Source organism: Streptomyces sp. NPDC087844 (assembly GCF_044742785.1).
In the GTDB taxonomy this organism is placed as follows: domain Bacteria; phylum Actinomycetota; class Actinomycetes; order Streptomycetales; family Streptomycetaceae; genus Streptomyces.
The window spans coordinates 1-55,286 of sequence record NZ_JBIUVD010000011.1 but is presented as its reverse complement, the minus strand read 5'-3'; the positions used below and the strand labels follow the sequence as shown (position 1 = coordinate 55,286).

Annotated in this window: 55 protein-coding genes and 1 riboswitch (1 of these 56 running past the window's edge); of the genes, 22 read left to right on the top strand and 33 right to left on the bottom strand. The window is 70.0% G+C overall.

The annotated features are described in order from the left end of the window. Positions 1-593 carry the 3' portion of a TVP38/TMEM64 family protein gene (locus ACIOKD_RS22150; RefSeq protein ID WP_402086556.1) on the top strand. 181 nt of this gene lie to the left of the window's left edge, so the window shows 593 of its 774 coding nt (coding positions 182-774); the start codon falls outside the window, past its left edge; it ends in the stop codon at positions 591-593. Between the two features lie 113 nt (positions 594-706). Here the strand turns inward: ACIOKD_RS22150 and ACIOKD_RS22145 are convergent, their stop codons facing one another. After that, complete coding sequence (locus tag ACIOKD_RS22145; RefSeq protein WP_402086553.1) at positions 707-1,876, bottom strand: thiolase family protein; 1,170 nt, start codon at positions 1,874-1,876, stop codon at positions 707-709. 141 nt (positions 1,877-2,017) lie between these two features. Between ACIOKD_RS22145 and ACIOKD_RS22140 the strand changes: the two genes are divergently transcribed. Next, positions 2,018-2,506: a winged helix-turn-helix transcriptional regulator gene (locus ACIOKD_RS22140; RefSeq protein ID WP_402086550.1), complete on the top strand. Its 489-nt coding sequence runs from the start codon at positions 2,018-2,020 to the stop codon at positions 2,504-2,506. Between the two features lie 53 nt (positions 2,507-2,559). On the opposite strand, the gene ACIOKD_RS22135 is transcribed toward ACIOKD_RS22140, so the two are convergent. Genes ACIOKD_RS22135 through ACIOKD_RS22125 form a run of 3 tightly spaced genes read right to left on the bottom strand, consistent with a single transcriptional unit; the run spans position 2,560 to position 5,530 of the window. Continuing rightward, the gene (locus ACIOKD_RS22135; RefSeq protein ID WP_402086547.1) at positions 2,560-3,303 is read right to left on the bottom strand and encodes a cupin domain-containing protein; all 744 of its coding nucleotides are present in this window, start codon (positions 3,301-3,303) and stop codon (positions 2,560-2,562) included. Continuing rightward, a complete protein-coding gene (locus ACIOKD_RS22130) occupies positions 3,297-4,277 on the bottom strand; it encodes a PmoA family protein (protein WP_402086545.1) in 981 nt (326 codons plus the stop codon). Before ACIOKD_RS22130 ends, ACIOKD_RS22135 begins: the two co-directional genes overlap by 7 nt. After that, entirely contained in the window at positions 4,274-5,530 is a 1,257-nt protein-coding gene (locus ACIOKD_RS22125) for a Gfo/Idh/MocA family protein (RefSeq protein ID WP_402086542.1), read from the bottom strand. Before ACIOKD_RS22125 ends, ACIOKD_RS22130 begins: the two co-directional genes overlap by 4 nt. Before the next feature lie 306 nt (positions 5,531-5,836). Between ACIOKD_RS22125 and ACIOKD_RS22120 the strand changes: the two genes are divergently transcribed. Beyond that, a complete protein-coding gene (locus ACIOKD_RS22120; protein WP_402086538.1) occupies positions 5,837-6,712 on the top strand; it encodes an undecaprenyl-diphosphate phosphatase in 876 nt (291 codons plus the stop codon). A 275-nt stretch (positions 6,713-6,987) separates the two neighbouring features. Here the strand turns inward: ACIOKD_RS22120 and ACIOKD_RS22115 are convergent, their stop codons facing one another. Further along, entirely contained in the window at positions 6,988-7,548 is a 561-nt protein-coding gene (locus ACIOKD_RS22115; RefSeq protein WP_402086535.1) for a carboxymuconolactone decarboxylase family protein, read from the bottom strand. Positions 7,549-7,716: 168 nt separating this feature from the next. Here ACIOKD_RS22115 and ACIOKD_RS22110 point away from each other — a divergent pair, with 168 nt between their 5' ends. After that, a complete protein-coding gene (locus ACIOKD_RS22110) occupies positions 7,717-7,992 on the top strand; it encodes a winged helix-turn-helix transcriptional regulator (protein WP_402087015.1) in 276 nt (91 codons plus the stop codon). Between the two features lie 123 nt (positions 7,993-8,115). Beyond that, positions 8,116-8,295, top strand: a complete 180-nt coding sequence (locus ACIOKD_RS22105) for a hypothetical protein (RefSeq protein WP_402086532.1) — start codon at positions 8,116-8,118, stop codon at positions 8,293-8,295. Between the two features lie 267 nt (positions 8,296-8,562). Here ACIOKD_RS22105 and ACIOKD_RS22100 read toward each other — a convergent pair whose 3' ends face one another. Further along, on the bottom strand, positions 8,563-9,162 hold the full coding sequence (locus tag ACIOKD_RS22100; protein WP_402086530.1) for a hypothetical protein: 600 nt from the start codon (positions 9,160-9,162) through the stop codon (positions 8,563-8,565). Between the two features lie 61 nt (positions 9,163-9,223). Between ACIOKD_RS22100 and ACIOKD_RS22095 the strand changes: the two genes are divergently transcribed. Then, positions 9,224-9,709 carry a nuclear transport factor 2 family protein gene (locus tag ACIOKD_RS22095; protein WP_402086527.1) on the top strand — a complete coding sequence of 162 codons (486 nt, stop codon included), beginning with the start codon at positions 9,224-9,226 and terminating at the stop codon, positions 9,707-9,709. Positions 9,710-9,841: 132 nt separating this feature from the next. Further along, positions 9,842-11,503, top strand: coding sequence for an apolipoprotein N-acyltransferase (lnt, locus tag ACIOKD_RS22090; RefSeq protein ID WP_402086525.1), 1,662 nt, complete (start codon positions 9,842-9,844; stop codon positions 11,501-11,503). On the opposite strand, the gene ACIOKD_RS22085 is transcribed toward lnt, so the two are convergent. Beyond that, positions 11,418-12,332: a Gfo/Idh/MocA family protein gene (locus ACIOKD_RS22085; RefSeq protein WP_402087011.1), complete on the bottom strand. Its 915-nt coding sequence runs from the start codon at positions 12,330-12,332 to the stop codon at positions 11,418-11,420. The genes lnt and ACIOKD_RS22085 overlap by 86 nt on opposite strands. 290 nt (positions 12,333-12,622) lie before the next feature. On the opposite strand from ACIOKD_RS22085, the gene ACIOKD_RS22080 reads away from it, so the two are divergent. Beyond that, positions 12,623-13,135, top strand: coding sequence for a DinB family protein (locus ACIOKD_RS22080; RefSeq protein WP_402086522.1), 513 nt, complete (start codon positions 12,623-12,625; stop codon positions 13,133-13,135). Between the two features lie 101 nt (positions 13,136-13,236). Next, positions 13,237-13,722 carry a hypothetical protein gene (locus ACIOKD_RS22075; protein ID WP_402086520.1) on the top strand — a complete coding sequence of 162 codons (486 nt, stop codon included), beginning with the start codon at positions 13,237-13,239 and terminating at the stop codon, positions 13,720-13,722. 91 nt (positions 13,723-13,813) lie between these two features. Here ACIOKD_RS22075 and ACIOKD_RS22070 read toward each other — a convergent pair whose 3' ends face one another. The 7 genes from ACIOKD_RS22070 to ACIOKD_RS22040 form a co-directional block, all read right to left on the bottom strand. Then, positions 13,814-14,410: a hypothetical protein gene (locus tag ACIOKD_RS22070; protein WP_402087009.1), complete on the bottom strand. Its 597-nt coding sequence runs from the start codon at positions 14,408-14,410 to the stop codon at positions 13,814-13,816. Between the two features lie 279 nt (positions 14,411-14,689). After that, positions 14,690-15,373, bottom strand: a complete 684-nt coding sequence (gene ung, locus ACIOKD_RS22065) for a uracil-DNA glycosylase (protein ID WP_402086518.1) — start codon at positions 15,371-15,373, stop codon at positions 14,690-14,692. 112 nt (positions 15,374-15,485) lie between these two features. Continuing rightward, the gene (locus ACIOKD_RS22060; protein WP_402086515.1) at positions 15,486-17,075 is read right to left on the bottom strand and encodes an ABC transporter substrate-binding protein; all 1,590 of its coding nucleotides are present in this window, start codon (positions 17,073-17,075) and stop codon (positions 15,486-15,488) included. Between the two features lie 242 nt (positions 17,076-17,317). Beyond that, positions 17,318-18,076: an SDR family oxidoreductase gene (locus ACIOKD_RS22055; RefSeq protein ID WP_385837527.1), complete on the bottom strand. Its 759-nt coding sequence runs from the start codon at positions 18,074-18,076 to the stop codon at positions 17,318-17,320. Positions 18,077-18,092: 16 nt separating this feature from the next. Then, positions 18,093-18,854 (bottom strand): 3-oxoacyl-ACP reductase FabG, encoded by a 762-nt coding sequence (fabG, locus tag ACIOKD_RS22050; protein ID WP_189779686.1) that lies wholly within the window; start codon positions 18,852-18,854, stop codon positions 18,093-18,095. 182 nt (positions 18,855-19,036) lie between these two features. After that, on the bottom strand, positions 19,037-19,408 hold the full coding sequence (locus tag ACIOKD_RS22045; RefSeq protein ID WP_402087006.1) for a DUF3037 domain-containing protein: 372 nt from the start codon (positions 19,406-19,408) through the stop codon (positions 19,037-19,039). Between the two features lie 77 nt (positions 19,409-19,485). Further along, positions 19,486-20,277, bottom strand: coding sequence for a HipA family kinase (locus tag ACIOKD_RS22040; RefSeq protein ID WP_402086511.1), 792 nt, complete (start codon positions 20,275-20,277; stop codon positions 19,486-19,488). 501 nt (positions 20,278-20,778) lie between these two features. On the opposite strand from ACIOKD_RS22040, the gene ACIOKD_RS22035 reads away from it, so the two are divergent. Next, on the top strand, positions 20,779-22,947 hold the full coding sequence (locus ACIOKD_RS22035) for a prolyl oligopeptidase family serine peptidase (RefSeq protein ID WP_402086508.1): 2,169 nt from the start codon (positions 20,779-20,781) through the stop codon (positions 22,945-22,947). A gap of 108 nt (positions 22,948-23,055) precedes the next feature. Beyond that, positions 23,056-23,514, top strand: a complete 459-nt coding sequence (locus ACIOKD_RS22030; protein ID WP_402086506.1) for a Rieske (2Fe-2S) protein — start codon at positions 23,056-23,058, stop codon at positions 23,512-23,514. On the opposite strand, the gene ACIOKD_RS22025 is transcribed toward ACIOKD_RS22030, so the two are convergent. Further along, on the bottom strand, positions 23,501-24,151 hold the full coding sequence (locus ACIOKD_RS22025) for a cysteine hydrolase (protein ID WP_402086504.1): 651 nt from the start codon (positions 24,149-24,151) through the stop codon (positions 23,501-23,503). The two genes, ACIOKD_RS22030 and ACIOKD_RS22025, sit on opposite strands and share 14 nt — an antisense overlap. 209 nt (positions 24,152-24,360) lie before the next feature. On the opposite strand from ACIOKD_RS22025, the gene ACIOKD_RS22020 reads away from it, so the two are divergent. Further along, complete coding sequence (locus tag ACIOKD_RS22020; protein WP_402086502.1) at positions 24,361-24,828, top strand: pyridoxamine 5'-phosphate oxidase family protein; 468 nt, start codon at positions 24,361-24,363, stop codon at positions 24,826-24,828. A 111-nt stretch (positions 24,829-24,939) separates the two neighbouring features. Here the strand turns inward: ACIOKD_RS22020 and ACIOKD_RS22015 are convergent, their stop codons facing one another. Further along, positions 24,940-25,842 carry a LysR family transcriptional regulator gene (locus ACIOKD_RS22015; RefSeq protein WP_402086500.1) on the bottom strand — a complete coding sequence of 301 codons (903 nt, stop codon included), beginning with the start codon at positions 25,840-25,842 and terminating at the stop codon, positions 24,940-24,942. A 74-nt stretch (positions 25,843-25,916) separates the two neighbouring features. Here ACIOKD_RS22015 and ACIOKD_RS22010 point away from each other — a divergent pair, with 74 nt between their 5' ends. Beyond that, positions 25,917-26,909 carry a DMT family transporter gene (locus ACIOKD_RS22010; protein ID WP_402086497.1) on the top strand — a complete coding sequence of 331 codons (993 nt, stop codon included), beginning with the start codon at positions 25,917-25,919 and terminating at the stop codon, positions 26,907-26,909. Between the two features lie 343 nt (positions 26,910-27,252). Here ACIOKD_RS22010 and ACIOKD_RS22005 read toward each other — a convergent pair whose 3' ends face one another. Further along, entirely contained in the window at positions 27,253-28,584 is a 1,332-nt protein-coding gene (locus ACIOKD_RS22005) for an aminotransferase class I/II-fold pyridoxal phosphate-dependent enzyme (protein WP_402086495.1), read from the bottom strand. Positions 28,585-28,739: 155 nt separating this feature from the next. Between ACIOKD_RS22005 and ACIOKD_RS22000 the strand changes: the two genes are divergently transcribed. Together ACIOKD_RS22000 and ACIOKD_RS21995 are read left to right on the top strand one after the other, a co-directional pair. After that, positions 28,740-29,417 (top strand): pyridoxamine 5'-phosphate oxidase family protein, encoded by a 678-nt coding sequence (locus ACIOKD_RS22000; protein ID WP_402086492.1) that lies wholly within the window; start codon positions 28,740-28,742, stop codon positions 29,415-29,417. Continuing rightward, entirely contained in the window at positions 29,417-30,049 is a 633-nt protein-coding gene (locus ACIOKD_RS21995; protein WP_402086490.1) for an FMN-binding negative transcriptional regulator, read from the top strand. The genes ACIOKD_RS22000 and ACIOKD_RS21995 overlap by 1 nt, the downstream gene beginning before the upstream one ends. 123 nt (positions 30,050-30,172) lie before the next feature. Here ACIOKD_RS21995 and ACIOKD_RS21990 read toward each other — a convergent pair whose 3' ends face one another. Then, positions 30,173-31,225, bottom strand: coding sequence for an EamA family transporter (locus ACIOKD_RS21990; protein WP_402086488.1), 1,053 nt, complete (start codon positions 31,223-31,225; stop codon positions 30,173-30,175). A gap of 123 nt (positions 31,226-31,348) precedes the next feature. Continuing rightward, positions 31,349-31,897 carry a Clp protease N-terminal domain-containing protein gene (locus ACIOKD_RS21985; protein WP_402086485.1) on the bottom strand — a complete coding sequence of 183 codons (549 nt, stop codon included), beginning with the start codon at positions 31,895-31,897 and terminating at the stop codon, positions 31,349-31,351. Positions 31,898-32,094: 197 nt separating this feature from the next. Between ACIOKD_RS21985 and ACIOKD_RS21980 the strand changes: the two genes are divergently transcribed. After that, on the top strand, positions 32,095-32,325 hold the full coding sequence (locus ACIOKD_RS21980) for a hypothetical protein (RefSeq protein WP_402087005.1): 231 nt from the start codon (positions 32,095-32,097) through the stop codon (positions 32,323-32,325). A gap of 98 nt (positions 32,326-32,423) precedes the next feature. After that, a complete protein-coding gene (locus ACIOKD_RS21975; RefSeq protein WP_402086482.1) occupies positions 32,424-32,852 on the top strand; it encodes an SRPBCC family protein in 429 nt (142 codons plus the stop codon). Positions 32,853-32,979: 127 nt separating this feature from the next. Here ACIOKD_RS21975 and ACIOKD_RS21970 read toward each other — a convergent pair whose 3' ends face one another. Beyond that, complete coding sequence (locus ACIOKD_RS21970) at positions 32,980-33,639, bottom strand: PadR family transcriptional regulator (RefSeq protein WP_398295437.1); 660 nt, start codon at positions 33,637-33,639, stop codon at positions 32,980-32,982. A gap of 195 nt (positions 33,640-33,834) precedes the next feature. On the opposite strand from ACIOKD_RS21970, the gene ACIOKD_RS21965 reads away from it, so the two are divergent. Further along, positions 33,835-34,653, top strand: coding sequence for a PhzF family phenazine biosynthesis protein (locus ACIOKD_RS21965; protein ID WP_402086480.1), 819 nt, complete (start codon positions 33,835-33,837; stop codon positions 34,651-34,653). 106 nt (positions 34,654-34,759) lie between these two features. On the opposite strand, the gene ACIOKD_RS21960 is transcribed toward ACIOKD_RS21965, so the two are convergent. After that, positions 34,760-35,560, bottom strand: a complete 801-nt coding sequence (locus ACIOKD_RS21960) for a CPBP family intramembrane glutamic endopeptidase (RefSeq protein ID WP_402086477.1) — start codon at positions 35,558-35,560, stop codon at positions 34,760-34,762. Between the two features lie 196 nt (positions 35,561-35,756). Here ACIOKD_RS21960 and ACIOKD_RS21955 point away from each other — a divergent pair, with 196 nt between their 5' ends. Beyond that, positions 35,757-37,526 (top strand): substrate-binding domain-containing protein, encoded by a 1,770-nt coding sequence (locus tag ACIOKD_RS21955; RefSeq protein ID WP_402086474.1) that lies wholly within the window; start codon positions 35,757-35,759, stop codon positions 37,524-37,526. A gap of 37 nt (positions 37,527-37,563) precedes the next feature. Here the strand turns inward: ACIOKD_RS21955 and ACIOKD_RS21950 are convergent, their stop codons facing one another. Continuing rightward, positions 37,564-39,084, bottom strand: coding sequence for a glutamate--cysteine ligase (locus ACIOKD_RS21950; RefSeq protein ID WP_402086471.1), 1,521 nt, complete (start codon positions 39,082-39,084; stop codon positions 37,564-37,566). 668 nt (positions 39,085-39,752) lie between these two features. On the opposite strand from ACIOKD_RS21950, the gene ACIOKD_RS21945 reads away from it, so the two are divergent. Then, positions 39,753-40,343, top strand: a complete 591-nt coding sequence (locus ACIOKD_RS21945) for a hypothetical protein (protein ID WP_402086468.1) — start codon at positions 39,753-39,755, stop codon at positions 40,341-40,343. A 402-nt stretch (positions 40,344-40,745) separates the two neighbouring features. Beyond that, complete coding sequence (locus ACIOKD_RS21940; RefSeq protein ID WP_107018633.1) at positions 40,746-40,949, top strand: DUF5999 family protein; 204 nt, start codon at positions 40,746-40,748, stop codon at positions 40,947-40,949. Positions 40,950-41,080: 131 nt separating this feature from the next. On the opposite strand, the gene gcvP is transcribed toward ACIOKD_RS21940, so the two are convergent. Then, positions 41,081-43,966, bottom strand: coding sequence for an aminomethyl-transferring glycine dehydrogenase (gcvP, locus tag ACIOKD_RS21935; protein ID WP_402086465.1), 2,886 nt, complete (start codon positions 43,964-43,966; stop codon positions 41,081-41,083). A 184-nt stretch (positions 43,967-44,150) separates the two neighbouring features. Continuing rightward, a riboswitch (glycine riboswitch) is annotated at positions 44,151-44,246 on the bottom strand. Positions 44,247-44,350: 104 nt separating this feature from the next. On the opposite strand from gcvP, the gene ACIOKD_RS21930 reads away from it, so the two are divergent. After that, the gene (locus tag ACIOKD_RS21930) at positions 44,351-44,725 is read left to right on the top strand and encodes a PRC-barrel domain-containing protein (RefSeq protein ID WP_402086462.1); all 375 of its coding nucleotides are present in this window, start codon (positions 44,351-44,353) and stop codon (positions 44,723-44,725) included. 215 nt (positions 44,726-44,940) lie between these two features. On the opposite strand, the gene ACIOKD_RS21925 is transcribed toward ACIOKD_RS21930, so the two are convergent. The 10 genes from ACIOKD_RS21925 to ACIOKD_RS21880 form a co-directional block, all read right to left on the bottom strand. Then, positions 44,941-46,359: a DNA polymerase IV gene (locus ACIOKD_RS21925; RefSeq protein WP_402086461.1), complete on the bottom strand. Its 1,419-nt coding sequence runs from the start codon at positions 46,357-46,359 to the stop codon at positions 44,941-44,943. An 89-nt stretch (positions 46,360-46,448) separates the two neighbouring features. Next, positions 46,449-47,081, bottom strand: a complete 633-nt coding sequence (locus ACIOKD_RS21920; protein ID WP_402086458.1) for a MerR family transcriptional regulator — start codon at positions 47,079-47,081, stop codon at positions 46,449-46,451. A gap of 214 nt (positions 47,082-47,295) precedes the next feature. Continuing rightward, positions 47,296-47,769, bottom strand: coding sequence for a bifunctional nuclease family protein (locus ACIOKD_RS21915; RefSeq protein ID WP_006123076.1), 474 nt, complete (start codon positions 47,767-47,769; stop codon positions 47,296-47,298). A 99-nt stretch (positions 47,770-47,868) separates the two neighbouring features. After that, positions 47,869-48,603, bottom strand: a complete 735-nt coding sequence (locus tag ACIOKD_RS21910; protein WP_402086455.1) for a MerR family transcriptional regulator — start codon at positions 48,601-48,603, stop codon at positions 47,869-47,871. A gap of 43 nt (positions 48,604-48,646) precedes the next feature. Continuing rightward, a complete protein-coding gene (locus tag ACIOKD_RS21905) occupies positions 48,647-49,618 on the bottom strand; it encodes an FHA domain-containing protein (protein WP_402086452.1) in 972 nt (323 codons plus the stop codon). A gap of 61 nt (positions 49,619-49,679) precedes the next feature. Next, positions 49,680-50,546, bottom strand: coding sequence for a DUF881 domain-containing protein (locus ACIOKD_RS21900; protein ID WP_402086449.1), 867 nt, complete (start codon positions 50,544-50,546; stop codon positions 49,680-49,682). Positions 50,547-50,551: 5 nt separating this feature from the next. Then, the gene (locus tag ACIOKD_RS21895) at positions 50,552-50,884 is read right to left on the bottom strand and encodes a small basic family protein (protein ID WP_046587749.1); all 333 of its coding nucleotides are present in this window, start codon (positions 50,882-50,884) and stop codon (positions 50,552-50,554) included. Continuing rightward, positions 50,881-51,783, bottom strand: coding sequence for a DUF881 domain-containing protein (locus ACIOKD_RS21890; protein ID WP_402086445.1), 903 nt, complete (start codon positions 51,781-51,783; stop codon positions 50,881-50,883). The genes ACIOKD_RS21895 and ACIOKD_RS21890 overlap by 4 nt, the downstream gene beginning before the upstream one ends. A gap of 92 nt (positions 51,784-51,875) precedes the next feature. After that, complete coding sequence (locus ACIOKD_RS21885; RefSeq protein WP_402086444.1) at positions 51,876-54,371, bottom strand: sugar phosphate nucleotidyltransferase; 2,496 nt, start codon at positions 54,369-54,371, stop codon at positions 51,876-51,878. An 89-nt stretch (positions 54,372-54,460) separates the two neighbouring features. Further along, entirely contained in the window at positions 54,461-55,093 is a 633-nt protein-coding gene (locus tag ACIOKD_RS21880; RefSeq protein WP_402086441.1) for a CDP-alcohol phosphatidyltransferase family protein, read from the bottom strand. Positions 55,094-55,286: the final 193 nt, after the last annotated feature.

Genomic DNA, 55,286 nt, shown 5'->3' with positions numbered 1-55,286 from the left:
CCGGGGCGGTGCTGCTGTTCGAGCCACAGAGACTGCTCGCCGACGGCTGGCCGCCCCAGCTGACCGGTGCCGCGGCGGCCCTGGTCTTCGCGGCCGCGTACGGGCTGTGCACGGTGGCGTTCGTACCCCGGCCGATCCTCAACCTCGGAGCGGGTGCCCTCTTCGGCTCGCAGCTGGGGCTCGGGGCCGCGCTCGCGGGTACGGTCCTCGGGGCCGGGCTCGCCTTCGGACTCGGCCGGATGCTCGGGCAGGACGCGCTGCGGCCCCTGCTGCGCGGTCGCTGGCTGCAGGCCGCGGACGGGCAGCTCAGCCGGCACGGGTTCCGCTCGATGATGGCCGCGCGGCTGTTCCCCGGGGTGCCGTTCTGGGCCGCGAACTACTGCGCGTCCGTGTCGCGGATGGGGTGGTTCCCCTTCCTCCTCGCGACGGGCCTGGGATCGATTCCCAACACCGCCGCGTACGCCGTCGCGGGCGCCCGCGCCTCCGCGCCGACATCCCCGGCGTTCCTGATCGCGATGGCTTTCATCGCCCTCCCGGCGCTGGCCGGCGCGATAGTGGCCTGGCGCAAGCGCCACCACCTGCGGGCCCACTGAAACGTGCCCCTGAAAGATGAGAAGCAGGGGCGCAGCCCCGCTTCTCAGGGGCGCGGGGAACTGCGCGGCCGGCCACAGGCAACCCGCACCCGACACATCACCGAGGCCCGGGGCTACATCCCTTCCAGCACCATCGCGTTCGCGAGACCCCCCGCCTCGCACATCGTCTGCAGCGCATACCGGGCCCCGCGAACCCGCATCGCGTGGACGAGCGTGGTCGTCAACCGCGTACCGCTCGCGCCGAGCGGATGCCCGATCGCGATCGCACCGCCATGGACGTTGACCTTGGAGAGGTCGGCACCCGTCTCCTGCCGCCAGGCGAGGACAACGCTGGAGAAGGCCTCGTTGACCTCGAAGAGGTCGATGTCGTCGAGGGTCAGCGAGGCCTTGCGCAGCACCTTCTCGGTGGCGGGTACGACGCCCGTGAGCATCAGCAGCGGATCGGACCCGGTGACGGCGAAGCTGTGCAGCCGGGCCAGTGGCCGAAGGCCGAGACGGGCCGCTGTCTCGCTGGACGTGATGAGCACGGCCGAGGCACCGTCGTTGACCGGGCTGGCGTTGCCCGCGGTCACGTTCCAGTCGATCTGCGGGAAGCGCTCCCCGAAGTTCGGGTCGTAGTAGGCCGGCCTGAGCCCGGCCAGAACCTCCACGGAGCTACCGGGCCGCACGCACTCGTCGCGCGTCACCCCGTCCAGGGGCGCGACCTCGGCGTCGAACAGCCCGCCCTCCCACGCCGCCGCGGCCCTGCGGTGGGACTCCACCGCGAAGGCGTCCATCTGCTCGCGCGAGACCGACCACTTCGCCGCGATCAGCTCGGCGCTGATGCCCTGCGGGACGAGGCCCTCGGGATACCGCTGGGCGACGCCGGGCCCGAAGGGGTCCTTGCCCTCCGGCACGTTCGACCACATCGGCACCCGGCTCATCGACTCCACCCCGCAGGCCACGACCAGGTCGTACGCCCCCGAGATGACGCCCTGCGCCGCGAAGTGCACGGCCTGCTGGGAGGAACCGCACTGGCGGTCCACCGTGGTCGCGGGCACCGACTCGGGGAAGCCTGCGGACAGGACGGCGTACCGGGTGGTGTTCATGGCCTGTTCGCCGACCTGGTCGACGGTCCCGCCGATCACGTCGTCGATGAGCGCGGGGTCGACACCGGACCGTTCGACGAGCGTACGGAGGGTGTGGGCGAGGAGTTCCACGGGATGGACGTGGGCGAGCGAACCGTTCGGCCTGCCTTTGCCGATCGGGGTGCGTACGGCTTCGACGATGACTGCGTCACGCATGGTCTGGCTTCCTGGGAGACAGTTCCGGAGACAACTTCGGAACTGCTTCGAAGTCGGTGGGTTTGAATTCCGAACTCACTAGGTGACTCCACGGTAACCGAGTAAGTTGGAAGAACCAACCCACCCCGTAGACTGGATCGCATGAAGGACGCCCGCCCCTGTTCGATCGCCGGCACGCTCGCCCTCGTCGGCGAGAAGTACTCCCTGCTCGTGCTGCGCGAGGTGTCTCTGGGCGCCACCCGGTTCGACCAGCTGGTCCGCAACATCGGCGCGCCGCGCGACGTGCTGACGACCCGGCTGAAGCGGCTCGTCGACGCGGGACTGCTGGAGAAGATCGCCTACAGCGACAAGCCGCCGCGTTTCGAGTACCGGCCCACCCGGGCCGGCCTGGAACTGGAGCCGGTGCTGCTCACGCTCATGGCGTGGGGCGACCGCCATCTCAACGACGGCGATCGCCCCATGGTGCTGGAACACTTCGGCGGCAGTGGACACACCGGCGGACACGTCATCGGCCACGAACTGATCCCGGTCGTCACCTGCGCGGAGTGCGGCGAAAAGGTCCGCCACGACGACCTGATGGCCCACCCACAGTCCCCGGGGTGGACGGTGACGGGACCCGCGGCGGTCTGAGCCGAGGAGTGCGCACGGTGTGGCGTACCGGTGTGGCGTACCGGGGTGGCGGCCTAGACCCCCCGGTACACGTCCAGCCGCCCGCACATACCGAACTTCCCGTGCGCAGAAGGCTGTTCGGCCCGCACAGCCGCGTCCGCGAGGTGGGACAGGTCCCCCCGCCCCAGCCGTTCGAGCTGGTCGCCCGTCGCCGCTGCCGCCGCCTCGGCACCGCGCCGCCACCGTTCGCGCCACTCGGCGAGCCGGGGTCGTACGAGGGCCGCGGCGGCCCGGTGGAACGCGGCGAGGGGCTCGGGCCCGTCCGCCTCGCGCAGCGCACGGTAGCCCTCCAGGGCGAGGTCGCGCCGGGTCCGCGCCACCCGCTCCTTCTCCGCCTCGGACGCGTCCGCCGGGACGACGGTCGCGGCGGCGTAGGTCCGCGGGTCGGTCAGGTGCTCCGGCGGCAGCGTGAGCACCGCGTCGCCCGCCTCCGGGAGTCCGCTGTTCTGCATGAGGACGGTGATCCGCAGATCGTCCTCGTTGACGAGCCGGTGGATCGTGCCGGGCGTGAACCAGGCCACCGTGCCGGGCGCGAGCGGCGTGACCTCGTACCCGGAGGTCGTCAGGGTCTGCACCGCGCCCCGCCCGCCGGTGACGACGTACGCCTCCGAACACGTCAGATGCAGATGGGGCGTGCCGCCGCACACCCCGTCGTCGGCGGGCCAGTCGTAGACCGACAGATGCGACACGGCGACCCCGCCGGGCAGACCCGCGAAACCCTCCGACGGCTCCGCGGGGCCTTCCGCCCTCCTCACCACGGGTGCTCCGCCAGGTACTTGGCGATCTCCTCGCGCTCCCAGACACCGTCGGCGACGACGACGCGGTAGCGGCGGGTGAGCGTGTCGCCCGGCGCGAGTTCCAGCTCGTCGAAGAAGGCGAAGGAGGGCGCGACGGCCGCGAAGGGTTCGTTGCGGACGAACCAGTGGGCGGGGTGGGCGCCGCCTTCGCCCGCGTGGTCGTTCTCCGGGGCGTGCGCGAAGACGAGCGTGGCGTGCCCGTCGGCGACATCGTGCTCCGCCGAGTACGCGAGCCATGGCGCCTGTCGCCCCATCAGGCCAGGCCCCTCCCCCTCGGGGCCGATGATCCGCCCGTCCCGGAAGCCGCGGGGCCCGCGCCAGAACAAGCCGGTGTACCCGGCCATGTCGCGCCCGGCCGTCGTGGGACTGCCGAACCGCAGGGGCTCGTCCCGGCGGTTGGTGACGGAGGACGTCCAGGTCAGCGCCCACGAACCGGACGCCGGGTCCACGTCGTGCACCTCGACGCGGCGCTCCTCCTCCGCCCAGAGCGAGCCGTCGTACGGATGCCAGGTGAGCCGCTCGGCGATGACCGCGCCGCCCGCACCGGCACTGTCCGCCTCCACCTGGTCGAACGTGACGTGCGCCATCGACCCGACCCGCTCGGGGAGTTCGAGATACCCCTCCCCGTGCACGTATGTGTTGCCGCCCCACAGGTTGGCCCCCGACAGATGCGAGGCGGTCATCTGCAGGCCCTTGTGCCAGCGGTGGTCGTTGGGCCGGTAGTCCGTGACAACGTTGCCCGCGAGTGTCCTGAGCGGATGCAGATACGGCTTCGGGGCCTCCCAGGCCGCCTCCGGACCGTACACATAGCTGAACAACTCCACGCCGGAGGCGGGTTCGACGACCGTGATGCGGTCACCGTGGGTGTGGACGATGCGCAGACTGTCGGGCAGGTCGTCGCGCTTGCCGTCGCGCGGGCCGCCTTGTGCGGTCATGCCGATGCCTCCTCGGGCGTGGCGGGTGTCGCGGGTGCCCAGCCGGGAGCGCCCCCGTGCAGGGCCGTGTAGTAGGGGTCGCCGGGGCCGATCCCGCCGGCGCGGACGGTCGTGTCCGTGAACGCCGACTTGTAGAGGGCGGTGATCAGTTCGAGGCTGGTGCGCCCGTCGGCGCCGCTGCTGCGTGGCCGCTCCCCCGCGCGCATGCTCGCGACGAGCTCACGCAGCTGGGCCAGGTGTGAACTGGGCACGTCCGCGCCGAAGTCCTGCCACGCCGCCACGTCCTCGGGCCGCGCGTCAGGTGCCGGGGTGATCCGCCAGTTGTCGTTGCCGTGCCCGTAGAGATGGGTCAGCTCGACCGTCGCGCGCTCGCAGTCGATGCGTATACGGCTGACCTCGTCCGGGCTGAGGACGCTGTTCACCACGGTCGCGAGGGCGCCGCTCTCGAAGCGCACGAGGGCGGTGGAGACGTCCTCCGTCTGCACGTCGTGCACCAGGCGTCCGGCCATGGCCCGCACCTCGCTCCACGGTCCGAGCAGGTCGAGCAGGAGGTCCATCTGGTGGATGCCGTGGCCCATGGCGGGGCCGCCGCCCTCGGTCTCCCACTTTCCGCGCCAGGGCACGGCGTAGTAGGCGGCGTCGCGGTACCAGGTGGTCTGGCAGTGGGCCACGAGGGGACGCCCCATGGCCCGGTCGGCGATCAGGCGGCGTACGTGCCGCGCGCCGGAGCCGAAGCGGTGCTGGAAGACGATGGAGGCGTACGGGCCGCCGCCGGTGCCCTCCTGGGCCTCCACGGCGTCGAAGTCGGCGAGGCTCGGCACGGGCGGTTTCTCGCACCACACCCAGGCACCGGCGCGCAGCGCGGCGACGGTCTGCTCGCGGTGCAGGGTCGGCGGGGTGCAGATCGAGACGAGGTCCGGGCGCTGCTGCGCCAGCATCCGGTCGAGATCGGTGTAGCCGTTCGGGACACCACCGTCCGCGCAGAAGCGCTCGACCGCGTCGGCGTCGATGTCGACCGCGGCGACGATCTCCACCTCGCCCTCGGCGGCGAGGGCGGCGAGCGCGGGCAGATGGCTGCCGGAGGCGATGGCTCCGGTACCGATGACGGCGGCCTTGATGCGGCGGCCGTCGAGCGGGACCGCGGACCGCCTCTCGTTCGGGGCGGTCCGGTACTCCGTGCCCTCGTGTGCGGTGTCCTCGTGCTCGGTGTGCTCGGTCGTCTTGCTGGTGGGGGCGTCGCGGGCAGTACGCATGGACGGGATCAGCACTCCATCGGACGTGACAGCGGTTCTGGCGGACGCCTGCCCGTCACGGTGACCACTAGAGGGTCCCGCGACAGCAAGCGCTTTCACTTCTCGCGGAAACGTAAGCGGCGCATCGTCGCGGGTCAACACCCTCGCCACCTCGCACGACCTCCACTGGGGAGGCCCTGTCGTCGCGCTGTCACCCGGGGGCGCTACGCTGCCCCGGACGCGCCTGATCACCGCAGACCACAACAGGGCACGTCCGTCCGCCCATTCGCTGCGCTCCCGCCATCAGCACTTGGATCACGTAACTTCATGTCTTGGTTTGAATCCCTCATCCTCGGACTCGTCCAGGGGCTGACCGAGTTCCTGCCCGTCTCCTCCAGCGCGCACCTGCGGCTCACCGCGGCGTTCGCCGGCTGGGAGGACCCGGGAGCGGCCTTCACGGCGATCACGCAGATCGGCACGGAGATCGCGGTGCTGATCTACTTCCGCAAGGACATCGCCAGGATCATCTCGGCCTGGTCCCGCTCGCTCGTGAACAAGGCGATGCGAAGCGACCACGACGCCCAGATGGGCTGGCTCGTGATCGTCGGCTCGATCCCCATCGGCGTACTGGGCGTCACCCTCAAGGACCAGATCGAGGGGCCGTTCCGCGATCTGCGCATCACCGCGACCACGCTGATCGTGATGGGCATCATCCTGGGCGTGGCCGACCGGCTCGCGGCACGTGACGAGTCCGGCGGGAAGCACCGGGCCGCGGTCGAGCGCAAGACGCTCAAGGACCTGGGCGTGAAGGACGGCCTGATCTACGGCTTCTGCCAGGCCATGGCCCTCGTCCCCGGCGTGTCCCGCTCCGGCGCCACCATCAGCGGTGGCCTCCTCATGGGGTACACCCGCGAGGCCGCCGCCCGCTACTCGTTCCTGCTGGCCGTCCCGGCGGTGCTCGCCTCCGGCGCGTTCGAGCTGAAGGACGCCAGCGAGGGCGGCCATGTCTCGTGGGGCCCCACGATCTTCGCGACGGTCATCGCCTTCGTGGTCGGCTACGTGGTCATCGCGTGGTTCATGAAGTTCATCACGACCAAGAGCTTCATGCCGTTCGTCTACTACCGCATCCTGCTCGGCATCCTGATCATCGTGCTGGTCGCCACGGGTGCCCTGAGCCCGCACGCGGCGGAGTCGGCGGGCTGAGCCCCACCGCGTACAGAAGTACAGCGACACAGCGACACAGAGGCACAGAGGCACAGAGGCACAAAGGCACAAAGGTTTCGCACAGAACGAAGCCGCCCGCATGGTTCCCCCGTGGCGGGCGGCTTCGTGCTCGGTGTCCGGAGGTCCGACTCGGCGGCGGCGTTCTCTCTCGCGAGGAGAAGCAGCCGCTGCCTTCGTACCCGGACGTGCATGACGGTAGCGGGTACGGCTCCCAAGGGCATCCGAATAAATTCCGGACGGCCGGCACTGCCCGGTCACCCGGCGGGGAATGCCTCCGCCCAGGGTTCGCGTTCGATCTGCAGCCCGTTGAGCACGTACGCGATGGTTCGGTACCAGCCCGCCAGGACCAGGAACTCCAGGGCCTCCTGTTCGCCGAGGTGGTCGCGGAGCGCGGCCCAGGCCTCGTCGCCGAGGCGGGCCGTGTCGTGGAGCTGGTCGACGGCTTCCAGGAGCGCGCTCTGACGGGGCGTCCAGACCGCGTCGCCCGGGGTGCCGGTCACCGTCAGGGGAACCTGCTCCGGACTCAGGTCCGCGGCCTCGGCGTACGCCACCACGTGGGCGCCCCACTCGTAGGCGCAGTCGCAGCGGGCCGCCACCCGGAAGATCACCAGTTCGCGGTCCGCGTCGGGGAGCAGGCCGTGCACGAGCAGGCTCGCGCCGAGTTCCCGCATGCGGGAGGCGAGGTCGGGGTGGCGTTGCAGAACCTTGAAGAGCATCAGGGGTTCCTGGGTGACACCGGGTGGCATCCAGCGGCGTAAGGCGCGCTCGGACTCGGGATCGTAGGGCGGCGTGATGCCGTCGATGCGTTGCTTCATGCCTCCCGACTCTTGCGCTTCTGAATTAGAAGCGCAAGAGTCGGAACGCAAAGGACCGCCTGGCGAGTTGTCGGTTCGGTGAGTCAACCGGCCCGGGGAGGAGAGGGTTTGAGCACGACACCCCGTCCCGGGCGGCCGGTGCGCGGTTCGGACACCGGGCGCCCCGTGATGGCCGCGCTGGACCTCCTCGGCCGCCGCTGGACACTCCGGGTGATCTGGGAACTCCACCTGGGCGGCGCGCCGGTCGGTTTCCGCGATCTCCAGCGGCGCTGTGACGCCATGTCCTCCAGCGTGCTTTCCGCCCGGCTCACCGAACTCCGCGAGGCGGGGATCGCCGCCCCCACGGACGCGTCGACCTGGCACCTCACCCCGCTGGGCGACGACCTCGTGACGGCGATGGGCCCTCTGCTCGACTGGTCGCACACGTGGGCGGAGCGGCAGTGAGGCGCGCTCGCCGCCCCTTTTCCCAACTCGGTGGCCCTTAAACGTTTTGGCGTGACCAACCACATACGACATGGGTAGTCATCTGGTAGCGCACCGTCAGTCCTTGGCCTTACGCTGATGCGCATGTCCACCAATTCTCCGACCACTGGTTCCGTGCGGTCAGCGGCCGTACTGAATGAGCAGATCCGAGCGTTATGGATACGCTCGGGCGGTTACCTCTCGCCCCAGGAGCGCGTCGAGTACGAGCTGCTGGTCGTGCAGTGGGCCGCGGCGGTGCGCGAAGAGATCGTCGAGGCGGCGTGAACTCCAAGGCTCGCGGCCCCCGTTGAGCCGCCTTCGCCCCCACCCGGCGGGTGCTGCGGCCGGACTCCTTCCCCGTTGCCCGCGCAGTTCCCCGCGCTCCTGAAGGGCGAGCCCCTGTCGGGGCAGAAGCCGGGGCGCAGCCCCGCTTCTGAGGGGCGCGGGGAACTGCGCGACCGGCCCCCACCGGCCCGCACCCGAAATCGCGCCCCCCGGTGGAACGTCACGCTCCCCCGAGCACCCCGGCCGCCCGAGCATGACGGGCCACCGTCACGACACTCGCGCCGGCGGCACCCTCCCCGTACCGCCGGTCGCGGCGAGCACGTGATCGCGGAAGGTGCGTGGCCCGCGGTCGGTGAGCCGACGGACCGTGTCGGTGGTGCGGTCCTCGGCACCCCCCGCGTTCGAGCGGTCCATACCGGCCGGCATCGCGGCGTACTCCAGCGGCATCGAAGCCGCCAGATGATCCCTCATCTCCTCGTAGGCCGGCGACAGGTGAGCGACCGTACGCCCGGTCACCTCGGTGAGAACGGCCGCGACCTCGGCGTGGCTCAGCGCCTCCGGGCCGGTGATGACCAGGTCGGTGCCGGGGGCCTCTCCCTCGTCCTGGAGGAGGCGGGCAGCGGCAGCCCCTACGGCGCCGGGCACTACGACTGGTGGCACGACGTCCTCCGAGGTGTCCTGGAGGACCTTCCCGGGTTCGGCGACAGTGGCTTCGCCGCCCACGCACTGCTCGCGGCGGTCCGCGCCGACCTCGTCGATCATCTGGTCGACCGCCATGACGCCCTCCGTGAACAGCTCCGCGCCTAGCTGGCCGCCTTCACCGCGAAGCTCCTGAACGGCCCGTACCAGGACGTCCGTACAGCGCACGCCGGGTGAATATCACTGCACGCCCCTTGGCGCGCTCCTCCCCGTGGCCAACACTGAGCCGATGACGCAGCGCGTGGAACTGGCGACGGTGATGGACCGGCTCGCGGTCGACGAGGTGGTCACCGAGTACGCGGTGGCGGTCGACGACGGGGACTGGAAGGCGTACCGGCGGCTGTTCACGCCGGACGGACGGGCGGACTACCGTTCCGCCGGCGGTGTCGAGGGGGACGCCGGGGAGATCGCCGCATGGCTCTCGCGGACCATGGAACTGTTCCCCATGCGGCAGCATCTGATCGTCAACCGGCGGGTGCGCTTCGGCCTGCTGGAGCAGGACAGCGGTGACACCGCCCGGGTTCAGGCCGACTACGTCAACCCGATGCGCTTCGCGGGACAGGACGGCGGATCCACCGAGCCCGACTTCCTGTGCGGTGGCCGGTACGACTTCGGGCTGCTGCGGACGGCCGACGGCTGGCGGCTGTGTGAGGTTCTCGTGCACGAGAAGTGGCGTCGGGCCCCGCAGCGCCGCCAGGAGCCGGCCGCTCCTTGATTCCGGACGGCCGTCCGGGCATGGCCGGTATGTTGATCGTTTCGGTGCCCGCACACTGGACACACTGCAGTCACTGAACCAGTGACTCACTGAGTCACGCACCGTACGTCGAGGGGCCGCGGGAGGCGCTGGATGGACCTGTCCGCCACGGACTGGCACCGAGGTCTCGGCTCGCGCATCGGCTCGCGTCCGGGCTCGCGCCTCGGCTCTCCGTGGTGGCGCGGTGCGACGGCCGTGCTCGCCGGTGCGCTGCCGATGCTGAGCTTCCCCGCGCCGTCCCTGTGGTGGTTCGCGTACGTGGCGCTGGTGCCGTGGATCCTGCTGGTGCGCTCGGCTCCGACAGGGCGGCGCGCGGCGTACGACGGCTGGCTCGGCGGGCTGGGCTTCATGCTGGCCGTCCACCACTGGCTGCTGCCGAGCCTGCATGTCTTCACCCTCGTGATAGCGGCCCTGCTGGGGGCGCTGTGGGCCCCGTGGGGCTGGCTGGTGCACCGCTTCCTGGCCGGTACGCCCTCGCCCGGCCGCGTGCCGGCCGCGCTGTTCGTGCTGCCCTCCGGCTGGCTGATGGTCGAACTCGTACGCTCCTGGGAGGGGTTGGGCGGTCCCTGGGGGCTGCTCGGGTCGAGCCAGTGGGAGGTGGCCCCCGCGCTGCGGCTCGCCTCGGTCGGCGGGGTGTGGCTGCTGAGCTTCCTGCTCGTCGCCGTGAACGTGGCGGTCGCCGTCCTCGTCGCCGTGCGCTCCTCCCGTGTCCCGGCGGTCGCCGGGCTCGTCGCGACGGCCGCGGCCACCTCGGCGGTCTGGGTCTGGTCGCCCCGGCCGGAGGAGGACGGCGAGCGGGCCCGGATCGCCGTCGTGCAACCCGGCGTGATCGACGGCGCGAGCGCCCCCGAGAAGCGATTCGCGCGCGAGGAGGCGCTCACCCGGAAGCTGGCCGGGCAGGGCGTCGACCTGGTCGTGTGGGGCGAGAGCAGTGTCGGTTTCGACCTCGCCGACCGTCCCGACCTCGCGAACCGGCTCGCCGCGCTCTCCCGCGAGGTCGACGCCGACGTCATGGTCAACGTCGACGCGCACCGCTCGGACCGGCCGGGCATCTACAAGAGTTCCGTGCTCGTGGGTCCGCAGGGCCCGACCGGTGACCGCTACGACAAGATGCGGCTGGTGCCCTTCGGCGAGTACGTCCCGGCGCGCTCGCTCCTCGGCTGGGCCACTTCCGTGGGCAAGGCGGCGGGCGAGGACCGTATGCGCGGCACCGAGCAGGTCGTGATGAGCGTCGGCGACGGACTGAAGGTGGGTCCGATGGTCTGCTTCGAGTCGGCGTTCCCCGACATCAGCCGGCATCTCGCGCGCGATGGCGCCGACGTGCTGCTCGCACAGTCGTCGACCTCGTCGTTCCAGAGCAGCTGGGCCCCCGAGCAGCACGCCTCGCTCGCGGCGCTGCGGGCCGCCGAGACGGGCCGGCCGATGGTCCACGCGACGCTCACCGGCGTCTCGGCGGTCCACGGCCCGGGCGGCGAGCGCGTCGGTTCCTGGCTCGGCACCGACGCGAGTGGATCCGCCGTGTACGACGTACCGTTGGCGCACGGCGTCACCCCGTACGCGCGTTTCGGCGAGTGGCCGGTGTATCTGGCCCTGCTGGTACTGGCCGCGCTGGGCACCACCGAGGGCGTACGGGCGCTGCGGGTCAGGCGGTTCGAGCAGTTCAGGCGGTTCAGGCGCCTTGGGGCGAGTACTCCGTCACCGCACGCACCACACGCTCGCACAGTTCGTGAGTCTCCAGAGCGTCCCGGGCGCTGAGCACCTTGCCCGCGCGCACGGCGTCGAGGAAGGCGAGTACGGCCTGCTCGATGCCGCGCTGGCGGGCCACCGGCACCCAGTCGCCGCGCCGCCGGACCGTCGGCTGCCCCTTGTGGTCGACGATCTCGGAGAGGTTGACCACCTGACGCTTGGTGTCCTGCCCGGACACCTCCAGGATTTCCTCGGCGGAACCGCTCAGCCGGTTCATCACGCCGAGTGCCGTGAACCCGTCCCCGGCCAGCTGGAGTACGACGTGGTGCAGCAGCCCGTCCTCGACGCGGGCCCGCACGGTGACGTCGTCGACCGGTCCCGGCACCAGGAACCGCAGGGTGTCCACGACGTGGATGAAGTCGTCGAGGATCATCGTGCGGGGCTTTTCCGGCAGGCCGACGCGGTTCTTCTGCATGAGGATCAGCTCGCGGGGGTGCTCGACGCACTGCGCGTACGCGGGTGCGTGACGCCGATTGAAACCGACGGCCAGGCTGGTGTTCCGCTCCTCCGCGAGCCGTACCAGCCGCTCGGAGTCGGCGAGTTCGTACGCGATCGGCTTGTCGACGTACGTGGGGACGCCCGCTTCGAGCAACCGGTTCACGATCTCGGGGTGAGCGTGCGTGGGCGCGTGCACGAACGCCGCGTCGAGGCCCTGCGCGAGCAGTTCGGCGAGGTCCGTGTGCCGCCGCCCGGCCGGCACGTGCAGGCTGTCGGCGACCCTGGTGAGGGTCGCGGGCGTCCGCGTGTGCAGATGCAGTTCGAGTCCGGGGCGGGTGGCGAGCACCGGCAGATACGCTTTCAGCGCGATGTCGCCGAGTCCGATGCAGCCGACCTTCACAAGGATCTCCTCCGGGAAAACACGGGTCCGGGGCACGCTCACGCCCACGTCGTCGGAAGCATACGGCGACGGCGGCGGCCCCATGGTCAGGACGTTTGCACGAGGGGCAGCCCGGCGAGCATCACGGCGTACAGCGGGGAGTCCGGGGAGGGCCGGCGCTCCCCGACCCGTCGGCGACTCCGGTCCCCGTACAGGGCCTGTGCGCGCGGGTGCGGCCCCGTTGCGACGGGGCGGGGCGTGGGCGCGATAACGGGTGGGCCGCGGCATCGGTCTTCCGCGATGATGCGGTCATGACGATCGAACGCAGGGAACCCGCAACGGACGCCGACGAGCGAGCCATGCTGGAGGGCTGGCTGGACTACCACCGGCAGACCCTCGCCCTCAAGTGCGAGGGCCTGGACGACTCCCAGCTCAGGACGGCCGCGGTACCGCCCTCCGAGCTGTCCCTTCTCGGTCTCGTCCGGCACATGGCGGACGTGGAGCGCAACTGGTTCCGCAAGGTCCTCGTGGACGACGACCCCGGGCCCCTCTACTACAGCGACGAGGACCCGGACGGCGAGTTCCACCTCACCGAGGCGGACACCTGGAAGGAGGCGTACGCCACCTGGCAGGGCGAGATCGCGGTCGCCCGCCGCAACGCGGCGCGTCTCGGCCTGGACGACCTTGCCGAGGGCCGGAGCAGGTTCACCGACAAGCCCTTCAACCTGCGGTGGATCTACACCCACATGATCGAGGAGTACGCGCGCCACAACGGCCACGCCGACCTGATCCGCGAGCGCGTCGACGGAGCGACCGGCGACTGAGGAGCGACCGCGGCGGCATCGACCGCCGAGCCTTCACCCATGCGGGGCACGCTCCGCTTTTCGGCTCCCCACATCACGGCGGACCCAGCAGAGTTGCGCGAGTGCATCGAACCGCGACCACCGCAACGCTCCTGGTCACCATGGCCGTCTCGGCGGTCTCAGCCGTCTCGGGCTGTGTGACCGTCCAGCGAACGCCTACGCCCGCCCCGCCGTCCGCCCCACCCCCGGTGTCGGAGCCGCGCCCGGACGGCAGGGCCGAACAACGGGTCGTACAGGCCCCGGCCCGCGAGGCCCTGGAGCTCATCGGCCCGTCCCGACGCCCTTCGGCACCCGCGTCCACACCGGCCCGTACGCCCCCTGCGGGTCCCGCGGGCCCCGCCGCCGCCCCGGCGGACCGCCCTCGACACGCTCCCGCCGAACCACCCCGGCGCCCGGAGCCCCGGCGCCCCGAACACCGAGCCGTGCCGCGACCGCACACGTCCGTGCCCTCGACGGGCATGGACGTGTGCGCCCTGGGCCGGACGTACGGCGGCTGGCGGGCGGACAGCCCTCAGGCGGCCATCTGCCAGGACATGTACGGCCGTTGACGTCTCCGGAGGTGTCTGCGGGTGGCTGCGGGTGGCTGGAGGTCTCTGCAGGTCTCTGCAGGTCTCTGCAGGTCTCTGGATGTGTCGTGTCCTAGAGCTCTCGGCGCGGCGGCCCCAGAGTCTCGCCTCCCGAGCCTCCCGGGCCTCCCAGTCCTCCCGACCCTCTCCCCTGCCCCGGCCACCTCGGCGTGGGTTCGGGTGTGCCGTCCGGGCCCTCCCGGTCCAGCCTCGACTCCAGGCGGCCGATGCCGGCCCGGATCCCGTCTCCGTAGGCGTCGTCGCCGAGGACGCCCACGCCGGCCCGCGCCGCCCCCAGGTGGCCCCGGGCGGCCTCGGAGCGGCCGAGCTTCACATAGTCCGCGGCGAGGTTCAGATGCAGCGACGGGTAGAACGCCCGTACCGCGAGGGACCGGTGGTGCTCCGCGACCCGGTCGTCCGTGAGCTCGTCCGCCGCAGACAAGGCCCGTAGGTCCCAGGCGAGTTCGTCCGAGGGGTCGTCCTGCGTGTCGGCCATGTAGTGCGCGAGTGTGCAGCGGTGGAGCGCGTCGCCCTCCTCGCCGATCTCCGCCCACAACTCCAGGAAGCGGCTTTGGGCCTCCTCACGGTCGCCGCCGTGGAGAAGCATGATGACCTGCCCGATCCTGGTCATCATCGCGTCCGCCGCCGCCTGCTCGTGCTGCTCCGCCACCGCGTCGCCCTCCACCCGCTCGTCCGCCGGCAGGCGCGCCCGCACCTGCCGTTGCCACCTCTCCCCCGACGCTAACGGCAGGCGCTGACAATCGAGCTGAGGCGGCCCCGTACGCCGCTGGGCCAGCCCGGTGACGGGCGGACGGACCGGGCGGGACCGGATCGGACCGGTCCGGGCTTGACCGCGCCGGGCCGCGCCGGCGCGACTCGGCCCAACCCGACCCAAGCAGGACTGCCCTGCCCTGCCCTGCCCTGTCCCGTCCCGTCCCGTCCCGTCCCGTCAGCCGAGGTTCGGGATCCGCCAGTCGATCGGCTCGTGGCCCTGCTTGGCGACCGCCTCGTCGATCTGGGTGAAGGGGCGCGAGCCGAAGAACTTCTTCGCCGACAGCGGCGAGGGATGCGCGCCCTTGACGACGATGTGCCGCTCCTCGTCGATCAGCGGGAGCTTCTTCTGCGCGTAGTTGCCCCACAGGACGAACACCGCCGGGTCGGGACGGTCAGCCACGGCCCGGATCACCGCGTCCGTGAACTTCTCCCAGCCCTTGCCCTTGTGCGAGTTGGCCTCTCCGGAGCGGACCGTCAGCACCGCGTTGAGCAGCAGGACGCCCTGCTCGGCCCACGGCATCAGATAGCCGTTGTCCGGCACCGGGTGGCCGAGCTCCTCCTTCATCTCCTTGTAGATGTTGCGCAAGGAGGGCGGTGTCCTCACACCGGGCCGGACCGAGAAGCACAGGCCGTGGCCCTGGCCCTCGCCGTGGTACGGGTCCTGTCCGAGGACGAGCACCTTCACACGGTCGTAAGGAGTCGCGTCGAGTGCGGCGAAGACCTCGTCGCGCGGCGGGTGGACGGGGCCCTTCTCGCGCTCCTCCTCGACGAACTCGGTGAGCTCCTTGAAGTAGGGCTTCTGCAGCTCTTCGCCCAGGACGCCGCGCCAGGACTCGGGCAGCATGGCGGTGTCGGTCACGTGAACTTCCTTACGGGTGCGGTTGTTTCCGGTCCTCAGAACCTACCGCCGCCCACTGACAATCGGCCGGGCTCGCGGCCGACTCCGCCGCCACCCACCGGCTCTGCCCCCGCTACCAGCTGGTCTTGCGGTACAGCTCCCACACCATCATGATCGTCGACGGGTCGATGGAACGCTCGACGCCGGAGATCTCCTCACTGGCGGCGATGTACTGCTTGCCCTGCCACAGGGGCAGCAGCCGCGCGTCGTCCACGAGGATGTCCTGGGCCTTCTCGAACTGCTCGACGACGTCACCCCGGTCGCTCCGGCGGCGCGACTCCGGCAGCAGCACGTCCGTGATCTCGGGGGACTTGTAGGGCGTACCGAGCGCGTTCTGTTCGCCCACGAACGGGGCGATGAAGTTCTCGGCGTCGGGGAAGTCGGGGAACCAGCCACGGCCGAACACGGGGTACTCGCCCTTGCGGTAGCCGGCCTCGTAGGTCTTCCAGGGGCGGCCCTTGACGGTGACGCTGAACAGGCCGGTCTCGTTGAGCTGCCGCCTCAGCTCCTCGAACTCGGGCTTGGTCGTGGAGCCGTACCGGTCCGTCGTGTACCAGAGGGTGAGCGGTACGCGTTCGGAGATGCCCGCCTCCAGAAGGATCTGCCGGGCCTTGGAGGTGCTGGGGCCGCCGTAGTCGTCGAAGAAGCCGGTGGTGTGGCCGGCCAGTCCGCTCGGCACCATGGAGTACAGCGGCTCGACGGTGTCCTTGTAGATGCCGTGGGCGATGGCCGGCCGGTCGACGACCTGCGCGACGGCCTTGCGGACCGCCGCCTTCCTGGCCCACGGGTCCTTCGGGTTGAACACCAGGTAGCGGATCTCCGTGCCCGCGCCCTCCACCAGCTGGATCTCGTCCTTGCCGCGCCGGTCCTCAAGGGCGACGACGTCGTCGGCGGCGAGGCCGCGGAGGGTGACGTCGATCTTGCTGTCCTTCAGCGCGCCGACCATCTCGGCCGAGTCCTGGAAGTACCGGATGGTGACGGCGCCGTTCTTGCGGTCGGCGGAGCCCTGGTAGTTGTCGTTGCGGACGAGCCGGGCCTCCTGCCCCTCCTCGTACGACCTCAGGCCGTACGGTCCCGACCCGGTGACCTTGGTGTCCTCCCGGAGGGCGTCGGCCGGGTACTCCTCGGGGTCGACGATCGACATGGCCGGTGTGGCGAGCACGAAGGGGAAGGTGGCGTCCGGCTTGTTGAGGCGGAAGACGACCTCGCGGGCACCCTTCGTCTCGACCCGCGCCAGGCTGCCGAGCAGGCCCGCGGGGCCGCCGTCCACGGCGATCTTCCGGATGCGGTCGATGGAGTGCTTCACGGCCTCGGCGTCGAGATCGTGCCCGTCGGAGAAGGACATCCCCTCACGCAGTTTGCAGCTGTACGTGCGGTTCGTGTCATCGGTGAAGCGGCAGCTCTCGGCGGCGTCCGGCTCGGGCGCGGACGCTCCGGCCGGGTAGCTGAGGAGGGTCTGGTAGATGTTGCGGAACAGCTCCCACGACCCGTCCCAGGACGCGGCGGGGTCGAGGGTGCTGGGTGCGCTGGTCGTGCCCACGATGATCGGGCCCTCGCCCTCGGACGTGTCCGAGGAGAACACTCCGCACCCTGTGACCAGGGATATGGAAGTGATGGACGCGATCAGCGACAAGTGCCGCAGAGACCGGTTCCGCTTCAACACGCGCACGCTCCTCGATGAGCCCCGCCAAGGTGGGCAGGACCATATCGCAGTGCCCCGCCCGTCAAACGGCTCTGACGGCGGGGCACTTGACGTGCACGAACATCATTTGTTCGATTTTTTTCGGCTCTGCAGCTCTTGTTTGGAATCTGTGCGGAACAAATCCGCTTTCCGCACGAATTTTCCGTGTGGAGAACCCGTGTACGACGCAGGGTTTAAAACGCCGAGTTTATTGACGGCACCGGTCAGGACACGCCCGCGTTGAGGAAGATCCCGCCGTCGACCACGAGCGTCTGCCCGGTGATCCAGTCCGACTGCTCCGAGGTGAGGAAGGCCGCGGCGCCCCCGATGTCGGAGGGCACCCCGAGCCTGCCGAGCGGGTAGGCCGCGGCGGCCTCCTCCTCGCGACCCTCGTACAGGGCCTGCGCGAACTTGGTCTTGACCACGGCGGGCGCGATCGAGTTGACCCGCACCAGCGGGGCGAACTCGTGTGCCAGCTGGAGGGACAGGTTGATCATCGCGGCCTTGCTCATGCCGTACGCGCCGATGAACGGCGAGGCCGAGACGCCCGCGAGTGAGGCGATGTTGACGATCGCGCCGCCGTTCGCGCTCTGCCACGCCTTCCATGTCTGCTGGGCGAAGCCGAGCGCGGAGACGACGTTGGTCTCGAACACCTTTCGCGCCACGTTGAGGTCGAGGTCGGCGATCGGCCCGAAGACCGGGTTCGTACCGGCGTTGTTGACCAGGAAGTCGACCCGGCCGAACGCCTCCATGGTGCGCTCGACGGCCACGGCCTGGTGGGCCTCGTCGTGGGCCTTGCCCGCGACACCGATGACGCGGTCGGCGCCGAGCTGCTCGACGGCCTCCTTGAGCGCGTCCTCGTTGCGGCCGGTGATGCACACCCGGTCGCCACGGGCCAGCAGCGCCTGCGCGACGCCGTAGCCGATGCCGCGGCTGGCGCCGGTGACGAGGGCGACCTTGCCCGAGAGTTCCACAGTGGTCATGTCCCTGTCCCCAGTCCTAGTTGAGCGGTCCGCCGGCCACGTACAGCACCTGGCCGGAGACGAATCCGGCGTCGTCGCCCGTGAAGAAGGCGATCGCGTTGGCGATGTCGTCCGGGTTGCCCACGCGCTGGACCGGGATCTGGGTGGCGGCGGCGGCCTGGAACTCCTCGAAGCCCATCCCGACGCGCTCGGCGGTCGCGGCGGTCATGTCCGTGACGATGAAGCCGGGCGCCACGGCGTTCGCGGTGACACCGAACTTGCCGAGCTCGAACGCGAGGGTCTTGGTGAAGCCCTGCAGACCGGCCTTGGCGGCGGAGTAGTTGACCTGGCCGCGGTTGCCGAGCGCCGAGGACGAGGAGAGGTTGACGACCCGGCCGAACTTGGCCTCCACCATGTACTTCTGGACGGCCCGCGTCATCAGGAAGGAGCCGCGCAGGTGCACGTTCAGGACCGTGTCCCAGTCGGACACGCTCATCTTGAACAGCAGGTTGTCGCGGAGCACGCCCGCGTTGTTCACCAGGATCGTCGGCGCCCCGAGCTCCTGGGCGACCCGCGCCACGGCGGCTTCGACCTGCGCCTCGTCGGAGACGTCGGCGCCCACCGCGATCGCCTTGCCGCCGGCGGCGGTGATCTTCTCCACGGTGTCCTTGCACGCGGCCTCGTCGAGGTCGATCACCGCGACGGCACGACCCTCGGCGGCCAGTCGTACGGCGGTCGCGGCGCCGATGCCACGCGCGGCACCGGTGACTACGGCGACACGCTGCTCAGTGGTGGACATTTGCTGGTTCTCCTCGCCCTTGGGGAAGCCCTTGAAAGACCGGACCTGCGGCTCTCACGGTACGCCCCACTGGTGAGCGACCGCTTAGTACCTTCAGCAGACGAGACGCTAGAAGCCTTGGCACCCAGTGTCAACGGCAAGCCGCGCCCATGTGATCCATTACCTGACCGAAAGGTGATCCATTACTTGACCAGCAGGTCGAGCAGGCGTGCCGTCTCGGCCTCGGGATCGGCGGTGAGACCGGTGTGGACGGGCCCCGGCTGCACGACCGTGGAGCGGGGCGCGATCAGCCAGCGGAACCGCCGTCCGGCGTCGTCGCCGGCGGCCTGCCCGGCCGCCGCGCCCCCGGCGCAGACCCCCTCGACGGCCCGCAGCGCGGCCCGTACACCCGGCGCGTCCGCCGCCGGGTCGAGCGCGAGCAGCTTGGTCTCGTCGAGATGGATGCGGGCGGCCACGAAGGAGTGCGCGCGGCAGTACACGAGCACGCCCGCGTTGAAGTACTCCCCTCGCTCGACGCGCGGCACGACGCGCAGCACCGCATACTCGTAGACCACACGGTCGACGCCGGCGGTGGCGGCGGCGACATCGACATCAACATCAACAGAACGGCCGTCCCGGCCGTCGCGCTCGCTCACTTCGTGCCCTTCCGGATGCCGATGTCACTGGTGTCGCCCTGGAGGCGGACGCGCTCGTGGATCGTGGCGGCGCGGGCGAGGAGCGGCCGCGCGTACGCCTGCCGGAGCGCGTCGGCCGAGTCGAACCCCGGCTCGTCCTTCAGCCACTCCTCGGGGATCGCGGCTATCACGTCGGCGAGCAGTTCCTCCGTGACACGCGGCCCCAACTCCGCGGCGGCGGCGAGGACATCGGGACCGAAGGGGGCCAGCGCGTGGTCGGTCGCGTCGTACGGCTTGGCTGCCGAGGCCTGTGCGCCCGGCCAGTTGTGGTGCCAGATCATGGTGGCGCCGTGGTCGATGAGCCACAGGTCGCCGTCCCGGAACAGCATGTTGGGGTTGCGCCACGAGCGATCGACGTTGTTGACCAGTGCGTCGAACCAGACGACCTTCCCGGCTTCCTCCGGGCTCACCTCGTGCGCGAGGGAGTCGAATCCGATCGCCCGGGAGAGGAAATCCATCCCGAGGTTCAGCCCGCCGCTCGACTTGAGCAACTCCTGCACCTGCTGGTCGGGTTCACCTAGTCCAATGACCGGATCGAGCCCGATCGTGACCAGTCCAGGTACGCGCAGGCCCAGGCGCCGGGCGAGTTCGCCGCAGACGACCTCCGCGACGAGGGTCTTGCGTCCCTGTCCGGCGCCGGTGAACTTCATGACGTACGTACCGAGATCGTCCGCCTCGACGAGCCCCGGCAGCGAGCCACCCTCACGCAGGGGCGTGATGTAGCGGGTCGCTGTGACTTCTGTCAGCATTTTCCCAGGTTATAGGGGCTGCGGCGGACGTCCTCCGGAGGCTCCCCGATGGCTGTGGCCAGGGTGGACGGCAGGTCCGAAAAAGACGGGACGGTACAGGTCGACCGCACTAGCCTGCTTCCGGCGGGAACCCCGGTCAGACCTTCCTGGACCTCCAGTCCGGCTGCGTTCGCGAGTACGAGGACTTCGAGAGGACGCACGGCTGGAAGATCGTCGGCGTGAACGACGCCTCAAAGCGGCGGGTTCGGCTCCCGAGAAGGTGCCGCACACCGTCCTCGCCGCGGCGGCGCGATGACGCGGCCGTACCGGCCGTACGGACCTCACACGCAGGCGGCCGGGATCTCTCCCGGTGAGGCTGAGGGACGCAGCAGGCAGGCCGGGGCCGAGCCGGCGCCCAGCCGCATGCATCCATTCACCCATCAATCCACTCACCCTTCAATCCACTCATCCAGCCATTCAGCCATCCAGCCATTAATCCTGCTGAAGGGAACATCTGTGCCCGTGGCCACCGAAGACTTGCCCCTGCAGTTCGCCCGTACGAAGCGTTTCTCCCTAGGTGTGCCGCGCGGATTCACCGTCTCGCCCGACGGTGACCGCGTGCTCTTCCTGCGCACCGCGAACGGCCGCTCCACGACGAGCCTGCTCTGGCTGTACGAGAACGGCGAGGAACGGTTGCTCGCGGACCCGCTCGCCCTCGGCGACGGCGATGAGGTCCCTGAGGCCGAGCGGATCCGCCGCGAACGGGCCCGCGAGACCAGCGCGGGAATCGTCTCGTACGCCACCGACGCGGCCGTCCGCCTGATCGCGTTCGCCCTCTCGGGCGTCCTGTGGGCCGTACGCACCGACGAGGGCGTCACCCGCCGGATCCCCACGGCGGGCCCGGTCGTCACCCCGCTCCCCAGTCCCGACGGCACGCACATCGCGTACGTGAGCGGGGGCACCCTGCGTGTCGTACGCGCCGACGGCACCGGTGATCGCGCACTGGCCGAGCCGGACGGCCCCGAGGTCACCTACGGGCTCTCCGACCATGTGTCCGCCGAGTCGCTGGAGCGTGCGCGGTCCTTCTGGTGGTCGCCGGACGGGGACGCGCTGCTGGTGGTGCGGGTCGACAACTCGCCGGTCCAGCAGTGGTACATCGGCGATCCGGCGCACCCCGGGCGTCCCCCGCGCGCGATCCGGTACCCGGCTGCGGGCACCGCCAACGCGCGGCTGTCCCTGCACGTCGTGGACCTCGACGGCGGTCGCGTCGACGTCGACCTTCCCAAGGAGGCCGTGTCGCATCCGGGCGGTGAGTGGACCGACCCTGCCTTCGAGTACGTCGCGCAGGCGGACTGGAGCGAGGCCGGACCCCTCGCCGTCGTACAGACCCGGGACCAGCGTTCGGCGTACGTACTGCGCATCGCCCCGGCGACCGGCGCGACCACGGCCCTGCACCACCTGAGGGAGGCGCACTGGTTGGAGTTCGTACCCGGAACGCCTGCCTCCACCCCTGCCACCGGTCTCGTCCTCACCACTCAGGAGGGCATCCGCGGACTGCTGATGACCGGCACCGGGGTGCGCACACCGGAGGGCATGTACGTCCACGAACTGCTTGGCACGGCGGGCGACCGGCTGTACTTCATGGCCGCCGAGGAGCCGACCGAGGCGCACGTCTGGTCGTACGACCCGGAGAACGGTTTCGCCCGGCTGACCGAGGAGCCGGGCGTGCACCACGCCGCCGTCGGGGGCGGAACCGTCGTGCTGGACAGTTCGACACTCGACGGGCAGACGGTCACCGTGCTGCGGGACGGCGTCCCGGCCGGGCGGATCGAGGTGCTGGCCGAGCGGCCCGTGACCCGGCCGCGCCCCCGCTTCCTGACGCTCGGCGAACGCGAACTACGCGCGGCGCTGTACCTGCCGACGTCGTACGAGCCGGGTTCTTACGAGCCGGCGTCGTCCGAGCCGGCGTCGTCCGAGTCGGGCCCCGGACGTCTCCCGGTGATCGTGCACTCGTACTCCGGGCCGGGCTGGCAGACGGTCGTGAAGGCGACCAGCTGGCACCAAGCCGTCAACCAGTGGTTCGCCGATCAGGGTTTCGCGGTGCTGTCGGTCGACGGGCGCGGCACTCCGGGGCGCGACCGGGCCTGGGAGACGGCCATCCACGGCGACCAGCTGATGCCGGTCATCGACGACCAGGCCGACGCCGTCCGCGCGGCGGCGGAGCTCTTCCCGGAACTGGACACGGGCCGGGTCGCCATCCGCGGCTGGTCCTTCGGCGGATATCTCGCCGCGGGTGCCGTACTGCACCGGCCCGATGTGTTCCACGCGGCCGTCGCGGGCGCGGCGCCGACCGATCTGCGGCTGTACGACACGCACTGGAAGGAGCGGTACCTGGGGCATCCGGACGTACAGCCGGACCATTACGACCGGTGCTCACTGGTGGCGCACGCCCACAAACTCACACGCCCTCTGATGCTCGTCCATGGGATGGCCGACGACAATGTGGTCCCGGCACACATGTTGCGGTTCTCGGCGGCCCTGCTGGCGGCGGGCCGGCCGCACACCGTGCTCCCCTTGGCAGGCACGACTCATCTGGTGGCACAGGAAGGCGTGATAGACACCCTGCTCCGAATGGATCTCGATTTCATCAAGAAGTCGCTCGATCTCCGGACCGCTGAACCATGCGGGTGACGTGCCCGTACCCCTTGTCGGATCGACGCACATCCACGCAAACGCCAACTGCGCATGTGCACACTTGTACATCTGCACACCTGCACATCTGTGGAAGGGACCGCCACTATGTCCAGCGAATCACTTCAGCCTGCTCCGGCACTCTGTCGTCGCACCGTCCTGGCGGCGTTGGGCGGGGCCGGGCTGGCCGCCGCGCTGACCGCCTGCGGAGGCTCCGACGACAAGTCGTCCGACTCCTCCTCCAACTCCTCCTCCGGCGCGTCGACCGAATCCGCCGGCGGCGCGGCACTCGCCAAGACCACCGACATCCCGGAGGGCGGCGGAAAGGTCTTCGCCGACCAGTCCGTGGTCGTCACCCAGCCGACGGCCGGCGAGTTCAAGGCCTTCTCCACGGTGTGCCCGCACCAGCAGCAGCGCGTGAACAGCGTGGACAACGGCGTCATCACCTGCCCCGCCCACGGCAGCCAGTTCAGCGTCACGGACGGCGCCGTCAAGAAGGGTCCCGCGACCAGCGGACTGACCGCCGCCAACATCAAGGTGAGCGGGGACTCGATCACGCTCGCCTGACCGGGCGGGGCCGTTCGAAGCAGGTCAACACGTCGTCAGTGGTGGTGATGGTGGCCACCAGGGCGAGCGTGTGGCGGATCATCGCGGGGGTGTAGTCCGAGGGCACACCCGCGATGGCGTCCCCCGGGACCACGGCGGTGTAGCCGCGGTTCACGGCGTCGAACACCGTGTTGGGTACGGCGACATTGGCGGAGACGCCGGTCACGACGAGCGTGCGGCAGCCAAGGTTGCGCAGCAGCGCGTCGACGTCGGTGCCCGCGAGGGGCGACAGACCGTGCAGGCGGCGTACGACGAGGTCCTCCGCGGCGACCTCCACGGGCGGCGCGACCCGGACCGCCGTACTGCCGGCCAGTTGCTGCACCGGCAGACGTTCGGCCGCGCGGAACAGCCGGGCGTTGTGGTTCGCGCCGCGGCCGTCCGGGCGGCGCTCGGCGATCGCGTGCATCACCTGTACGCCGCTGCCGTGGGCCGCGGCCACCAGACGTGCGACCCGGTCCAGCACGCCCGACGCGCGGGCCTCACGTGCGAGCTCCGGCAGCGCGCTGTCCGGGCCGACGACACCCTGCTGGCACTCGACGGTCAGCAGCACCGTGGTCGCGGGATCGAGAAGTTCGCTGAGCGCTTCGTACGACGGCATGGCTTCCCCTGTCACGAACGGTCTTCACGGTCCGCCCGAACCGGGTCGGTTCGAGTCGGATCGACCGGCGGTGGCGGGCGAGCGTAGCCACCATTGCGTACGGACGGAAGACGACCCATGCTTTCCTGACGCAACATCAGATGCGGCATCAGATGCGGCATCAGACAAGCAACCGGCACAGTCATGGCAGTCGGAGAAGAGGGAGCTGTATGGCCGTCACTCAGCGTCGGGGACGAAGAATCATGATGACGCCCGAGGAGCTGGACGAGTTCCTGACCACCCAGCGCACATGCCGCGTCGCGACCGTCTCCGCTGACGGCGCCCCGCATGTCAGCACGCTCTGGTTCGCCTGGGACGGCAAGTCGCTCTGGCTGTACTCGATCACGCGCAGCAAGCGATGGGCCGACCTGCGCGGCGATCCGCGGGTGGCCGTGGTCGTCGACACCGGTGAGGAGTACGACCAGTTGCGGGGCGTCGAGGTGTCGGGCTCGGTCGAGTTCGTCGGCGAGGTGCCGCGCATGGGCGAGCCCTGCCCCGAACTCGACGCCGTGGAGCGGTTGTTCGCCCGCAAGAACTTCGGCCTGGACGAGTTGCCGCACGACGGCAGACACGCCTGGATGCGGCTGACGCCCGAGGCGACGGCCTCGTGGGACTTCCGCAAACTCGCCGCTTTGTGACGTCGCACTGTGACGCCGTGATGTGACGGAGAGGGTGGCATTCGGGCCGACGGGCAGTGCAGGACAGGACAGGACAGGACAGTGCAGTGCAGTGCAGGGTGACGGGCCGTGTCACCCGCGCGTCGATCCCGCCGTCCGCAGCGCGTCCGCCACCGCTCTGATCGACGGGCGGCGGTCGGCGTCCGCCCGCCACACGGCGTACACGTGCCTGGTGACCCGGTGCCGCACCGGGACCGTCCGCACACCCGCCGGCACCGGACCGCGCCCGAGTCTGGGCGCGACACACACACCGAGCCCCGCCGCGACCAGCGCGAGCTGGGTGTGGTGCTCCTCCGCGCGGTGGGCGATCACCGGCTCGATCCCCTTGCCCCGCAAGGTGAAGAGCAGCCACTCATGACAGAACTCGCCCTCCTCCCAGGCGATCCACTCGTCGTCGGCGAAGTCCTCCAGGTCCACCTCCGAGCGACCGGCGTGGCGGTGATCCGCGGGCAGCGCCACATCGGCGGGGTCGTCGAGGAGCGAGACCTTGACCAGCCCTTCGGGCATGGGCAACGGCTTGTTGTACCAGTCGAGGACGACCGCCAGATCGATGTCACCTCGCAGCACCCCCGCCACCCCGTCCTCCGGCTCCAGCTCGCGTGAGCGGACACGCAGTCCGGGATGCTCGGCCCGCAGCGCGGCCAGGGCCGCGGGGAACAGCCCGCGCGCCGCCGTGGGGAACGCGGACAGCCGCAACTCCCCCACCACCTGCCCGCGCTGTGCCTCCAGATCGGACTGGGCGAGCTCGACCTGGGACAGGATCCGGGCGGCATGGTCGGCGAGCAGCCGTCCGGCGTCGGTGAGGCGCACCCCTCGCCCGTTCTTGGCGAGCAGCTGCTGTCCCACCTCACGCTCCAGCTTGGACATCTGCTGGGAGACCGCCGAGGTCGTCACATGCAGCCCGTCGGCCGCACCGCCGACCGAGCCGTGGCGGGCAAGGGCGTCGAGAGTGCGCAGCCGCTCCAGGTTCAACATATAAGCGATGCTACGCGATACCGGAAGAAAAGTCTCGCTTGTTCTACGAGATCGTTTCCGTCATCGTGAGAGGCATGAGCGCCCCGACCGAGCCCCGCACACCTCTCCCCGCCGCACCCGACGCCCTTTCGACCCCGCCCGGCCCCGGTCGGGAGGCGGCCATGCCCCGAGGTGCCGCACCTCGGCCCCGCCCCGCTCTCGACTGGCGCCTGCGCTTCGGCGCCCTCTCTCTCGTCTGGGGTTTCAGCTTCCTTCTCATCAAGGTGGGCACGGACGGCTACGCCCCGTTCCAGGTGACGTTCGGCCGACTCCTGTTCGGCACGCTGGTGCTCGCCGCGGCGATGGCCTGGAAGCGCGAGCGCCTGCCGCGCTCCGCCCGCACCTGGGGACATCTGGCGGTAGCGGCCCTCCTCCTCAACGCCCTGCCGTTCTCACTGTTCGCGTACTCCGAGCTGACGATCCCGTCCACCCTGGCGGGCATCTGCAACGCGACCTCGCCCCTGTGGGGCATGGCGCTGTCGATGGTCGCCCTCTCCGAGGACCGGCCGACACGCCGTCGCGTGGCGGGCCTCGGCATCGGATTCCTCGGCGTCCTGACGGTGCTCGGCGTCTGGCAGGGCTTCCACGGCCTGGATGCCGCGGGCACCACGATGGCGCTGCTGGCCTCGCTCAGTTACCCGATCGGCTGGATCTACGTCCGCCGCACGCTGGCCGGCTCCAGCCACTCCAACCTGTCGCTGACCGGCGCCCAGTTGCTCCTCGCGACGGCTCAACTGGCCGTCGTCACGCCACTGTTCACCGCCGCGCCGACCCGCTTCGCGCTCGTACCGCTGCTCGCGGTGATCGCCCTTGGCGCCCTCGGCACGGGCTTCGCCGTCCTCGTCCAGTACGGACTGGTCTCCGAGGTCGGCCCGACCACGGCCCAGATGGTCACGTACTTCATCCCGGTCATCGCCACCGCGGCGGGCGTCGCGATCCTCGGCGAATCACTGACCTGGTCGACGCCGGTGGGTGCCGCCGTCGTACTGGCGGGCGCGGCACTCACCCAGTCCAGACCGAAGCCGTAACCGGTTCGGGGGCCGGCCCCCGAACCCCCGGTCCTCAAACGCCGGACGGGCTAAGACAGCGCCGGACGGGCGGAAACCTGCGGCCCGGCCGCAGCTCTCCAACCCAGCCGCGACTCTCCAGCCCGGCCGCGACTCTCCAACCCGGCCACGGCTCTCCAACCCGCCCGCGACTCTTCAGCCCGTCCGCGACTTTTCAGCCCGTCCGGCGTTTGAGGACGAGCGCGCAGCGCGATACGGGGGCGAGGGGGCGAAGCCCCCATGCAGTGACGGGAAGGCAGGGGCGGCGGGGGCGAACCCCGGACACCGCCCGCGAACCGGCACCGGCACCGGCACCGGCACCGGCTCAAACATAACGCCGAGCCGGCGCCGACCCCACCGCCACAGCGACCGCATCCGCCACCACCCCCACCTCGTCCAGGGCGAGCGTCGAGACGGTGATCCGCAGCCCGGGCGGCGCGTTCGTGCGAAAGCGCGCCCCCGCCGCCACGGCCCAGCCGGAGTGCAGCAGCCGCGCGACGGCCCCGGTCTCGTCCGGGACGGGCACCCACACGTTCATGCCGCTGCGCCCCTGCGCCCCCACCCCCCGCTCCGCGAGCTCGCCGATCAGCGCGTCACGACGGAGCCGGTACGCCGACGCCACGGCCGCGGTGTCCACGGCGCCGCTCGACCACAGCCGCACCACGGCCCGCTGCAGCAACCGGCTGACCCAGCCCGGCCCCAGCCGCTGGCGCCCCTGCACCCGGTCCATGGTGACCGGGTCGCCGGTCAGCACGGCCAGCCGCAGGTCGGGCCCGTAGGCCTTGGCGACCGAGCGGGTGAAGGCCCAGTGCCGGGTCACTCCGGCCAGCGGATGCAGGGGCAGGTCGACGATCCGGTGCCCGTGGTCGTCCTCGACGAGCAGCGTCTCCGGGTACTGCTCCAGCACGGCACGCAGGGCACGCGCGCGCGTGGCGCTCACCGCGGCGCCGGTCGGGTTCTGCGCGCGGTCGGTGACGATCAGCGCCCGTGCGCCGCCCTCCAGAGCGGCTCGTACACCGTCGGGCAGCGGCCCCTCGGTGTCGACACGGACGGGCACGGCCCGCAGCCCGAGGGCCGGGACGAGGTCGAGCACGCTGTGCCAGCCGGGATCCTCCACCGCGACCGCGTCCCCCGGCCTCAGATGCGCGGCCAGAACCCGCTCGATGCCGTCGAGCGACCCCGAGGCGACCACGACCGGCCCGTCAGGCACTCCGTCCGCGTCCAGGTCGGCGCGGGCGAGCCGGGCCAGTTCCGGCTCCACGGAGGCCTCTCCGTAGAGCGTCGGTACGCGGTCCGCGAGCTCCGCGGCCGCCGCGAACGCCTCGCGGAGAGAAGGCAGCAGAGCCGGGTCCGGATTGCCGTCCGACAGATTCCGTACGCCGGGCGGGACGTCCAGCCGGGACAGCTCACGGGCGGTCGTCACCGGCTTGGAGCGCACACGGCTGCCGCGACGGCCCGCAGTCTCGATGACTCCGCGTTCGCGCAGTGTGCGGTAGGCGGCCGCGACGGTGTTGGGATTCACCTCAAGCCGGGTCGCCAACTCCCGCATCGGCGGCAGCAGTTGCCCCGGCTCCAGCTCCCCCGAACCCACCGCACGCTCGACACTGGCCGCAATCTCGGCTGCGCGCCTGCCCTCGATCCGATACTCTTCTAGCACAAAGCACAGTATGCACTAGTGCAATATAACACGCAAGGTGAACACGTCGTACGGGGGCAGATGCCGTGAACCCACCGCGTCCCGGCGAGGCACCTCGCGCACATCGCACTCGGCGCACACCTGCGAGCACCGACGACGCCCACCTGGAGAGCACCATGACGGAGACGGCCGCCCCGCGCCCCGCCACCTACACCCCGACCGACCGCACGATCCCCACCCGCTCCCGGGACCGCGCCGCGTACGACCACGAGATGGTGCACGCGGTCCTCGACGAGGGGTACGTCTGCCACCTCGGGTTCGTCCGCGACGGAGCGCCCGTCGTGCTGCCCACGCTGTACGGACGGGTGGGCGAGCGGCTCTACGTGCACGGCTCGACCGGTTCGCGCCCGCTGCGGATGGCGGGGCAGGCCCACCCGGGTCTGCCGGTCTGCCTCACGGTCACCCACGTGGACGGGCTCGTGCTGGCCCGCTCGGCCTTCCACCACTCGATCAACTACCGGTCGGTGGTGGTGCACGGCGTGGCCCGCCAGGTGACGGACCCGGAGGAGAAGCGGCAGGCCCTGGACGCGCTGGTCGACCACGTGGTGCCCGGCCGCTCGTACGACTCCCGCGCCGCCAACGCCAAGGAACTGGCCGCGACCTCCGTACTGCGACTGGACCTCGACGAGGTCTCCGCCAAGCTGCGCACCGGCGGCCCGAACGACGAGCCCGAGGACCTCGGCCTGCCCCACTGGACCGGAGTCCTCCCCGTGCGCACGACGTACGGAGCCCCCGTGCCCGCCGACGACCTGGCCCCGGGCATCGAGGTCCCGGACTACCTGACGACCCTTTGATGCTCATACATCCCTGGGACGCGCCCCACGACGACCCCGAGTGGCAACAGTGGCTGGCCGTCCACGACTTCGGGCAGCTCGCGGTGAACGGCCTCCCCGGTGAGCCGCCGCACGTCCAACCGCTCCACTTCGTCCACGACCCCGACCGCGGCGAAGTGCTCACCCATCTCGCCCGGCCGAACCCGCTGTGGCCCGCCCTCCTGGCCGACCCGGTCGTGACCCTGAGCGTGGTCGACGACTACGTGTACGTCCCCGGCCCCTGGCAGGCACCACCCGGTACCCCGTCCGAGCACGGCACCCCGACGAGTTTCTACGCGGCGGTCCAGCTCCGCTGCACCGCGCGGGTGGTGGACGACCCCGCCGGTAAGGCCGAGCTGCTCAACCGCCAGGTCGGCCACTTCCAGCCGGAGGGCGGTTCGGCCACAACCGCCGTCGGAGAGGACCCGTACGGCCGCCTCCTGCCCGGAATCCGAGGCCTCCGACTCGAAGTGACCGGCGTACGGGCGAAATACAAGTACGCGAATCACCGTACGGAGGAAGTCCAGGACCGCGTCGCCGCCGAACTGTCCGCGAGAGATGGCCCCCGGGACGCGGCGGCACGAGCACACCTGTCGAGGCGGCGCCGGGCCTGACACCGGGTCCGGCACCGGGCCTCCCTCGCGTTCGACCGTGCCGTGTGGGCCCTACAGGGGTGGGCCCACACGGGTGGTCACCATGCTTTTTAACAGCCCGGCCGGAGCCGCACGGCACTGCTTCTAGCCGGCGGCACCCCGCCCGGACAGCCGCTCCCTATCGACGCCGTCCGGGCCGTCCGAGCCGTCCGGGCCGTCCGAGCCATACACGCCGTGTGCCACCGGAGCCTGCGACCCCTTGGCGGGCGCGGACGTCTGCGCGATGAAGGCACCGCACAGCACCACCGCTCCGCCGATGATCTGGGGCGCCGAGAGATGCTCCCCGAGCAGGACCCAGGCGAGCACCGTCGCGATGACCGCCTCCAGGCACGCCACGACTCCGGCCACCTGCGGCGAGAGTCTGCGCACCGCGAGGACGCCGGTCACGTAGGCGACGACCGTCGCGATCAACACGATCCACCCCAGGAGCAGCGAAGCAGCCACGGTCGTCCCGTCCATGTCCGCTCCACCCCCGAGGACCGACCAGTCCATGCCCCACGGCCGCGCCACGAGCGTCAGGACGAGCGCGCCGACGAGCAGCCCGTACGCGATGACGCCGAGCGGGGCCGGCGCCTCCTCCCCCGCGTCGCCGCCCTGGTCGGACAGGACGAAGTAACCGACCTGGCAGCACGCGGCGCCGAGCGCCAGCAGCAGTCCGAGGGCGTCGAAACTCAGCCCCGCCCACACTTCGACGACACAGGCGAGACCGCCGACGGCCAGGACGACCCCGAGGGCAGCGGCACGGGTGACGGGCCGGCGCTGCACGAACCGCACCCAGCCGAGGACCAGCGCGGGCGCGAGGTACTCGACGAGCAGTGCGACGCCGACGGGTATCCGGGAGATGGAGGCGAAGTAGCAGGCCTGGACACCGGCGACGGCCAGCAGTCCGAACCCCGCGAGCAGCGCGGGGCGCTCACGCACCAGGTTCCGGTGGCGTACGGCCAGCGGCAGCATGAACAGCGCGGCACCCGCGACGCGCAGCCACACCACGTGCAGGGGGTCCAGGCCTGCCTCGATCAACGGTTTGGCGGCGACGCCGGAACCCCCGAAGGCGACCGCCGATCCGAGCGCGAGCCCCAGCCCGACGCCTCTGCCGCCTCTGCCACGGTTGCCCGCACTGATTGCTGACGTATGCACCGGCCCATGATGACAGGCGACGACATGAGCTTCACCCCCGTTGACACCTGTCTCAACGACTGGACGTGCGCACGACTGGACGTACGCACGCCTGGACGCGCCGGGCCCGCGAGCGGCTCGGACTCAGGTTTCGAGATCCCGGCCCCGCTGCGCCACACCGTCGAGGCGCACCAGCAACTCCCGCACATCGACCCCCGCGCGTCCCAGCACTTCGACGGCTCGCGACTCGGGTTCGGTGGCGAGTGCGGCGAGCAGGTCGACGCCGTCCGCGAACGGGTCACCCCGCCGCACGGCACGTTCGTACGCTGCCGCCATGACGCCGGCCGCCACCGGCGACCATCCGTCACCGGTAACCGTCGGTACGGCACCGGAGTCCTCGACGGAACTCTGCCAGCGGAGCCCGTAGCCGATGCTGCGCTGGACGAGGTAGCCGAGCAGCCGGGCGACCTGCGGGCCGCTCTCGAAGGCCTCGCGCACCTTCGGGTCCGACTCCAGGAGCGTGTGCAGCAGGTGGGCCGTGTCGATCTGCCGGTCACCGTCCCGCGACGCCCTTCTGCGCGCACTCGCGACCATCGCCGCCAGCTCGGCACTGAGGTGGGCCTCGGCGTCGGGGCCCACCGGGCCGCGCTCGGCGGCCTGCTGGTGGGGGCTGTGGGAAACACGGTGTTGCACATCTCCCACCTCATCAGCCCGCCGGCATCCGGTCATCCTCGTAAGGAAGCATTTCCGCGTCCGACACAGGGTGGGCACCGGTGTCCGGCTCCTCCTCCTTACGGATGACATCGCGCTGTTTTCCCCGCAGCAGCGCGCGCCGCTTCGCTCCGCGCCCCTGGCTCAACCGTGTCGCTCCGGCGCTCGTCCACACGGGCATGGAGAGCAGGTGCTGGCTGGTGGCACTGCCGTCGGTGGACGGCAGACAGTACGTGTACCGGGTCTACGCGCCCGAGGACGCGCTGCTCGCCGACCTGTTCCGGGAGGCGTGGCACTGCCACGACGAAGGGCCCTTCCCGCGCGCGTGGGACCTGTTCGACGCGGCGATGACATGGCGGACGGGCCGACCCCCCGCCACCGCACGGCGCAACAAAGCCGTCGCTCCCTGACGGTTCATCAGTATTGAATGTTCACGTCTCTACGGCTACGTTCCGCGACACCGTAGCCAGCTGCGCCCGGCGCAGCGCCCGAGACGAGGGGTGGCCGCATGGCCGAAGTCAGCGCGGAAGCACGGATCGAGGCACCCGCCGAGAAGGTCTGGGCGCAGCTCACGGACTTCTCCTCGTACGGCGAGTGGAACTCCACGCACACCAGCTTCCCCAAGGGCGGACCCGAGACCCTCGAAGTCGGCGGCACCTTCGAGGAGAACATGAGGCTCATGGGCTTTCCCGCGGAGGTCAACTGGACCATCGAGGAACTGGAGACGGCCCGCACGCTCGCGATCCGCGGCAAGGGACCCATGTCCGTGACGGTCGCCACGCGCTACACCCTGATCCCGGAAGGGGAAGCCACCACGGTCCGGATCGACGGCGAGTTCACGGGCGCCGCCGTCTCACTGATGGCGGGCAAGCTCAAGGACTCGGCGACAGCGGCCCTCAACGAGTCCCTGCGCAAACTGAGCGGGCTCGTCTCCTGAAGGACCCCCCGCCACCCCCACACACATTTCCACACGCACGCAGCCCCCACTCGGTCCTCCATCCACAGGGGGGTACCTCGAAGTCGAGGTACCCCCCTCGCCACGGCCCGTTCGGCCGGGTGCGCCATCAGTCCTCGTCGGCGAGGATCAGATACAGCTTCTTGCGTGATTCGTTGATGACGGCCAGCGCCTTCTCGCGCTGCTCCTTGCTGCCGGTCTTCCAGACCTGCCCGAACGCCTCCATCAGACCGAAGCCGGCCTGCCTGATGTCGCTCAGCGCCTCCCAGTCGACCCCGCGCCCCGCGTCCTCCCAGGGCGCTTCCGGGCCCTCGTCGGCCGCGGCCCGACCCTCCTCGGTCAGCGAGAACAGCTTCTTGCCGCCCTCGGTCGCACTGCTGATCAGACCTTCGTCCTCCAGCAACTGCAGGGTGGGGTACACCGAGCCGGGGCTGGGCTTCCACGCTCCGCCGCTGCGCTCGGCGATCTCCTGGATCATCTCGTAGCCGTGCATGGGCCGGTCCTTGAGCAGGGCCAGGATCGACGCGCGCACATCACCGCGCCGCGCCCTGCCGCGCGGTCCGCCCCGGCCTCCGCGCCCGCCCCAGGGGCCCGGGCCGAAGCCGGGACCACCGAAGCCGGGCCCGAAGGGACCGAAAGCCCCACGCCGGCCTTCGAAGCCGCCCTCACCGGGACCGCCAGGACCGCCGGGGCCACCCCGGCCGCGTCCACGGCCATGCCCGTGACCGGGGCCGAAGCCCGGTCCGTATTCCTCTCCATGGGAACGCATCGCAATCACTCCATTCCATCGTTGATCTGTCGCGATGCGTCAACGATATATCGGAATAGCTCGCCCGGCAAGACCATACCGACAGCAGACCGCCACAAGGCCGACAGGAAGACCGCGAGGAAGACCGCAGAAGAGAGCCGCCCGCTCCGAATTGGCCTTGGCGCACGCCCCAGAACAGCGCCTACCGTCCGGCTCATGCGGATTCGTATCGTCGACGCCTTCACCGACCGCCCCTTCGCCGGCAACCCGGCCGGGGTCCTCCTCCTCGACGCCTCGGCGTCCTTCCCGGACGACGCCTGGCTGCAGAACGTGGCCCTGGAGGTCAACCACGCCGAGACGGCCTTCGCCCACCCCCTCCCGGCAGGAGGCGATGCCGACTGGGCGCTTCGCTGGTTCACCCCGGCCGCCGAGGTCGCGTTGTGCGGCCACGCGACACTCGCCACCGCTCATGTGCTGGTCACCACAGGAGCCGTACGGGGGCCCGTACGGTTCGCGACGAGGAGCGGCGTGCTCATCGCGACCCCGGGGGACGACGGCTCCATCACGCTGGACTTCCCGACCGCCCCGCTCACCGCGGTCGAGACCCCGGCGGGCGTGGCCGAGGCCCTGGGCGCCGAGCCCCTCACCACCCGTGACACCGGCCCGGACATCGGCGACCTGCTCATCGAACTCGCCGACGAGGAGACGGTCCTGGGCCTCAAGCCGGACACCGCGGCCCTGGGTCGCTACTCCGAGCGCGGCATCATCGCCACGGCCCGTGCCCAAGACCCCTCCCGGGGCTACGACTTCGTGTCCCGCTGCTTCTTCCCGAACATCGGCATCGACGAGGATCCGGTGACCGGCAGCGCCCACACGGCCCTCGCCCCGTTCTGGTCCGAGCGCCTGGGCCGGACCGTACTCACCGGCCTCCAGGCCTCGGCCCGCTCCGGGCGCGTCCGTACGGAACTCCGGGGGGACCGCACCCTGCTCTCGGGCCGCGCGGTCACCGTGATCGAGGGCGACCTGCTCGTGTGAGCAGCGCGAATCACCCGCGGAACGGACGAAGGGGCGTACGGCTCATCCGTACGCCCCTTCGCGTGCCCCACACGGGCCGCGTGCCCTGCATGGGCCCACTCTCCGCTCACGCGGTGGGCAGCCACCCGACCTTCCCCGCCAGCAGCGCGTACCCCACGAACGCCCCGATGTCGAGGAGCGAGTGGGCGACCACCAGCGGCCCGATCCGCCCCCACCGGCGGTAGAGGCAGACGAAGACCACGCCCATCACCATGTTGCCGATGAACCCGCCGATGCCCTGGTAGAGGTGGTACGAGCCGCGCAGCACCGAGCTGGCCACCAGGGCGGTGACCGGGGTCCAGCCCAGCTGGCCGAGGCGGCGCAGCAGGTACCCGACGACGATGACCTCTTCCAGGATCGAGTTCTGCAGCGCGGAGAGGATCAGCACCGGGTACTTCCACCACACCTCGGGCAGTGCCTCCGGCACCACGGTGAGGTTGAACCCGAGCCCGCGCGCGGCCAGGTAGAAGGCGATGCCCGTGCTGCCGATGACGGCGGCGATCCCCGCTCCGCGGGCGAGGTCGAACCACGGGCGCGTGCGGTCGAACCCGAGTGTGCGCAGCCCCTGGCCCTCACGGATCAGGAAGTGCGCGACCAGGGCGACCGGCACCAGCGCGGACGTGATCCCGAACAGCTGCCAGGCCAGATCGAGCCAGGGACGGCCCGGGGCGGCCGAGGCGTTGAGCGTGGCCGCCTGGTCCTTCAGGCCTCCCGGCCTGGTGACCGAGCCCACGAAGCTGATCAGCGCCGAGACCCCGCTGGCCCCGAGCGAGACTCCCAGTACGAGCAGCGTCTCGTCACGGAGAATCCGCCGCCCGGGCTGTCCCTCGGCAAAAGAATCAGCCACCGGCTCCTGCCCCACCTGCACTCATGCCTCCAGTTACGTAATCCCGCCTCATCTCCATCTTCGCCCCGCTAGGGTCTCGAAAGAAGTTGCGAAGATCGGGCGTGACAGGCCGTCAAGGGACGGACGCCATGTGGGGTGCACTTCCCTAGTGCCATACCATTCGGCCATTTCACCGTTTCACCGGCTCCGGGCTCGATCAGGGAGGGGCACCACCGCCATGGGACGTCACAGCTTGCCCGACGGGTTGCGCAGAGGCGGCACCGGCCCCCGGTCACGGCCGCGGCACCGCAATGTGGCGCTCGCGACCGCCCTGGTGACGATCCTGGCCGGCGGGACCGTCGCCGCGATCGACGGCGGTCTGCTCTCCTTCGGCTCGTCCTGCTGGGACAGCACCGTACGGCTGAGGATCGCCGCGGCTCCCGGCATCGCGCCCGCGCTCAAGGACGCGGCCGACTACGCCCGGGACAACGACGTGACGTCCGACGGCAGCTGCCTCGACGTCCGTGTGACCGCCCAGGACACCTACAAGTTCGCCGACGCCCTCCGGTCCAAGCGGAAGAGCGCGAGCGACTTCGAGGCGTGGGTGCCGGACTCGGGCGTGTGGGTGGACAGGGTCGTCGCGGACAACCAGTCGCTCTCGGTGACACCGGCGGGCAATGTCGCCTCCTCACCCATCGGTGTCGCCATGGTCCCGTCGGCCGCGAAGTCCCTCGGCTGGCCGGAGAAGACGTACTCCTGGACCGAGCTGGCCGGCGTCACCATGACGAGCGACCGTCTGAAGCTCGGCGCGGGCGACCCCTCGCGCAGCGCCACGGGGCTGCTCGCGCTGACCCAGCTGGCGCAGACGGCGGGCAGGTCCAAGGGCGGCGACACCTTGGCGGCGGCCACCGCCAAGGCCCTCTCGCAGCGCACCTCCGACAGCGACGGCCAGGTCCTGGACACCCTGCCGCGCGACCTCTCCGGCACCGAGCAGGGCAACCCGAAGCGCAACCAGGCGCTGATCCTCTCCGAGCAGGCCGCGTTCGCGTACAACGAGTCGGCGGACAGCGGCGACGATCTCGACCTCTTCTATCCGAAGGACGGCGCGCCCCGGCTGGACCATCCGTTCGCCCTGGTCGACGAGCCCAGCCTGACCACGGACGAGAGCCGGGCCGCGCTGCGGTTCATGACGCTGCTCGGTGAGAGCGACGGACGCAGGATATTGGAGAAGCACGGCTTCCGTACGGACGAGGACGAGATCCCGGCCGCGCTGGTGGCCGAAGCCGGCGGCCGTGCCCCGCAGCCGTACCGGGAGGTGCCCGAGAAGCCGGCGACGGACAAGGAGATCGAGGAAGCGCTCGGCATGTGGACCATCACGGTGCAGAGTGCCCGCCTCACCACGGTCGTCGACGCTTCCTCGTCCATGTCGGACGCGGTGCCGGGCACCAGCGAGTCCCGGATGGACGTGACCAAGGCGGCGCTGCTCCAAGCCCTGGCCACGTTCACTCCTGAGGACGAGATCGGGCTGTGGAAGTTCTCCAGGAGGATCGACGGCAAACGCGACTACCGCGTCCTCGTACCCACCGACCGGCTCGGCGACCAGGTGGGCGGCGACACGCAACGCGAGCGGCTGTCGGCGGCCTTCAGCGACCTCAAGCCGGTCAAGGACGGCGCGACCGGCCTGTACGACACCACGCTGGCCGCGTACAAGGCGGCCGCGGCCTCCTACACGAAGGGCAAGTTCAACGCCCTCGTGCTGCTGACCGACGGGGTGAACCAGGACCCCGGGAGCATCTCGCGCGCCGGCCTGGTCGCCGAACTCCGCAAGCTCGCCGATCCGGAGCGTCCGGTGCCCCTGATCGCGATCGCCGTGGGCCCGGACGCCGACAAGAAGGAACTGAACGAGATCGCCGAGGCGACCGGCGGCTCGGGACACCTGGTCACCGACCCGTCCCAGATCCACGCGGTGATCCTGAAGGCCGTGGTGAAGGCGGGCAACACGGGCTGAACCGCCCTCACCCCCACCGCCCTCACCCCCATCGGCCTCACCCCAGCGGCACCGCCGGCTCCCGCAGCCCCACCGGCCAGGTGTGCACCGGCTCACCGAGGCGCATCAGCTCGCTGTACCGCCTCGTCGTGGCGGCCAGCGCGGCATCCCGCCCCATGTTGCTCTCCAGGGCCTTGTGGAACGTACGGGACTGCCAGGAAGCGCCGTTGACCCGCCGCTTGCACCGCTCCTCGATCACCCCGAGGTAGAGGTCCCGGTCGGCCGGCTCGATGCCCCACGCGTCCAGCCCCGCCGCCGCGAGGGGCAGCAGCTCGTCGCGCACCAGTTGCACCCCGGGCACGCGCGTGACCCCGCCGTACCTGCCGCCCCGCGGCCACTCAAGCTGCGCGTCGATGCCGTACCGGCAGGCCTGGTCGAAGTTGGTGGCCGCGGCCTCGAAGGGCAGCCGCGTCCAGATTGGCCGGGTCTCCGCGGCGAGGGCGCGCACGAGCCCGTAGTAGAAGACCGTGTTGGCGACGACGTCGATCACCGTGGGGCCCGCGGGCAGCACACGGTTCTCGACCCGCAGATGCGGGACGCCGCCGTCGATGCCGTACACCGGGCGGTTCCAGCGGTAGACGGTGCCGTTGTGGAGCACGAGTTCGGCGAGGCTCGGGATGCCGCCCTCGTCGAGGACGCGCATCGGATCCTCCTCGTCCCGCAGCGGCAACAGGGGAGGGAAGAAACGCAGGTTCTCCTCGAAGAGGTCGTACGCCGAGGAGATCCACCGTTCGCCGAACCAGGTGCGCGGCCGCACCCCCTGCGCCTGGAGTTCCGGCGGGCGCGTGTCGGTGGACTGCTGGAACAGCGGCGGCCGGGACTCGCGCCACAGCTCACGGCCGAAGAGGAACGGCGAGTTGGCGCCCACGACGATCTGTGCCGCGGCCGCGATCTGCGCGGCGTTCCACACGTCGGCGAACCGGTCCGGTGTGACCTGCAGATGCAACTGCACAGACGTACAGGCCGCTTCGGGCGCGATGGACGCCGAGGTGCACTTGAGCCGTTCCACGCCCTCGATGTCCAGGGTGAAGTCCTCACCGCGGGCCGCGACGATCTGCTCGTTGAGCAGGGTGTAACGGTCCACGTCCGAAAGGTTCGCGGAGACCAGGTCGTCACGGGCGAGGGTCGGCAGAATACCGATCATCACGATTCCGGCATCGACCTCGTTCGCCTTCCTGTGGGCGTATGCGAGAGAGGTGCGCAGTTCCTCGGCGAGCCGGTCGAATACCCGGCCCTCAAGCCGGTGGGGCGCAATGTTGACTTCCAGGTTGAACATGGCGAGTTCTGTTTGGAAATCACGACTGGCGATACGTTCGAGCACTTGCGCATTCATCATTCTCGGCATGCCGTCGGGGCCTGCGAGATTCAGCTCGATCTCCAGGCCCATGAGGTTTTTAGGACGGTCGAACCGCTCCTCCGCCAGCAACCGCGCCAGCCCCTCAAGGCACTGCTGAAGCTTTTCTCGGTACCGTCGGCGGTCGGACAGACCGATCGTCCCCGCCACGACCTTCTCCCCCATCGAAGCTTCCCTCCTCGACTGGGCCGCCCCAAGAACCGGCCGCTGGTGTCCCGGGTCACGGGGGATGATGCCCAGGCAATGTGATCGATAACGCCCCGGACCTGCCCCCCGGGCACTACTCTGAACTCAATTCCCGTCAGGCACATTCACTAGGCATGAGGCGCCCCACTTTTCTTGACTGTCGACCTGTCGTGAAAAACGCCGACGAGAATCGGCCGTCCACCGCGGAAGAGTATTCCGAGGTCATCGACGGGTACCCGCCGAGAACCAGGACCAAACACACGTATCGACGACCTGATTGTCTCTTGCGCCGAATGCGCGGAACAGGTAGCTGAAACACGGCCTGAACACGTGTCGTATAAACTCCGCGAACGAGGCAGAGCGTTGGCGCTCGTGGTCGCAGGGCCTGTCGTCGAGGTGACGGCGTTGACCCGAAGGGCGGCCCGTGCGGCGTCCTGTGCGTGCGATCGCAAAGTCGCCGGAAGAATCTTGTAGCGGAGCTATCGGAGCCTTTCGGCGACTCGGCGAGCACGCGTGCCGGACACCGCGCGGCAGGCATCACTTCGGCGACAGGTCCTATGCCCCCGCCCCTTTGACCCCGAGAGCTGACAGCGCCGTCCGCCCCCGCCCCCGCGCCACCATGCCTGTCGAATGAGAGGCGACCCACCATGCCGCTGCACGTCCCTCCGGCTCCCGCGCCGGCATTGCGCACCGTCCTCACGGCCCTCGGTTCCCCGACCGCGGTCCGTGAAGCCCGTACCCCGTCCCTCCGCGACACCCAGGGACCCCTCACAGCCGAACTCCCGCTGCCCGTCCACGTACTCGACCGCATCAGCACGGCGGGCACCTCGGCCACCCGGCTCGCCGGATGGCGCTTCCTGATCCGCTGCCACGAACGCGCGGTGGCGGCGGCGGAAACCAGGCTGACCCCCGACGGCTGGGCCTTCTCCCACTTCTTCGAGGGCCCGTACGTCACCGCCACCGAGCGAGCCCTGCGCCAGGCGGAGACGATGCCGGGGTCGTACCAGCCGCGTCTGCTCTCAGTACCCGAGCTCTACATGCTCACACTCTGGCTGCACGGCGACCTCGCCGCCGACGGAACGAAGGGGCACCTCGCCGCCACCGACCTGTTGGTGCCACTGGCACCCGCCCCGCCCGGTATCGCCGCCCACCGCCCGCACCGCGTGGCCGAACTGCTGCCCGTACTGACCCACCGGCTGGCACCCGCGGCCACCCCACTGCTCGGCTCACCCGCCTGAGCGCACCTTGGTTCCACTGCCCCGCGGCCATCACCCGGTCGCGGGGCACATCGCTGTGCGCACCGGCCGACAAGGAGGGCGGGGCACGAACATGAGGAGGACGTCGCTCGGAGTGACACGTGCAGGACGCAGCGCACTTCCTGTCCGTTCGGACTAGCCCCATCCGACCATTGCGAACCACCCGAAGGGACACCCCAGTTGGGATGAACCGTCCGCACGGGTGATGCGTCATCAACCTGTGAGGAGCGCTGGCGCCAAATCCCTGCGGATTGACGCCCATAGGGCAACACTGGGTTCCGGACCATCTGACAAACGGGGGGGGCGGCAATGGACGCCAGTTCGAGCCGCGAAACAGACAACACATCGAACACCGACCTCACACCGAAGCGAAAGATCCCATCAATGTGCCAGCACCAGCGACCGTGCCCGACAGCCGACTCCGCCGACCGGGAAGCAGCGCTCCTCGTGGCGCACCACCCGGAACAGGGATGGAGCCTGCTGTGCAACGGCGTCCTGCTCTTCGAGGACACCGGTGAGCTCCTGCCGGACGGCCGGATCATCGCGCCGCACCGGCCTCTGGCCCTTGATGTGATGACCGCCGCCTGAACGGCACGGCACGGACGGCGGAAACGAACGGCGGGCAGGCCGTCCGGAAGCGAGCCGAGAGCACCGAAACAAAGAGGGGCCGGCCCCGGGAAACATCCCCGGAACCGGCCCCGACGCATGCCCGGGCGCGACTAGTCCTCGTAGGCGTCCAGCGGCGGGCAGGAACAGACCAGGTTCCGGTCGCCGTACGCCTGGTCGATCCGTCGCACCGGCGGCCAGTACTTGTCGGCGGCCGAGACCCCGGCCGGGAACACGGCCTCCTCGCGGCTGTACCCGTGCTCCCACGTGTCGCCGAGCGCGCCCGCCGTGTGCGGGGCGTTGCGCAGCGGGTTGTCGTCCGCCGCCCACTCCCCCGAGCCGACCTTCTCGATCTCCGCGCGAACGGCGATCATCGCGTCGCAGAACCGGTCGAGTTCGGCCAGGTCCTCGCTCTCGGTGGGCTCGATCATCAGCGTGCCGGCCACCGGGAACGACATCGTCGGCGCGTGGAACCCGTAGTCGATGAGGCGCTTGGCGACGTCGTCGACGCTCACACCGGTCGCCTTGGTGAGCGGGCGCAGGTCGATGATGCACTCGTGCGCCACAAGCCCGCCGGGACCGGTGTAGAGGACCGGGAAGTGCGGTTCCAGGCGCTTGGCCACGTAGTTGGCGCTCAGCACGGCGACCTGGGTGGCCCGCTTGAGCCCCTCCCCGCCCATGAGCCTGACGTACGCCCACGAGATGGGCAGGATGCCCGCGGAACCCCAGGGAGCCGCGGAGACCGGGCCCACGCCCGTCTCCGGCCCCGCGGCGGGCTGCAGCGGGTGGTTCGGCAGATACGGCGCCAGGTGCGCGCGCACGCCGACCGGGCCGACGCCAGGCCCGCCGCCGCCGTGCGGGATGCAGAAGGTCTTGTGCAGGTTGAGGTGCGAGACGTCGCCGCCGAAGTGCCCCGGCTTGGCGAGCCCCACCAGCGCGTTGAGGTTGGCGCCGTCCACGTAGACCTGCCCGCCCGCCTCGTGCACCCGCGCGCAGATGTCGGCGACGTGCTCCTCGAACACGCCATGGGTCGAGGGGTACGTGATCATGAGCACGGACAGCTCGTCACGGTGCTGCTCGATCTTGGCCCGCAGGTCCTCGACGTCGATCTCGCCGTCCTCGGCGGTCTTCACGACGACGACCTTCATCCCGGCCATCACCGCACTGGCGGCGTTCGTGCCGTGCGCGGACGACGGGATGAGGCAGACCGTGCGCTGCTCGTCGCCGTTGGCCCGGTGGTATCCGCGGACGGCCAGCAGACCGGCCAGCTCGCCCTGCGAACCGGCGTTGGGCTGGAGCGACACGTTGTCGTAGCCCGTCACCTCGGCGAGCCGCTCCTCCAGCTCACGGATGAGCGTGAGGTACCCCTGCGCCTGCTCGGCGGGCGCGAAGGGGTGCAGCTGTCCGAACTCGGGCCAGGTGACCGGCTCCATCTCGGTGGTCGCGTTGAGCTTCATGGTGCACGAGCCGAGCGGGATCATGCCCCGGTCGAGCGCGTAGTCGCGGTCCGCGAGGCGGCGCAGGTAGCGCAGCATCGCGGTCTCGGAGCGGTACTGGTGGAAGACCGGGTGCGTGAGGTACTCGTCGGTGCGCAGCAGCGGCGCCGGCAGCGTGTCCTCGGCGGTCCCGTCCAGCGCGGCCACATCGGCGTCGACGCCGAACGCCGACCAGACGACGCCCAGTTGGGCCCGCGTGGTCGTCTCGTCGCAGGACAGGTACAGGTGGTCCGCGTCCACCAGGTGGAGGTTGACCCCGCCCTGGCGGGCGGCTGCGAGGATCTCGGCGGCCCGGCCCGGCACCCGCACGGTGAGGGTGTCGAAGTACGCCTCGTGGACGACCCCGACCCCGCCCGCCCGCAGTCCGGCGGCAAGGATCGTGGCGTACCGGTGAGTGCGCCGAGCGATGCCCTTCAGACCCTCGGGACCGTGGTAGACGGCGTACATCCCCGCCATCACCGCGAGCAGCACCTGGGCCGTGCAGATGTTGCTGGTCGCCTTCTCACGGCGGATGTGCTGCTCCCGCGTCTGCAGGGCCAGGCGGTACGCCTTGTTGCCGTCCGCATCGACCGAGACGCCGACGAGCCGCCCGGGCAGGCTGCGCGCGAACTTCTCGCGGACGGCCATGTATCCGGCGTGCGGCCCGCCGAAACCCATCGGCACCCCGAAGCGCTGTGTCGTACCGACGGCGATGTCGGCGCCCAGCTCGCCGGGCGAGGTGAGCAGCGTCAAAGCGAGCAGGTCGGCGGCGACGGTCACGACCGCGCCCAGCTCGTGCGCCTGCTCGATGACGGGCTTCAGGTCCCGCACGGCACCGGAGGCACCGGGGTACTGCAGGAGTACGCCGTTGATCTCGCGCCCGGCCAACTCGGTGGGGATGCCGTCGCTCAGGTCGGCGACGACGACCTCGACACCGGTGGGCTCGGCACGGGTCCGGATCACGGCGACGGTCTGCGGCATGGTGTCCGCGTCGATGAGGAAGAGGCCCTTCTTGTTCTTCCCCATGCGCCGGGACAGCGCCATGGCCTCGGCGGCCGCCGTGCTCTCGTCGAGCAGCGAGGCCCCGGAGGTCGGCAGTCCGGTCAGCTCGGCGACCACGGTCTGGAAGTTCAGCAGGGCCTCAAGGCGCCCCTGCGAGATCTCCGGCTGATACGGCGTGTAGGCCGTGTACCAGGCAGGACTTTCCATGACATTGCGCAGAATGACGGGCGGCGTGAACGTCCCGTAATAACCGAGCCCGATCATCGAACCCAGCACCTGGTTGCGATCCGCGAGGGAACGCAGCTCGGCCTGCACTTCGGCCTCAGTGCGCGCACCCGGCAGTTCGAGCGCGTCGGCGTTCTTGATCACATCCGGCACCGCGGCGGCCGTCAGCTCGTCGAGCGAGCCGTACCCCACCTGAGCGAGCATCTTGGCGCGGGCCTCGGAGTCGGGCCCGATGTGACGCTGCTCGAAGGGGATTCCCTGTTCGAGCTCGGAGAGCGGAATACGTTGGGCGGTCATTGCGGAGGCCTCCTGGTCTGACGACCTTCGAGGGGCACCACGATGTGGGTGCCCGAACGGCCTCCCCCTCTGTCATCTCAACCTGAGAGCTTCACCGGCTCGCCGCGAAGGCGCACCGGCTTTCACCGTCGGTGAGAGCGGAGCCCGTCGAAAACTCGAACACCGCTCTGCTTTCCAGAGTGACCTCGTCCATGCGGTACGTGTGCCTGAGAGATTCCGGGGAGGATTTGCTCCTTCGGCGCCTCCGTTGAAGCCTGGAGGACTCTCCCGCACGGGGTCAGCAGCCGTCGCCCAGCCTACCAGCGGGGTTCCCTCAAGTGGCCGCCCACCTCAAAGTGCTCTTTCGTAGTGCTTACGGATGAGTTGCGAGCAGCTGGAGGGCCCGTGCAGACCGACATCGATCCGCGCAACCTGATAGGCCGCAAGGCGTTCGACCGCAACGGCACGAGGATCGGCACCGTCGACGAGGTCTACCTCGACGACGCTACCGGCGCACCGGAATGGGCGGCCATACGCACCGGCCTGTTCAGCCGGGACGCCTTCGTCCCCCTGGAGCCCAGCAAGGTGGTCGGCGAATCCCTGCACGTCCCCTTCGAACGCTCCCTGGTCAGGGACGCCCCCGACTTCGGCGTAGGCCGCCACCTCTCCCCCGAACAAGAACTGCAGCTCTACCACCACTACGGCTTGGACGTATCCCCCCCACCCCCCTTCCCGGACAGCAACTTCGGCCACCTGGCCACCACAGAAGACCCCACCTGACACCCCTACCCCCAGGGCAAGGGGAACGGCGCAACCATTCGCCTTCCCAGAGGCGCGGGGAACGGCGCGATCTACTGCCCTTCAGGGGCGGGCGCGGGGAACGGCGCAACCTTTCGTCCTGAGGGGCGCGGGGAACGGCGCAATCCTTTGCCCTTCAGGGGCGCGGGGAACGGCGCAACCAGCCACAACGAACCCGCACCCACAAACGCACCCCCTCACCCCACCCCCTCACCCTCCCCAAGCGCCGCAGGCAAACGCACAGGCCCAACCAGAGGCAACGGCTCCGCCCTCTCCAGCCCAGGATCATCGACCCGAAACGTCTTCACCCGCCCCGGCAAGGAATCCGGCGTCTCGAACCGCACAGTCACCCGGCCCAGCCCACTCCCCTGCACCCACCCGTGCCCGAACTCGGCATGCCGAACATCGTGCCCCGCCCGCCACTGCCGCTCAGCCGACGGCTCCGGCTCCGCAGCCACCTCCTCCGCCGACTCCGGCCCGAGCACCTCCGACTCCCCCGCGGCACCGGCCTGCGCCTCGGCCGCAGCCTCAGCCTGGGCCTGGGCCTGGGCCTGCGCGAAGAGATCCTCCTGCGTGTAGTCGGCAAGCCCGGTCACCCCGACCCCCAGCAACCGCACACCCCCCGTGGTGTCCACCGCCTCCAGCAGCCGCGCGGCAGCCTCCCGCACCACGGCCGTGTCGTCCGTCGGCCCCCGCAACGTCTCGGACCGCGTCAGCGTGGAGAAGTCGTACCGCCGCACCTTCAACACGATGGTCCGCCCGGAAAGACGCGCGCCCCGCAGCCGCTGGACGCACCGGTCCGCAAGCCGCTGCACCTCCATGCGCACGCGTACCCGGTCGTGGATGTCCACGTCGTACGTGTCCTCGACGGACACCGACTTGGTGTCCCGCTCGGCCACCACGGGACGCTCGTCGCGGGCCAGCGCCATGGCGTACAGGGCGAGGCCGTGGGACTTCCCCAGGAGTCGTACCAGCTCGTCCTCGCCCGCCTCCGCGATCTCCCCGACCGTGCTGATGCCGCCCCGCCGCAGGTGGTCGCCCGTGGCCGGCCCCACACCCGGCAGGATGCGTACCGGCATCGGTGCGAGCAGCGCCCGCTCGGTGCCCGGTTCTATCAGTACGAGTCCGTCCGGCTTGGCCTGCTCCGAGGCGATCTTCGCGAGCATCTTGCAGGCCGCAAGCCCCACGGACCCGGTCAGCCCCGTGACGGCCCGGATGTCGTCGCGCAGCTTCCTCCCGGCCAGCAGCGCCGATCCCTCGTCCCAGGCCGTCTCCCCGGCCTCCAGGTCCACGAACGCCTCGTCCAGACTCAGCGGCTCCACCAGCGGCGACAGCTCACGCAGCAGCCCCATCACCTGCTCGCTGATGTGCCGGTAGAGACCGAAGCGCGGTACGAGGTACGCGGCGTTCGGCGCCAGCCGGCGGGCCTGCGCCATGGGCATCGCCGAGTGCACCCCGAAGACCCGCGCCTCGTACGAGCAGGTGGAGACCACGCCACGCGGTCCGAGGCCGCCCACGACGACCGCTTTCCCGCGCAGGCTCGGCTTGGACGCCTGCTCGGCCGAGGCGAAGAAGGCATCCATGTCGAGATGCAGGATCGTGGGCGCGGTTCTCACATGTCCGATGCTGCCCTACGCCACTGACAATCCCCCGGCCCACCGCCCATGAAGCGCAGCAGGACCGCCGACACGCCCTCCGTGGCGCCTCAGACCGCCCGGTTGCGGCGCCGAGCCAGCTCGTCCGCCGGATTGGCCCCGACGAGCGTCTCACCCGTGTCCACACGCTCTCCGTGCAGCTGCGAGAGCGCGCTCTCCACGTCCCGCCACACCACGCCCACAGCGATGCCGAAGATGCCCTGGCCGCCCTGGAGCAGCGCGTGGACCTCGTCGGACGAGGAACACTCGTAGACCGTCGCGCCGTCGCTCATCAGCGTCATCCGCTCCAGGTCGCAGGAGCCCCGCTCCTTCAGGTGCTGAACCGTGGTGCGGATGTTCTGCAGCGAGACCCCCGTGTCGAGGAACCGCTTGACGATCTTCAGGACGACCACGTCCCGGAAGCTGTAGAGCCGCTGCGTCCCCGACCCGTGGGCGGGCCGCACGCTCGGCTCGACCAGCCCGGTCCGGGCCCAGTAGTCCAACTGCCGATAGGTGATCCCCGCGGCCGCACAGGCCGTGGGCCCGCGATAACCGATCTCCTCGGACGCCACCTCGTCGTCCCCCGGCACCGCCTTCGGCCGCTGTACGTGATCGGCCGCGCTGCTGTGAAGCGGGTACGGGCCACTGTCCCCCAGACCGCGTCCGGGGGCACCCCCAGCCGTACCGTCGCCGCTGCTTCTCACGCCGACCTCCGTCCTTGACCTGCCTTCTCGACGGTAGGCAGTCACCAGGGGCTCGTCAACGATCGCCACACTCGCCACGCCGGGTGATAATCACCCTAAGAGTGGTTTCCCGTGCCCCACCGCGGGGAAAGGCTAGCCGAATGCTCTCGGGACGGCCGCCGCACGGCCCGTCGTCCGACGGTCCCGGAGGGTCACCGACCGGTGTCCCGCACCGTCACTGACTGTTGGTCCCGAAGTCCTCGGGCGAGATCTGGTCGAGGAACTCGCGGAACTTCTCCACCTCGTCCTCCTGCTCGTCCGGGATCGCGATGCCGGCGTCGTCCAGGACACCGTCGCTGCCGTAGATGGGTGTCCCGGTGCGCAGGGCCAGCGCTATGGCGTCGGACGGCCGCGCGCTGACCTCGACTCCACTGGCGAACACCAGTTCCGCGTAGAAGACGCCCTCCCGCAGGTCCGTGATGCGCACTTCGGTCAGCTCCTGGCCGACGGCCTCCAGCACGTCCTTGAACAGATCGTGGGTCAGCGGTCGCGCGGGGGCCATGCCCTGCTGCGCGAAGGCGATCGCCGTCGCCTCCCCCGGCCCGATCCAGATGGGGAGGTAACGGTCGCCTCCCACTTCACGCAGGAGCACGATCGGTTGGTTGGAGGGCATTTCGACCCGGACACCTACGACGTCGAGCTCGTTCACACAGCAACCCTAGGCCGTGCCCGGCACCTTTGGGTAGTCGAGCACGGAATGGGTGCCCTATCCCACGTTCCGCGTCCTGCGTCCGCGCGGGTCGCCGGGTCAGGGAAGACGGACCCCGAGGGCCGACTGCACCAGGGCGGCGTGCAACTTCACCGCGAGTCCCGCCAGCTCTTTGGTACGCGCCTGGGCGTGTGCCCTGGTCTGCGGGTTGCGGTGGAGCCGCAGGGGTGCCACGACCTGGTCCACCAGACCGGCCTCACGGTCGGCGGCGGCTTTCACGGCGCGCAGATGCCGTGGCTCGATCCCGAACCGCCCGAGCTCCAGGACCAGTCCCGCGACCGTCACCGCTTCGGCGTCGTACACCCCGTCCAGCAGCGGCGTGATGAGCCCGTACGACTCCCACTCGTCGAGCTCCTTCTCACCGATCCCGGCGGCGGCCAGCAGCTCGGCCCGCCCGATGCGGGCGACGACGGGCCCCTCCGGCTCGTTCGGTGCCTCCCCGTCGCGCTGACGCCCCACGGAGGGCAGCGGGGCCGCCTCCCCGCGCTCCATGGCGTCCAGGTGCTCACGGATGACCTTCAGGGGCAGATAGTGGTCCCGCTGCATCCTCAGGACGTGTCCGAGGCGCTCGACGTCGTCCTCGCTGAACTTGCGGTATCCCGAAGGGGTGCGCTGCGGCTCGATGAGGCCCTCGGACTCCAGAAAACGAATCTTGGAGACAGTGACCTCGGGGAATTCGTCACGCAGCACGTTCAATACCGTGCCGATGCTCATCAGCCCGTGGTCCGCGGCGGCGGCGCCGTGTCCGGCACCGCCGCTCGGTGTTCGAAGCATGGACCTTCCCTGGGGGTCTCCCCGGACAAAGTCTGGGGGAGGGTCAGATGCCCCGCTGGCTCGCGTAGAAGACCAGCCGGTACTTGCCGATCTGCACCTCGTCACCGTTCGACAGGGGGACCCGGTCGATGCGCTCCCGGTTGACGTACGTGCCGTTGAGGCTTCCGACGTCCGCCACCGTGAACGAACCGTCGGGCTCACGGCGGAACTCGACATGGCGGCGCGACACGGTCACATCGTCCAGGAAGATGTCGCTCTGCGGATGACGGCCGGCGGTCGTCAGATCGCCGTCCAGCAGGAAGCGGCTGCCCGAGTTGGGCCCCCGCCGCACCACCAGGAGCGCCGAGCCGAGCGGCAGGGCGTCCACGGCGGCCTGCGCCTCGGGAGACAGCATCGGCATCTGCGTCTGACCGGTGACCTCGGCGTCGTACGCCTCAAGACCGGAGATGGAGATCGTCGAAGTGGTCTCCGACGGACGCTCCGGGGTCGCCCCGGCCCGCAACGGCGCACCGCAGTTCGAGCAGAAGCGGCTCGCTTCCGTATTGCGGTTACCGCACCTCGTACACACCAGGGCCGACATGGACGGATCCTCCTGCTGCGGCTGCCCCGCCGGGGTATTGGACGCGTACGGGTCGGAGCCGAAACCTCCACCCGCACCTGAGGTTGACGGATCCCCGAAACCTATGCGCCCCGACTGGGCAGGGTCAACAGACGGCGCGCCCTGACCACCGGAGATGTCACCGGGCGGCCCACCGACCTGGTCCCGGAACAGCGGACGGTCCCCCTGCTCCTCGGCTTCCGAGGGGCGCGGTGCGCGATGCCGGGCAGTGGCGTTGTCGCTGCCCTCTCGTGCGCTCTTGCCGAACAACTTCGCAAACAACTTCACGGGCGATTCCCCTTGACCGAAACAGACCCGCCCGTGGGGCAGGACGAACCCTGATTGCACACACCGGTCGAGCCGGACACCCTCACAACGTCCGTATCCACCAGACAGTTTCCACCACGCACCACCCATTCGGTGCGTCGACCCCCCGCAAGCTCATGCCCTCGGAGAGCCACGCCCAAGCGCCCCCGGTTCACTGGGAGGACGACCGAGCGTAGTCAGGTCGCTCGGCGGGTCGCAAGGCGTCCACGACGATCTTGTCCGAGCGCTCCACCGTGACAGTGGCCTGCTCCTTCTCCAAAGTCTGCACCACTCCGCCAGGGATGTTGAGCGCCGGTTCGAGGTCCTGAGGTTTGCCGATGACCTTGAAACGATACGGGGAGCTGATCTTGTTCCCGTCCACGGCGACTCCCCCGCTCACATCCGTCAGATAGGTGCCTGCGACGATCCGTACGCCATTGACCTGGATCGCCTCCGCGCCCGCCGCACGGAGCTCCTGGATCGCGTCGAGCAGCATGTCGGCCTCGACCGTGCCCTTCCCGTCGTCGATCGTCAGTGTGATGCCGGGGCCCTGCGCCGCCACGGTGCCCGCGAGGATGCCGAGTTGTTTCTCCTTCTCGACCGTCTGCTTGCGGGCCTCCTCGGCCTGGTCCGAGCTGTTCTCCAGCTCGGTGCGCTGATCCTCCAGCCCCTGCTTCTCCTCTTCCAGACGCTGTGTACGGTCGTCGAGTTCATCGAGGATGCGTACGAGGTCCTCCTGGCGTGCGCCGCGCAGGGCGCCGTCGCTGTCGCTGTTGGACGCGACCTGGACGGCGAGGCCGAATCCGAGGCCGAACAGAAGCAGCGCGACGATGAGTTGCGCGCGGGACACCCGCGGCGGCCACAGCCCCATCACCAGCCGCTGACGACCGGTGGGGCCGGCCGGCCTGCCCGGCTCCCGCTCCGCCCGCTCGGCACCGGGCTCCGATGCCTTCTCCGGAGCCTTTGCCAGCACCTCTTCGGGCAGTTCCTCGCGCAGCGGGTTGTCGGGAGTTCCCGGCGTCTTGTCGTTGCTGCTCATCGGCCTCACGCCCGGAAGACGTGCCGGCGGATCGCCGCGGCGTTGGAGAAGATGCGAATGCCCAGGACGACCACGACACCCGTGGACAACTGGGCGCCCACGCCCAACTTGTCACCCAGGAAGACGATCAGCGCGGCCACCACGACGTTGGACAGGAACGACACCACGAAGACCTTGTCGTCGAAGATGCCGTCGAGCATCGCCCGCAGACCTCCGAACACGGCGTCGAGCGCCGCGACGACGGCGATCGGAAGATAGGGCTCGACCATCGCCGGAACCTCGGGCCGGACCAACAACCCAGCCACGACTCCCACAACGAGGCCCAGTACGGCGATCACGATGTGCCTTTCTCTGTACTCGGTTGCGCTGTTCGTACGATCACACTCGGTGCCGCGGGCAGCCGGACCTCGTCCTCGGCGGAGATACTGGTCCTGATCCCGAAGTTCTCGTGCAGAGCCTGCAGATACTGCCCGTCACCGCTGTTCTGGAACGTGCTGCGCAGCCGGTCCCCGTCCCCCACGGCCAACACCGTGTACGGCGGCACCAGCGGTTTGTTGTCGACCAGTATCGCGTCACCCGCCGCCCTGATCGCGGACAGGGCCGTCAGCCGCTGGCCGTTGATCGTGACGGCCTCGGCGCCCGACGCCCACAGCCCGTTGATGACACGCTGCATGTCGCGGTCGCGTACCCGCCCGGTGTCGGAGAAGCCCGAGGTCTCACGCGCGTCCCCGTCACCGGCGTGGTCGGCTTCCTTCGCGTCGTCCACGACGAGTTTCACACCGGGACCGTGCACTTCGAGGGCTCCGGCCAGGATGCCCACCAGCTCGCCCTGGTCACCGCCGTGCTTCTTCAACGCCTCACGCTGCCGGGCCCCGACATCGTCGCGGAGTTCGTCGATGGCGTCCTCAAGGTCTTCGGCCGCCGACGTCTCGCTGTCGATGCGGTCGATGAGCTCCTCGCGCTCCTTGGCGACGACCGGAGCCGCTATCCGCGCCTGCGCCGCGCCCACGGTCACCAGCAGCGCGGCGAGTACCAGACCGGCCGCGAGACCGAGCTTCGCCGACAGCCTCTTGGGCATCCCGCCCGTGCCCTCGGCCTTACGCCGGGCAGCGGCCTCGGCGTACCCCTCGTCAAGACTGTGGTCCATGACATTGGTGAGCAGCGACATGGAGGCGTCCAGGCGCGAGGGGCGCGTGGGGGTGCTCCGAACGGGGGGCTGCTGCGGCATGCCGCACATCGTCGCACGTCGCGACCTGTAGCTCCGAACGGCCCCACCGACGTGCCGGACAGGCCCCTTCCGGGGCACTGTCCGGCACGCGCGTGTACTGCTCAGCTACCGGCGCTGTCCACCACCGTCGACCACTCGTCGAGCAGTGCCTGCGCCGAGGCGTCGTCTGGCCCTTCGGCCCACAGATGGGTGACTGCCTCCGCCGGATCGGGCAGAACCATCACCCAGCGTCCGTCGGTCTCCACGACACGCACCCCGTCGGTCGTGTCGACGAACCGGTCACCGGCCGCTTCGACCACGCGTCGCATCACAAGCCCCTTGACCGCCCAGGGAGTCGCGAGATCGCGCTTGAGGACATGGGCCCGCGGAATCCGCGCGTCGATCTGACTGAGCGTGAGCTGCGTCCGGGCCACCAGACCGAGGAGCCGGACGAAGGCCGCCGTACCGTCGAACACACTGCTGAACTCAGGCACGATGAACCCGCCGCGCCCGTCACCGCCGAAGATCGTCGACTCCTCGCGTCCGACGCGCGTCAGATCGTCCGGAGACGTCGTCGTCCAGTCGACCTGCGTCCCGTGGTACGCAGCCACCTGCTCGGCGATCCTCGTGGTGGTCACCGGCAACGCCACGCGCCCGCTGCGCCGTTCGGCCGCCACCAGGTCGAGCAGGACGAGCAGCGCCCGGTCGTCCTCAATGATCCGGCCCTTCTCGTCGACTAGCGACAGCCGCTCGCCCACCGGGTCGAACCGCACCCCGAAGGCGGCCCGCGCGGAGGCCACGATCTCGCCGAGCCGGACCATCCCGGACCGACGGGAGTCCGCCGTCTCGGTGGGACGCGACTCGTCGAGCCCCGGGTTGATGGTCAGCGCGTCGACCCCGAGCTTGCCCAGGAGGCTGGGCAGCACCAGCCCGGCACTGCCGTTCGACGCGTCCACGACCACCTTGAGCCCGGCGTCGGCGATCCCGGTCGTATCGACATTCCTGAGCAGGGAGCCGGTGTACGAGTCGAAGACGCTGGCCGGGAAGTGCAGATCCCCGATCTCACCGGGGAACGCACGCCGGTACTCCTGCCGGGCGAACACCCGGTCCAGCTTGCGCTGACTTCCCTGGGACAGGTCCGCCCCGTTCCCGTCGAAGAACATGATGTCGACCGAGTCGGGAACTCCGGGCGTCGTACGGATCATGATTCCGCCGGCACTGCCCCGCGCGGTCTGCTGCCGCGCCACCGGCAGCGGTACGTTCTCCAGGTCCCGTACGTCCATGGCGCTGGCCTGCAGAGCGGAGATGACCGCCCTCTTGAGCGCGCGGGCACCTCTGGAGTGGTCACGGGCCGTCGTGACGGTGGACCCCTTCTTCAGGGTCGTCGCGTACGCCCCCGCCAGCCGCACGGCCAGCTCGGGCGTGATCTCCACGTTGAGGATCCCGGTCACTCCACGGGCTCCGAAGAGATGGGCCTGGCCCCGGGACTCCCAGATGACCGATGTATTGACGAAGGCGCCGGCCTCGATGGTCTTGAACGGGTAGACCCGCACGTTGCCCTGGACGATCGATTCCTCACCGACGAGGCACTCGTCCCCGATGACGGCGCCGTCCTCGATACGAGCCGCCCGCATGATGTCGGTGTTCTTGCCGATGACACAGCCACGCAGATTGCTGTGCTGGCCGATGTACACGTTGTCGTGCAGTACGGCCTTGTGCAGGAACGCGCCGGTTTTCACGACGACGTTGGAGCCCACCACGGTGTGCTCGCGGATTTCGACGCCGGCCTCGACCTTGGCGTAGTCGCCGATGTAGAGCGGCCCCCGCAGTACGGCGTCGGGATGGACCTCGGCGCCCTCGGCGACCCAGACTCCGGGCGATATCTCGAAGCCGTCCAGCTCGACGTCGACCTTGCCCTCCAGGACATCGGCCTGCGCCTTCACATAGCTCTCGTGCGTGCCGACATCTTCCCAGTAGCCCTCGGCGACATAGCCGTAGATCGGCTTGCCCTCCTTCATCAACTGAGGGAAGACATCGCCGGACCAGTCGACGGAGACGTCGGCCTCGACGTAGTCGAAGACCTCGGGCTCCATGACGTAGATGCCGGTATTCACCGTGTCCGAGAAGACCTGACCCCAGGTCGGCTTCTCAAGAAAGCGCTCGACCTTTCCCTCGTCGTCGACGATGGTGATGCCGAATTCAAGGGGATTGGGAACGCGGGTCAGACAGACCGTTACCAGCCCACCCTTTTCCTTGTGGAAGTTGATGAGGTCGGTGAGGTCGAAGTCGGTCAGAGCATCGCCGGAGATCACGAGGAACGTATCGTCCTTCAGTGCCTCTTCGGCGTTCTTGACACTGCCGGCAGTACCGAGTGGCTTCTCCTCGTTGGCATAGGTGAGCTCCATACCGAGCTCTTCACCGTCACCGAAGTAGTTCTTGACCAGCGAGGCCAGGAACTGGACGGTGACGACGGTTTCGTTGAGCCCATGCCGCTTGAGCAGCCGTAGCACGTGCTCCATGATCGGGCGATTGGCCACAGGCAGGAGCGGCTTGGGCATGCTTGAGGTCATGGGGCGAAGGCGTGTGCCTTCGCCGCCTGCCATCACGACGGCCTTCATGTCGGAAGCGTCCTCCTTGAAGAGACGGTCTAGCCGACTTCACCCGTCAGATTGTCCCGCACATTCTCGTTGCGGGCCATCAGAGACCTCTACGGCCGCCCATTGGGCGGGCTCAGTCGGCCATGGTTGTCCGCACGAACAAGGCGGCGGACCTGAACCACGTATAGGATCCCTGCCCACCAATACAGAGTTGTACCCCATCCGGCGAACGCCCATCCGAAAATAGCAGCGAGTGACGCAAGCCATCCACTTCCGTCACTGAGCAGCAACAACGGGAAGGCGTACATCAAGTTGAACGTTGCAGCCTTCCCGAGGAAGTTCACTTGCGGCGGCGGATAGCCGTGCCGCCTGAGGATGCCCACCATCACGAGCAGGACGAGCTCGCGCGCCAGCAGCACACTGGTCAGCCACAGTGGCAGGATCTCGCGCCAGGTGAGCCCGAGCAGGGTCGTGAGGATGTAGAGGCGGTCGGCCGCGGGGTCCAGCAGCCGGCCGAGGCCGCTGATCTGGTTCCAGCGCCGGGCGAGCTTGCCGTCCAGATAGTCGCTGATACCGCTCAGCATGAGCACCAGAAGCGCCCAGCCGTCGCTGTTGGGCCCACCGAACTCCGGCCTGAGGATCAGCCACAGAAAGAGCGGTACGCCCGCGAGGCGCGCCATGCTGAGGATGTTCGGGATGGTGAGGACCCGGTCTGTCTGGACGCGGGTCTCCTGGACCTCCACCCGGGCCTCCTGTGGGAACGAGCCAACGTTGCCCCCTGACCCTACCCTCAGGCATCCGCACGCAGCGCGGAGGGTTCCGGGTAGTCCTGCCACAAAAACAAAAAAGCCCCCGCACCGAAGTGCGGGGGCTTTTCCGTAATATTAGTTCGGCGGCGTCCTACTCTCCCACAGGGTCCCCCCTGCAGTACCATCG

Excerpts from the sequence above, each read along its gene's own strand:
- ACIOKD_RS22145 (WP_402086553.1), bottom strand. The coding sequence starts at position 1,876 with ATGCGTGACGCAGTCATCGTCGAAGCCGTACGCACCCCGATCGGCAAA.
- ACIOKD_RS22140 (WP_402086550.1), top strand. The coding sequence starts at position 2,018 with ATGAAGGACGCCCGCCCCTGTTCGATCGCCGGCACGCTCGCCCTCGTC.
- ACIOKD_RS22130 (WP_402086545.1), bottom strand. The coding sequence starts at position 4,277 with ATGACCGCACAAGGCGGCCCGCGCGACGGCAAGCGCGACGACCTGCCC.
- ACIOKD_RS22125 (WP_402086542.1), bottom strand. The coding sequence starts at position 5,530 with ATGCGTACTGCCCGCGACGCCCCCACCAGCAAGACGACCGAGCACACC.
- ACIOKD_RS22120 (WP_402086538.1), top strand. The coding sequence starts at position 5,837 with ATGTCTTGGTTTGAATCCCTCATCCTCGGACTCGTCCAGGGGCTGACC.
- ACIOKD_RS22115 (WP_402086535.1), bottom strand. The coding sequence starts at position 7,548 with ATGAAGCAACGCATCGACGGCATCACGCCGCCCTACGATCCCGAGTCC.
- ACIOKD_RS22110 (WP_402087015.1), top strand. The coding sequence starts at position 7,717 with ATGGCCGCGCTGGACCTCCTCGGCCGCCGCTGGACACTCCGGGTGATC.
- ACIOKD_RS22105 (WP_402086532.1), top strand. The coding sequence starts at position 8,116 with ATGTCCACCAATTCTCCGACCACTGGTTCCGTGCGGTCAGCGGCCGTA.
- ACIOKD_RS22095 (WP_402086527.1), top strand. The coding sequence starts at position 9,224 with ATGACGCAGCGCGTGGAACTGGCGACGGTGATGGACCGGCTCGCGGTC.
- lnt (WP_402086525.1), top strand. The coding sequence starts at position 9,842 with ATGGACCTGTCCGCCACGGACTGGCACCGAGGTCTCGGCTCGCGCATC.
- ACIOKD_RS22080 (WP_402086522.1), top strand. The coding sequence starts at position 12,623 with ATGACGATCGAACGCAGGGAACCCGCAACGGACGCCGACGAGCGAGCC.
- ACIOKD_RS22055 (WP_385837527.1), bottom strand. The coding sequence starts at position 18,076 with ATGACCACTGTGGAACTCTCGGGCAAGGTCGCCCTCGTCACCGGCGCC.
- fabG (WP_189779686.1), bottom strand. The coding sequence starts at position 18,854 with ATGTCCACCACTGAGCAGCGTGTCGCCGTAGTCACCGGTGCCGCGCGT.
- ACIOKD_RS22040 (WP_402086511.1), bottom strand. The coding sequence starts at position 20,277 with ATGCTGACAGAAGTCACAGCGACCCGCTACATCACGCCCCTGCGTGAG.
- ACIOKD_RS22030 (WP_402086506.1), top strand. The coding sequence starts at position 23,056 with ATGTCCAGCGAATCACTTCAGCCTGCTCCGGCACTCTGTCGTCGCACC.
- ACIOKD_RS22025 (WP_402086504.1), bottom strand. The coding sequence starts at position 24,151 with ATGCCGTCGTACGAAGCGCTCAGCGAACTTCTCGATCCCGCGACCACG.
- ACIOKD_RS22020 (WP_402086502.1), top strand. The coding sequence starts at position 24,361 with ATGGCCGTCACTCAGCGTCGGGGACGAAGAATCATGATGACGCCCGAG.
- ACIOKD_RS22015 (WP_402086500.1), bottom strand. The coding sequence starts at position 25,842 with ATGTTGAACCTGGAGCGGCTGCGCACTCTCGACGCCCTTGCCCGCCAC.
- ACIOKD_RS22010 (WP_402086497.1), top strand. The coding sequence starts at position 25,917 with ATGAGCGCCCCGACCGAGCCCCGCACACCTCTCCCCGCCGCACCCGAC.
- ACIOKD_RS22000 (WP_402086492.1), top strand. The coding sequence starts at position 28,740 with ATGACGGAGACGGCCGCCCCGCGCCCCGCCACCTACACCCCGACCGAC.
- ACIOKD_RS21995 (WP_402086490.1), top strand. The coding sequence starts at position 29,417 with ATGCTCATACATCCCTGGGACGCGCCCCACGACGACCCCGAGTGGCAA.
- ACIOKD_RS21980 (WP_402087005.1), top strand. The coding sequence starts at position 32,095 with ATGGAGAGCAGGTGCTGGCTGGTGGCACTGCCGTCGGTGGACGGCAGA.
- ACIOKD_RS21975 (WP_402086482.1), top strand. The coding sequence starts at position 32,424 with ATGGCCGAAGTCAGCGCGGAAGCACGGATCGAGGCACCCGCCGAGAAG.
- ACIOKD_RS21970 (WP_398295437.1), bottom strand. The coding sequence starts at position 33,639 with ATGCGTTCCCATGGAGAGGAATACGGACCGGGCTTCGGCCCCGGTCAC.
- ACIOKD_RS21965 (WP_402086480.1), top strand. The coding sequence starts at position 33,835 with ATGCGGATTCGTATCGTCGACGCCTTCACCGACCGCCCCTTCGCCGGC.
- ACIOKD_RS21955 (WP_402086474.1), top strand. The coding sequence starts at position 35,757 with ATGGGACGTCACAGCTTGCCCGACGGGTTGCGCAGAGGCGGCACCGGC.
- ACIOKD_RS21950 (WP_402086471.1), bottom strand. The coding sequence starts at position 39,084 with ATGGGGGAGAAGGTCGTGGCGGGGACGATCGGTCTGTCCGACCGCCGA.
- ACIOKD_RS21945 (WP_402086468.1), top strand. The coding sequence starts at position 39,753 with ATGCCGCTGCACGTCCCTCCGGCTCCCGCGCCGGCATTGCGCACCGTC.
- ACIOKD_RS21940 (WP_107018633.1), top strand. The coding sequence starts at position 40,746 with ATGTGCCAGCACCAGCGACCGTGCCCGACAGCCGACTCCGCCGACCGG.
- gcvP (WP_402086465.1), bottom strand. The coding sequence starts at position 43,966 with ATGACCGCCCAACGTATTCCGCTCTCCGAGCTCGAACAGGGAATCCCC.
- ACIOKD_RS21910 (WP_402086455.1), bottom strand. The coding sequence starts at position 48,603 with ATGCTTCGAACACCGAGCGGCGGTGCCGGACACGGCGCCGCCGCCGCG.
- ACIOKD_RS21905 (WP_402086452.1), bottom strand. The coding sequence starts at position 49,618 with ATGGGTGGTGCGTGGTGGAAACTGTCTGGTGGATACGGACGTTGTGAG.
- ACIOKD_RS21900 (WP_402086449.1), bottom strand. The coding sequence starts at position 50,546 with ATGAGCAGCAACGACAAGACGCCGGGAACTCCCGACAACCCGCTGCGC.
- ACIOKD_RS21890 (WP_402086445.1), bottom strand. The coding sequence starts at position 51,783 with ATGTGCGGCATGCCGCAGCAGCCCCCCGTTCGGAGCACCCCCACGCGC.
- ACIOKD_RS21885 (WP_402086444.1), bottom strand. The coding sequence starts at position 54,371 with ATGAAGGCCGTCGTGATGGCAGGCGGCGAAGGCACACGCCTTCGCCCC.